This is a genomic window from Sphingomonas sp. LT1P40 (genome assembly GCF_036663835.1).
Taxonomy (GTDB): domain Bacteria; phylum Pseudomonadota; class Alphaproteobacteria; order Sphingomonadales; family Sphingomonadaceae; genus Sphingomonas.
In genome coordinates, this window is the sequence record NZ_JAXOJT010000001.1 from 1,529,666 (window position 1) to 1,585,087 (window position 55,422).

Sequence of the window (55,422 nt, forward strand, 5' to 3'; positions counted from 1 at the left end):
TCAGCGCCGATTCGGCGGCCGACTTGTCGCCCGATTCGATCGCGCTCTCGGCCTTCTTGACGAAGGTGCGGATGCGGCCGGTGCGCGCACCGTTCACTTCGGTGCGGGCGGCATTGCGACGGATGCGCTTCTTGGCTTGCGGCGTGTTCGCCATGTATCGTCGTTCCTGTTTTCGATGCGAATGGAGGCGCGGAAACAGGTTCCAAGCCTCGGGAAAGCGCGGCCCTTAGCGGGAGTGAGCGATTCGGTCAACCTAACGCTGGCATTTCGGACACCAGAAAGTCGACCTGCCGCCCTCGGCATAGCGCTCGACGGTGCCGCCACATTCGCACGGTTGCTCCTCGCGCCCATAGACTTTGAACTGTTTGGAGAAGTACCCCAGCTCGCCGTCAGGCCGCGCATAATCACGCAAGCTCGATCCCCCCGCTTCGATGGCCGCGTCCAGCACGTCGTGCACCGCCGCCACCAGCCGCTTCAAGCGCGGTTTCGTAACGCTGCCCCCCGCCCGCTTCGGCGAAATGCGCGATTCGTACAGCGCCTCGCACACATAGATATTGCCGAGGCCCGCCACCACGCGCTGATCGAGCAGCAGCAATTTGATCGAGGCGATTCGCCCCGCCAGCACGCGCTTTAGATGGTCCGCCGTGAAATCCGGCCCCAATGGCTCCGGCCCCAGCGCCCTGAACGCGGGCCAATCATCGATATCCGCCGTTGGCACCAGATCGACCGATCCGAATCGCCGCGCGTCGTTCAGCGCCAGTACCCGCCCCTCATCAGTTTCAAGAATCAGATGATCGTGCGGCAGTATCTCCGAGGGATCGACTCGCCATCGTCCCGACATGCCCAGATGAAAGATCATCGTGTCGCCGCGATCGGTGTCGATTAGCCCATATTTCGCGCGCCGTCCCAGCGCCGTCACCGTGGCACCGGTCAGGCACTGCCCCAGATCCTGTGGAAACGCGCGGCGCAGGTCGGCGCGGCGCAGCGTCACCCGCACGATCCGCCGCCCCTTCAGCACCGGGGCCAGACCGCGCACGGTCGTCTCGACTTCGGGTAGTTCAGGCATGCGGATCAGCTATGTTGCGTTTGCTCCCACCACAAGCCTTGGCTAGAGCCACGCCCATGACCTCCACCGTCTCCTTCGGCTATGAAGACATCGCCCCCGAGGACAAGACCGCCCGCGTCGGCGGCGTCTTCTCCAGCGTCGCATCCAGCTATGACGTGATGAACGACGCCATGTCGGGCGGCCTCCACCGCGTGTGGAAGGACGTGTTCGTCCGCCGCGTGAAACCGCGTGAGGGCGAGACGATCCTCGATATGGCGGGCGGCACGGGCGACATCGCATTCCGTATGGCTGATTCGGGGGCGGCCATCACGGTTGCCGACATCAATCCGGAAATGCTGGCGGTCGGCATCGAGCGCGCGGCGAAACGCGGCATCGACGGCCTCGTCTGGAGCGAAGCGAATGCGGAGGCGCTCCAGTTTCCCGACCGCTTCTTCGACGCCTACACGATCGCCTTCGGCATCCGGAATGTCACTGACATCCCAAAAGCGTTGCGCGAGGCGCATCGCGTGCTGAAGCGCGGCGGGCGCTTCTATGTGCTGGAGTTCTCGACCACATTGTGGCCCGGTTTCGCTAATGTTTATGACGCCTATTCGCACCATATCGTCCCCAAGCTCGGCAAGCTCCTGGCCAATGACGAGGACAGCTATCGCTACCTGATCGAATCGATCCGTCGCTTCCCCAACATGCCGACCTTCGAGGGGATGATCAAAGACGCGGGGTTCGCGCAGACGCGGGTCGAGCCGATGCTGGGCGGCCTGGTGGCGATTCACAGCGGCTGGAAGATTTGACCGCTTCCGTCACTCATGTCTGGCGGCTGCTCAAATGGGGCCGCACGCTGGCGCGTCACGGGGCGCTGCGCGGAATCGAGCGTGATCGCAACACGCCGCCCGCCGTGCGCCGCCTTGCGCGCATCGCGCGGTTCGGCGCGCGTGTGCCCAAAGTTCCGCGCTATGCCGATGCGTTGCAGGCGATCGGTCCGGCCGCGATCAAACTGGGCCAGACCCTCGCCACTCGCGCCGACTTGATCGGCGAGGCCGCGACGCACGACCTGATGCGGTTGCAGGACGCACTGCCACCCGTCCCCTTCCCGATCATCCGTGCCGCGATGGAGGCCAGCTTCGGTCGCCCGCTGGAGGAACTGTACTCGGAGATCGAGGAAGTGCCGATCGGCGCCGCCTCGATCGCGCAAGTCCACCGCGCCACCACACTCGACGGCAAACGCGTCGCGGTGAAGGTGCTGCGTCCGGGGATCGAGGCGGAGTTCGCCCGCGCCATCGACACCTATGAATGGGCAGCCGCCCAGCTTGAGGGACAGGGCGGCGAAGTCGCACGCCTGCGCCCCCGTCTCGTCATCGAAACCTTCAAACGCTGGACCGCGCGCGAGCTCGACCTGCGCCGCGAAGCCGCGTCCGCCTCCGAACTGGCCGAAGCGATGGAGGCCGAACCCGATTTCACCATCCCGACGATCGACTGGCAACGAACCACGGGCCGGGTGCTGACGCTGGAATGGATCGACGGCATCAAGCTGTCCGACCGCGCCGCGCTGATCGCCGCCGGTTACGATACCGAAAAGCTCGGCCACACACTGGTCCGGGCGTTTTTGCGTCAGGCGATTTCGGAGGGCTTCTTCCACGCCGACATGCATCAGGGCAATCTGTTTGCGCTGCCGGGCGACCGCATTGCCGCGATCGATTTCGGTATCATGGGCCGCATCGACCGACGCGCACGCGTGTGGCTGGCCGAGATTTTGTACGGCCTCATCACGGGCAATTACCGCCGCGTCGCCGAAATCCATTTCGAAGCGGGCTATGTCCCCGCGCATCACAATGTTGCCGAGTTCGCTACCGCGCTGCGCGCGGTCGGTGAGCCGATGCGCGGGCTGCCGGTCAAGGACATGTCGGTCGGCATGATGCTGGACAGCCTGTTCAACATCACCCGCGATTTCGACATGCAGACGCAGCCGCATCTGTTGCTGTTGCAAAAGACGATGGTGATGGTGGAGGGCGTGGCGACGCGGCTGAACCCCGACATCAATTTGTGGGAATCCGCCGCGCCGTTCGTGCGCGAATGGATTCGTACCGAATTGGGGCCGGAGGCATTCATCGCCGACCGGTTGGTCGAGGATATCCAAACGCTTGCCCGCCTGCCCAAGCTGATCCGTAACATCGAACGTCATTTCCCCGATCCCGGCGGCGCGCCCCCGGCCCCACCGTTGCGCGAGATCCAGGTCGTCCGGGTTGGCGGGGGCTGGCGCTATTTCGCAGTGGCGTTGCTGGCGGCGGGTGTGGGGGTCGCCATTACCCTGTTGCTCACCTGACAGCCATGATCCGGTGCGGTAGGAACTTGCCCCGATGACCCGGTCTCCGCTCTGGCTTGCCGCCCCCAGCCGCTTTGCCGCGTTGCCACGGGGACAGGCGCGCATCGTGCTTGGCGTTCTCGTAGCGATGTTGATGCTGTCACTTACCGTGCTTGGCGTGCCGGTACCCGCACCCGAGGACGCCGGTGCGGGTGCCAGCCGTCAAACCGATATCGCGGTCTATGAATCGATCGTCGATGCGGTCGCGCATGGCGAGGATTATTACCGCGCCGCCGCCGATGCGCTGCGCACGGGCAGCTATCCGTTGCGCCCGTTCCTGACCTTTCGCCTCCCCGGCCTCGCCGTGGTGCAGGGCGCGCTGCCCGACACGGCGACGCTCGCGCTGCTCTACGCCCTCGCCGCAGCCGTCGCCTTTTTCTGGTATCGCCGAATGCGCGAAGCGCTGGCCAGCGTCCCGGCGCGCATCCTCGCGCTGTTCCTGCTCGCGGCCGGCATGCTCGCCTTCGTCCAACCCGCGCTGATCGCGTTCCACGAAATCTGGGCGGGGCTGCTCGTCGCGCTCAGCCTCGCACTGCGTCGCCCGGGCCGCTGGGTCGAGGCGACAGCGATCGCCTGTATCGCCATGCTGATCCGCGAAACCGCCGCGCTCTATGTCGTGCTGATGGCCGCCATCGCCTTGGCCGAGGGCAATCGGCGGGAGGCGGCGGGCTGGGCAACGGCGCTCGGCGTGTTCGGCCTCGCCCTGATCGCACACGCCGTTGCCGTCCACGGCGTCACCGGCCCGCTCGACGCCGCCTCGCCCGGCTGGGCCGGAATGCACGGCTTCGGCCTGTTCGTCCGGGCGATGACGCTCGCCACCGGGCTTCAGCTGGTACCGATGATTGCCGCCGCCGTGCTAGTCGTGCTCGCGCTGTTCGGCTGGGCCAGCTGGCGCGATCCGCTGGGGCTGCGCGCCGCCGCGCTGTTCGCAAGCTATGCCGTCGTCATCAGCCTCTTCGCGCGGCTCGACACCTTTTACTGGGGGCTGCTGATCGCCCCCACCTTCCTGATCGGCCTCGCCTTCGCCCCCGACGGCCTGCGCGATCTGTGGGCCCGCGCCCTCGACAGGCGGCGCGTGCGGGTGCAGAGGATCGGGCAATGAAGCGCATCCTGCTCATCGTCGGCGGCGGCATCGCGGCCTATAAGGCGTGCGAATTGATCCGCCTCGCCCGCAAGGCCGGGATCGACGTGACCTGTGTCCTGACCGCTGGCGGCACCCATTTCGTGACGCCGATGACGCTGGCGGCGCTGTCGGAGAATCAGGTCTATACGACGCTGTGGGACCTGAAGGATGAGGCCGAGATGGGGCATATCCAGCTCAGCCGGAACGCCGATCTGATCGTCGTCGCCCCCGCCACCGCCGATCTGATGGCGAAGATGGCCGCGGGGATTGCCGACGATCTCGCCACCACGCTGTTGCTCGCCACCGACAAGCCGGTGCTGGCCGCCCCCGCGATGAACGTGCGGATGTGGCAGCACGCAGCGACGATGCGCAACGTCGCAACGTTGCGCGGCGATGGGGTCACGGTGTTGGAGCCGGACGAAGGGCCGATGGCGTGCGGCGAATATGGCTCCGGTCGATTGCCCGAACCCGCCGCGATCCTGGCGGCAATCGAATCGGCGTTGGCTCCGGCATCCGGGCCACTCGCGGGCAAGCATATTCTCATCACCGCCGGGCCGACGCATGAGCCGATCGACCCGGTCCGCTACATCGCCAATCGTTCGTCGGGCAAACAGGGTTTCGAGATTGCCGAGGCGCTGGCCGATCTTGGCGCGCGCGTCACGCTGGTCGCTGGGCCGGTCACCCTGCCCACCCCGCCGCGGGTCACGCGCATCGATGTGGAGACCGCGCGCGAAATGGCGGCCGCCGTCGATGCCGCCCTGCCCGCCGACGCCGCAATCATGGTCGCCGCCGTCGCCGACTGGCGCAGTGCCGATACCGCCGGTCAGAAGATCAAAAAGGGCGACGCCGCGCCGTCGCTGACCCTTACGGAGAACCCGGACATTCTTGCTACCCTTGCCCACAGCCCGCGACGCCCCGCGCTGGTCATCGGTTTTGCCGCCGAAACCGAACGGGTCGTCGAACACGCCACCGCGAAACGCGCGCGCAAGGGGGCAGACTGGATTGTCGCCAACGATGTTTCGGGCGATGTGATGGGCGGAGATGCGAACACCGTCCATATCGTCACCGCGACCGGCACCGAAAGCTGGGAACGCCTGCCCAAGGATCAGGTCGCGCGCCGGCTGGCGCAGCGGATTGCCGATGCGCTTTAGTCTGCTGTTGCTGCCGTTGCTGCTCGCAGGCTGCGCGATGAGCGCGGCGACACCGCCCGCGCCCGCATTGTTCACGCAGGCGTTCGGCGCAAAGCCGCGCGATGCCGCCACGCTGTTCGTCGTGGTGCATGGCGATGGCGTGCGCACCAGCATCGATACCAGCGTTTTTGCACGAGCGTTGGCAGCCGCTGAACCCGGCGGCGCGGTTGTCCGCCTGTTGCGCCCGGGATTTGCCGATGGCGCAGGCAACGCATCGCCCGGCACCCGGGGCACTGGCAGCGGCGACAATTTCACGTCTGAGCGCGTGATTGCAGTCGGAGATGCCATCGCGGCGTTGCGCGCGCGTTATCGCGGAGCGCGTGTCGTTGCGATCGGCGAGGGCGGCGGTGCGGTGATCGTGGCCAATCTGGCGGGCCTCCGGTCGGGGTTGATCGATGGCATGGTGCTTGTTTCCTGCGCCTGTGCCCTGCCCGAATGGCGGCGATATCGGGCGGCGCGCGAACCGGCCGATCCGCAGTGGCGAGGACCGATCCAGAGTCTCGACCCGTTGCAGACCGTTGGCGGCGTCGCGCCCGAGACGCGTGTTGCGTTGCTGGTCGGCGCGAATGACGTCGTCGTCCCCCCGCGCTTTTCGCGCAGCTACGCCGAAGCGCTGAGCCTGCGGGGGATCGCTACCGATTTTCGGATTCTGGCCAACCGCTCGACCCCGGTGCTCGACGATCCGCAAGTGATCGAGGCGACGAAACGTCTCGCCGCAGCCCTTCCCCGGAAGTCGAAATGACCGCCGCCATCAATATCCGGCTGACCCGCCTCCCCCATGGCGCCGGCCTCCCACTGCCCGCCTATGCCACCCCCGGTGCAGCGGGGATGGATGTCGTCGCGGCGGAGGATCATGTCTTCGCCCCCGGCGCGCGCCACGCCGTCGCCACCGGTTTCGCCATCGCCATTCCGGAGGGGTATGAGGTGCAGGTCCGACCGCGCTCCGGCCTTGCGCTGAAACACGGCATCACCTGTCTCAATACGCCCGGCACGATCGACAGCGACTATCGCGGCGAGGTTAAGGTGATCCTTGCCAACCTTGGTGACGCCCCCTTCACCATCGCGCGCGGAGAACGGATCGCACAGCTCGTTCCCGCCGCCGTCCAGCGCGCAGTGTTCGAGGAGGTCGCGGCGCTCGACGATACGGCGCGCGGTGGCGGCGGGTTCGGATCGACGGGGCGATAATGCTGGGGGCGGCCTTTCCTTTGCTGCTGGTTGCGCTCGTCCCGCAGGACTCGCCCGCGCCCGTGCCACCGGCCATAACCACGATCGACTGGGCGACGCTGCCCGACCTGCCCTACCGGCAATCGCCCCAGATGACCGCACCGATGCACAGCTGGGTGCAGGGGCAGGTGCGCGCGCGCAAATGTCGCGCTCGCCGCCTGGTCGATGGCCGTCCGGCGGTGCGCGTCGAGGTTGCGGTGCTGGTCAGCCCGGAAGACGGCGTGCGCACCTCAGTCCCGCGCGCGATCGGCTGTCCGACGGTGGAGCAATATGCGGCGGGGCTAGTCAGCAGCTTCGCGCGCAACAACCTCAACGCACGCAGCGGCGGCGCGGAGCAATGGTATCGCGCGACCGTCACCTTCGTCTGGGCGAAATGACGCGGCCTGACGTGTTTTTGGGCGACGCGGAGCTGGAACGTTACGCCCGCCATATCGTGCTCAAAGAGATTGGCGGCGCAGGGCAGTTGCGGTTGAAGGCGGCGCGGGTCGCGGTGATCGGGGCAGGCGGGATCGGCTCGCCCGCGCTGCAATATCTGGCAGCGGCGGGAGTCGGCCATCTGACGATCATCGATGACGACCATGTCGATCTGTCGAACCTGCAACGCCAGACCTTGTTCGATACCGACGATGCCCGGCAGCCCAAGGCCGCCGCCGCAGCGATCGCGCTTCACCGCCTCAATCCGCACATCGCCATCGACGTGCAAACCCTCCGGATCGACGCCTCTAATGCCGCCGGCTTGCTTGGCGGACACGACGCGGTCCTCGACGGAACCGATAATTTCCTGACCCGGCTCACTGTCGCCGACACGGCGCTCGCGCTCCACATCCCGCTGATCGCGGCTGCCGTCGGCCAGTTCGAGGGGCAGTTGGGCGTGTTTCGTGGCTGGGAGGCGGACAAGCCCTGTTACCGCTGCTTCGTCGGTGCGAATCCCGAGACGCCCGACATCAATTGCGCCGAACAGGGCGTGCTGGGCGCGCTGACCGGCGTGATCGGCAGCCTCGCCGCGCTCGAGGTGATCCGCAGCATGGTGCCGTTTGGTGAGGACAGCGCGGGCAAATTGCTGATCGCCGACACGCTGGCGCTGCGTTTCCGGACATTGACCCTGCCCAAGGACCCCGGCTGCCCGTCCTGCGGCTGACTGCGTCAGTTTTTGTCGCTGGCACCGGGACGGCGGCATGCTAGCTTCCAGCCCGATGCGCGTGCTGGCCCTTCTGCTGACCTTCGGTGTTCCGACCTTCGCGGCGGAGCGCCTGCCCGCCCCGCGCGCCGCCAGCACCGCGCAACTCAAGGCGGCGCTGACCAAATGCAAAGGCATCGCCGAACCCGCCGATCGCTGTTTCAACCTGCAACTCGCGCTGTCCGCCGCGCTGCGGGAGGATGGAGAGGGCGCGGAGGCGGAGAAGATCGCAAATGCTGCGCGTGGTGATGTGCAGGATGTGTGGGCCGCCGCCGACGACATCTATATTTCCGCCCAGTCGAAGGCGCAGCGGCCGGACGCGACGACAGCGGACAAGGCGGCCTATGCCCGCGCCACTGCGACATGGAAACGGCTGTGGATCGATCAGGCGATAGCCTCGGAGGCGCAGGGCATGGCCGATGCGTCACGCGGCTATCACCGCGCGGCCGCCGATTCCTTTGCACGCGCCACCAGCATCCGCCAAAGTTACGGCGACGGCCCCGCCAATCGCGACGCGCGCATCCGCGCCGCCGCGTCCGCCGCCGTGGGCACTGCCGGGGCCGAGGGGGTAGCAGCGGGCGAAGCGGCGATCCGCCCAGTACTGGTCGAGGCGCAGCGCGTGTATGGCGATGCACATCCGCTGACCGCCGCGATCAAGCTGGACCTTGCCGACATGCTTGCCGCGCGCACCGCTTATGCCGATGCCGAAAAGCTCTACGGCGAAGCCCGTCCGATCCTGCGCCGCGACCCGGCTGCGGAAATCGAAGCGGATTCACGCTATGCCCGCTTCCTCGTCCGCGCCGACCGCAAGCGTGAGGCCGAGCCGATTGCCCGCGATGTGCTCGCCCGCCTGCTGACAGCCAAAGCGGGCGAGGCGCGTGTGGCCACCGCCTATCTCGACATCGCGGCGATCGTGCCGCTGGAGGATGCACTGGCGCTGACCGGACAGGCGGTCGCGCTGCGCACTAGGCGCTTCGGCGACAAGCATCTGGAAACCGCGCGCGCCAATATCGCCTATGCCCGGCTGCTCGAGCGGCTGGGGCGATTGTCAGAGGCCGAGCAGGTCCGCCGTCCTGCGCTGATCGCGATTCAGGCGGCGCAATATATCCAGCATCCCGAAACCGCGACCGCCTATCTGGAGCTGGGCGAGAATGTGATGCAACAGAACCGGTTCAAGGATGCCGCGCATTACCTGCGCACCGCGATGCGCGCGTTCGACGAGACCGCCGGACCGCAAAGCGCCGGTGCCGCCCGTGCCGCGCTGATGCTCGCCGTCACCGTCTCGATGACCGGCGAGGAAGACCCGCGCCCGCTGGTCCTGCGCGCCATCCCCGCGATCCGCGCCGCGCTCGCCCCGGCACATAGCGAGCGGATCGAGGCCGAGTTCATCCTGGCGCTGATCGTCTATAATGTCGAACGCGACATTCCGGCGGCGCTGCGCCAGATCCGGCTCGTCACCGACGCCAGTCTCGAACGCGCACGCTCATTCCCGGATTTCGGGGGTGAGGCACAGCGTGAGATGAAGCGGCTGGCCCCCGCCTTTGCGGTCCATGTTCGGCTGGCGTGGGAGACGTCGCAGCTTCAACTGAAGCGCTAGCGCAAATGACTTCATCTTGAACCAACCCCGTCACCCCGGGCTTGACCCGGGGCCGGCTAATGGCGATTGCCCGAAGAAGCGGGACCCCGGGTCAAGCCCGGGGTGACGAGAAATCAGTGTGAAATCATCACGCGAAGGCCCCTACTCTGCCGGAAACCCCTGCCGCTTGCCCGCCGCCTTGTGCACCACGCCATGGCGCATCACGAAATCGACTTTTTCCATGCGGCGAACATCCTCCAGCGGGCTGCCGGACACGGCGATGATGTCGGCGTCCTTGCCCGGCTCGATCGACCCAATCGCCGCCGAGCGCCCCAGTGCCTCGGCGGCGTTCACCGTCGCTGCCTTCAGCGCCATTGCGGGGGTCATTCCGGCTTTCACCATCAGCGCGAATTCCTGCGCGTTGTCGCCATGCTTCGACACGCCAGTATCGGTGCCGAACGCGACCTTCACGCCCGCCGCATAGGCCTTTGAATGGCTGGCGAACGCCGCCGCCGCCGCTTCCTCCGCCTTCGGAATCACGGCGGGCGGCAACAGCCCGGCGCGCGCCTGTTGCAGCGCCGCAGCGGGGGCCATCATCGTCGGGACCAGCCAGGTGCCGTTGGCCTTCATCATCCGGATCGCCTCATCGTCGAGGAATGATCCGTGGTCCACGGTATCGACCCCCGCAGCCACCGCCGCCTTGGTCCCCGCCGCCGCGTGGCTGTGCGTCGCCACCTTGCGGCCAAGGCCGTGCGCGGTGTCGATGATCGCCTTCATTTCCTCGTCGGTCATCGCGCGGCCCAGCCCGCCCGACACGTTGGAGAGCACGCCGCCGGTCGACATATATTTGATGACCTGCGCGCCCAGCGCGATCTGTTGCCGCACCGCGCGGCGGCAATCGTCGGGTCCGTCGCACGTATTGATCTGGTGCTTGTGGATCGCGTCCGCGAACACCTCCGCCGCGCCATTGGTGCCATCGGCATGCCCGCCCGAGACCGAGATCGAACTGCCCGCATTGACGATGGTCGGCCCGGCGATGTCGCCGCGCTCCACGCCCTCACGCAGTGCTCGCATGCCCCTCGCGCTGCCGCCCAGATCGCGGACGGTGGTGAACCCCGCCTCCAGCGTCACGCGCGCATTGCCGACCGCGTACATCATGTCGTCGGCATCGTCGCGGTTGAGTGCGGTCAGCCGGTCACGCAGCGGATCGCCGCCGATGCCCCACAGATGGACATGCATATCGACCAGCCCCGGCAGCACGAACCGGTCCTTCAGGTCGATCAGCGTGGCCCCGCTTTCGGGCGCGACATGGCCGTCGCGGATCTCGGCGATCTTGCCGTCGCGCACGATGATCGTGCTTGCGCCACGCGGCGCTTCGCCCGGTTTCGCCAGCAACGCGCCGGCATGGATGAACTGGACCTTCGGCGCGGCGGTCTGCGCAGCGAGTGGCGTGGCGGCAAGCAACAGGGCGGTAACGGCGGCGATTCGGCGCATGGATCAGGCTCCCCTTTTGCGGGAAGCTAGGCAGGTGCGAAGTCCGCCGCCATCATTTTCTGCTCTCCGCCGCCGCGAGTGGCCGCACCTGTTCGATCAGCGCCGCGAATACCCGCCCCGGCTCCTCGATCATCGGGAGATGCGCGGAATGCTCGAACCACGTCACGCGCTTTTTCGTGGCCGACAGCCGTGCCATCCACTGGGCGGTAATCGACGACGGTGTCGTATAATCGTGGCGGCCGAGGAACATGAACACCGGCGTCGCAATCCGCCGCGTGCGGTTAAAACTCAAATCCGCCAGACGCGGCCACAATGTCTTTACCGAATACAGGCTGCCATCGCCCCACGCCTTGCGATCGGCGGCGGTATATTCGGGCGACAAGCGCGGCGCGCGGAGATAGAAATTCGCATCCTTGCGATACGCCGCCAGCGATCCATAGCCGATCGCCCATTTGCGCCACCCATCGGCCTTCTCGATCGTGAAACCGCCTGTATCGGGATAGGGCTTGAGCGCCTCCACCTCGCGCACAGCCTCTGCATTACCCTCGGCTCGCGCGCGGGCGATGGTCCACGCCATGCCGACGCGCTCATTCTCCTTCGCATCGATGATCTGGCCCATGCCGATATAGGCGTGGAGCAGATCGGGCCGCTTCGCCGCCACCGCCAGCCCGACGATCGACCCCCAGCTATGACCCAGCACGAAGACCTTCCGCTTGCCGTATTTCGCGCGCAACCGGTCGATCAGCTCGATCGCATCGTCGCGGTAGCGCTCCGGCGTCAGCGTCGGCGCGAGCGCCACCGGGTCGTTTAGCGGATAGGACCGCCCCGCCCCGCGCTGGTCCCATTGCACGACCGTGAAATAATCCTCCCACGGCCGCTGGAACGCCCAGGCGATCGGCATTTCCACCGCGCCCGGCCCGCCATGGATGAACAACAGGATCGGATTGTCGCGGTCCGCGCCGCGGACATTCACCACCTGCCGCGCGCCACCCAGCGTGACCTCGAACGTCTCCTGCACGCCGGTCGGTGTCACGATCTTGCCGATATCGGCGACGATCTCGCGCCCCGGCGTGTACGAATCGGGCGGGCTTGCAACCTGCGGAGTGGCGACCAGCGCCAGCGCGAAGAACATGGTCACCGCCCCGGCTCGCTCATCGACGGCGGGTCGCTCGCGGGAAAGCTGTCGTCCAGCGCATCGTCCAGGTCCGCCTCGCGCTTGTTGCGCGCGACGCTCGCATTCATCCGCTCGATCTGCTCGGGCGTCGCCTTGCCCTGATGCTGCGCCTTCCACGCGGCATAGGGCATGCCGTACACCGCTTCGCGCGCGTCATCCTTGCTCAGTTGGCCCCGGCTGGCTTCCTCGACCCAGTCGGACAGACAGTTGCGGCAAAACCCCGCCAGACCCATCAGCTCGATATTCTCCGCATCGGTGCGATGGCGCAAATGCCGTACCAGCCGGCGGAACGCTTCGGCGGCAATCCGGTCGTCGATTCTGTCCAGCGTTGTCACTTTCTCGCCTCCACGGTTGAATGAACTTCATTTGGCGTTAGGGAACGGGCGGCACAAGGAGAGACCGGCGATGACCAAGGCAATGCCCCCGCGTTCACGAAAGGTGCGCGTGCTGGCGACTCTAGGCCCCGCCAGCAATTCGCCCGAGATGATCGCGGCGCTGCATGCGGCGGGGGCCGACGCGTTTCGCATCAATATGAGCCATGGCGATCAGGAATCTAAAATCCCGGTGATTGCGGCGATCCGCGCGCTGGAAAAAACCACCGGTCGCCCAATGACGATTCTCGCCGACCTTCAAGGTCCCAAGCTCCGCGTCGGCAAGTTCGTCGAGGGCAAGGTGATGCTCGAAACCGGCACCACCTTCATCCTCGACCGCGACAAGACCCCCGGCGATGCGACCCGTGTCGAACTGCCCCATCGCGAGATTTTCGAGGCGGTGACCGACGGGGCGCGGCTGTTGCTCGACGATGGCAAGATGGTGCTGCGCGTGACGGGTTATGACGGCGACCGCATCGTCACCCGCGTCGAGGTCGGCGGCATGCTGTCCAATTCCAAGGGGCTGAACGTTCCCGACATGGTGCTGCCGATGGCGGCGCTGACGGAGAAGGATCGCAGCGACCTCGCCTTTGCCGTCGCACAGAAGGTCGACTGGATCGCCCTGTCCTTTGTCCAGCGGCCCGAGGATCTTGCCGAAGCACGGCGGTTGATCGGCGGCGGCGCGGCATTGCTGGCCAAGATCGAGAAGCCCAGTGCGGTCACCCGGCTGGAGGAGATTATCGAGGCGTGCGACGGCGTGATGGTCGCGCGCGGCGACCTGGGCGTCGAACTGCCGCCGCAGAATCTGCCGCCGATGCAGAAGCGTATCGTCGAGACCGCGCGGCGCATGGGCCGCCCGGTGATCGTTGCGACGCAGATGCTCGAATCGATGATTACCTCACCCTCGCCGACCCGCGCCGAAGTCTCCGACGTCGCCACCGCCGTCTATGACGGTGCCGACGCGATCATGCTGTCGGCCGAAAGTGCGGCGGGTCAATGGCCGATCGAATCGGTCACGATGATGGATGCCATCGCCGATGCGGTGGAGCGCGATCCCGCGCATGGCGACCGCGTCCATTTCACCGTGATGAAGCCCGATCCGACCACCGCCGACGCGCTGGCGGAAGCGGCCAAGTCGATCGCGGCGACGGTTTCGGCAAGCGCGATCGTGTGCTTCACCATGTCCGGCTCCACCGCCCGCCGCATCGCGCGCGAACGGCCTGCCGTGCCGATCCTGGTGCTGACGCCCAAGCACGAAACCGCCCGCCGTCTGGGCCTGTTATGGGGCACCCACGCCGTCCATACCCGCGACGTCGATTCGTTCGAGGATATGGTGGCCAAGGCCAAGCGCATGGCGCTGCGCCACGGCGTCGCAAAGGCGGGAGACCGCGTTATCGTGTGCGCCGGCGTCCCGTTCGGCACGCCCGGATCGACCAACGTGCTGCACGTCGTGACGATCGTCGGCGACGAGTTGAAGGGGCGAAATTAGTCGGCCGGTAACAGCCCTGCGTCGGCCAGTTCGGCTCGCAGGCTCTCAGCATCGATGAACAATACCGACCGAATCCCCATCGCCTCCGCACCAGCAACATTGGCGGCGTTGTCGTCGATGAAGATCGCCTCTTCCGCGCTCAGTCCGAATCGATTCAATGCGAGGGTGTAGATCGCCGCATCGGGCTTCAGCAGCTTTTCCTCGCCCGACACCACGACATCGCGGAAGCGGTCAAACAGGTCGGGCCATGCCGCGCGAAATGGCGGAAAGAATTCATGGCTGAAATTGGTGATCGCAAACAATGGAACGCCGCGCGAATCAAGTTCGGCTACGAGCTCGTGCATGCCCGTAACGGGATCGCCGACGCTCTCGTTGAAGCGCGGCCCCCAGGCGGCGATCAGGTCGGCGTGCCGTGGAAATTGCGCCGTCAGTTCCGCCGACGTGTCCGCGAAATCGCGGCCCGCGTCATGCTGGAAATGCCACTCGACCGTGACGACGTCGCGCAGAAACGCTTCGAGCGCCCGATCGTCACCGATCAGGCGCTCGTAGAGAAACCGCGGGTGCCAGTGGAACAGGACATTGCCGATATCGAAGATAGCGGCGCGAATCGATCCCACGGGGATGGCTGGCTTCAGCCCTGGCGGGCTTTGAAGCGGCCCTGCGTCTTGTTGATGACGTACACGCGACCACGACGGCGAATCACGCGGTTGTCACGGTGGCGCCCCTTGAGCGACTTCAGGCTGTTGACGATCTTCATGACCGGTCTCGATACTCTTATTAAGCTGTCGGAAAAGAGGCTGCCGCGTAGATGTCACGCCCCGCGAAGTCAAGGAAAGCTTGGCAACGGAACCGACCCGCGCGTAACGATGTTGTTAACGACAGGCCGTTCATTGCGAACGCCAGGAGGATTTATCCGATGAAGACCCGAGCCCTGCTTACCCTCGCCGCTACCGCCGCGCTCATGGCGGGCTGTGCCACCTCCGGCGGTCGTGGCGCCCCGGTCGATGTCACCCGCTATCATCTGGCCCAGCCGATTCCGGCAGGTGCCGTCAGCATTCAGCCCAAGGATAGCGTCGCCGGCCCCGAATATCAGCTTTATGCCGACGCGGTCGGGTCGCAGATGGCCGTATTGGGCTTCTCGCCCGCCGCAGCCGGGACCAGCGCCGATTATATCGCCACGGTCGATTTCAGCCGCACCGATCGCGGTCAGGTGCGCACGCGCCCACCGGTCACGATCGGGCTGGGCGGTGGCGGCTTTGGCGGCAATGTCGGCGGCGGCGTGGGTGCCAGCGTCGGCCTTGGCGGCAAGACGCGCACCGTCTACGGCTCGGAACTGGCCGTGCAGCTTCGCCGGCGCGGTGACAATACCGTGATCTGGGAAGGCAAGGCGATCACCGAATCACTGGGCGACGCACCGGGATCGCAGCCGACCGATACCGCGACCAAGCTCGCCGCCGCGTTGTTCAAGGGCTTTCCGGGGCAGTCCGGGATCACTATCACGGTGAAATGAGCATCCAGATCAATTCCGCGTTCGACAGCGGAAACATTCGCCTCCTCCAGATCGACGGTGACACCGTCGATCTGGAAATCGTCGCCGACCATCAGTCCGATTTTTTACAGTGGTTCCATTTCCGCGTCGCCGGGGCGCGTGGCAAACGGCTGACCTTTCGCATCACCAATGCGGGCGAGGCCGCCTATACCTTTGGCTGGCCGGGATATCGCGCGCGCGTCAGCACGGACCGCGAAGCGTGGCGGCTGACCGAGAGCAATTATGCCGACGGGGTGCTCAGCTTCAGCCATGAATTCGACGGCGATGTCGCGTGGTTTGCCTATTTCGCGCCGTACAGCATGGAACGGCATCAGGATCTGATCGCGCGCATGGCGGCACAGCCGGGCGTGACGCACCGCGAGCTCGGCCAGACGCTGGACGGGCGCGCGATCGACCTTCTGACGCTTGGGACGGGCAAGAAGCAGGTGTGGCTCTATGCCCGCCAGCATCCCGGCGAATCGATGGCCGAATGGTGGGCCGAGGGCGCGCTGGAGAAGCTGACCGATCCAACCGACGCCACTGCCATGGCGCTGCGCGAAAAGGCGACGATCCACATCGTACCGAATATGAACCCGGACGGGAGTTTTCGCGGGCATCTGCGCACCAATGCGGCCGGGATAAACCTCAACCGCGAATGGCATGCGCCAACGCTGGAGCAGAGCCCCGAAGTCCTGCACGTTCGCGCGGCGATGGACGAAACCGGCGTCGATTTCGCCATGGACATTCATGGTGATGAAGCGATCCCGGCAAACTTCCTCGCAGGGTTTGAGGGCATTCCCCGCTGGACCGACGCGCTGGGTGAGAAATTCTACGATTACGGCCGCCGTCTCGCCGCCGCGACGCCGCTGTTCCAGACCGAACAGGGCTATCCGAAATCCGCGCCCGGCACCGCCAATCTGTCGATGTCCACCAACCAGCTCGCCGAACGCTTCGGCGCGGTAGCAATGACGCTGGAAATGCCATTCAAGGATCACGATCCCAGCCCGGATGCTGAGTTCGGCTGGTCGCCGGAGCGGTGCAAGGCGCTCGCCGCTGCGTGTCTCGACACGCTGGCGGGCATGATCGACGAGATCTGAACGATGCGCGGGGGGATCATATCGCTGGTGCTGATCCTGCCAGTTACGGCATTGGCGCAAGCATCATCGATGCGCATGCTGGGGAAGCAATGGGTCGGCAGGGACGGCAACCAGCGCACGGCCCAGATCGGGCTGCAACTCGGACAGCCAGCCAACGCGGACCCCGATCGCATACGCCGCCTCGAAATCAACTGGCGCGACTTCCCCTATCAGCAAGGCGCATTCCCCGTTCCGGTCGGGGCGGAAGACCATAGTCAGGAAGTCGGTGTCACCCTCGCCGTCGACGACGCCGGCAGGCCCCGCACGTGCGAGGTTACGAAGCCAAGCGGCGTCGCAGCGTTCGATGCCCATGCCTGCCCGCACCTGAAACGCTATCTGCGCTTCCATCCGGCGCTGACCCGTGAGGGCACGCGAACCGGCGACACCCTGAACATCGCGGTACGCTATACCGCTGGCCGTATCCGAACCTACACCGTCGGCGGGACAGTGCCGATGCCCTGGCGACCCATGCCAAAGCCGCTCAAACCGATCGATCAGGCCGCGATCGGTTTTTCGCCACAGGACCGTCTACCCCCGGACGTCGGCGGCACCAGTGGCTGGCTCCGCGTCGAGGCTGACGGCTCGGTCAGTGCCTGCACGCTCGCAGCGCCAACCCAGCGGGACAGCTTCGACCTCGCCATCTGCGAACGGCTGCGCGCATGGCGCTTCGAACCCGCACTTGATCAGTGGGGCCAGGCGGTCGCCGCTGACTTCGGATTCGGCGTTTCGCGGCGATGATCGTCCGCGAGGGCGGTCTGGACGATCCGCAAATCATCGCCCTGCTCGAAATCCATGCGCGCGGCATGCTCGACAATTCACCGCCGGACAGTTGTCATTTTTTCGACCTGTCGGGGCTGAAGACGCCCGATATCACCTTCCTCTCGGCCTGGGAGGGCGAGACATTGCTCGGCATCGGAGCCCTCCGCGAGCTTGATGCGCACACGGGCGAAATCAAGTCGATGCGTACTGCCGGGACGGCATTGGGGCGCGGCGTCGGTACGGCGATCCTGCGCCACATCATCGCGCTGGCCCGCGACCGGGGCTATACCGCGCTGAAGCTGGAGACCGGGACCGGCCCCGCGTTCGATGCGGCGCACGCATTGTACGCGCGCTACGGCTTCGTCCCCTGCCCGTCCTTCGCCGGGTACCGCCCGACCGACTTCAACCGCTTCTTTGCACTGGCGCTATAGTCCGCACTTGCTCACGACACGGTCGCGCCGGTATTGCGCTGCACCATGAGCATTCCGAATCCTTCCGATCCGTCCGACATCCCCGTCCGGCTCAAGCCACTGCCGATGCTGATCTTCAGCTCGCGCTGGCTTCAGCTGCCGCTCTATGTCGGGCTGATCGTCGCGCAGATCGTCTATGTCTATTTGTTCCTCAAGGAGCTGTGGCATCTGATCATGCACGCCTGGGAGTTCACCGAGCAGCAAATCATGCTGGTCGTGCTCGGCCTGATCGACGTGGTGATGATCTCCAACCTGCTCGTGATGGTCATCGTCGGCGGCTATGAGACCTTCGTCTCGCGCCTGCGGCTGGAGGGGCATCCGGACAACCCGGAATGGCTCAGCCACGTCAATTCGGGCATCCTGAAGGTCAAGCTGGCGATGGCGATCATCGGCATCTCGTCGATCCACCTGTTGCGCACATTTATCGAAGCCGGGGCAATCGGCACGCCAACTGGACGCGTCACCGAAACCGGCGTGATGTGGCAGACGATCATCCACATGTCCTTCATCGCATCGGCCATCGGCATCGCCTGGGTCGACCGGATGACGCAGAACAAGCACTAACGCTAACCGCGCATTAGCCACGTCTTTTGGTCCGTGATTGACGGGTTCCGGATATTTCGTTCCCGCAATCATTTTGGGGGCGCGACATGATTCGGGAGCTGATGTTCGGCGGCGTAGCAACGGCGGCGGCGGCGGGAATTTACTTTCACGGCCCGCTGCAATCGTCCGGCGAAACCTATGATCGTCCGCTGGCAGAGACCTATCGCATCGTCGAGGCGACGCCGCTCCCCTCGCTCTTCGACAAGATGGTCACGGGCACGCGCGACGAATCGGTCACGCGCGGCGGCGAACCCCAGAAATCGATGGTATGGTACTTCCACGCCAAGGGTCAGCAGATCGGCAAATACACCGTCGAGGTCGCGCCCGCTGGCGACAAACAGACTCGCGTCAAAACCAGCTTTGAAATGGCCGACAACGCTGAAAAGGTGATGGGCAAGGGCTTTGCCATCCATGGATCGGATCAGTTTGCGGTGATCGGCCACGCGTCGATGAACGAACAGATCGACTCGCGTCTCGACGGGCGCGCCTTCGACACGGCCAAGATATCGCACGCGATGACCGCCTATATCGCCGCCAATCTCAGCGGGATTCAGGGGCAGGCGCTGGAGTCGTTCGACCAGGCGTCCGCCCAGTTCAAGGAAGCGGATGCGGAGCGCGCCTATAGCAAGGCACAGGCCGACAATGCCCGGTTCAAGCCCGGCGAGCCAATGGTCCGCTAATAACCGACCATATCAGCGGTGAGCCAGCCGTTGACATAGTTCAGGTAGAACAGCCCGAACAGCACCGCTGAAACCACCGTCGTGCGGATGACGATCTTGCCCGCCGGAAACGATACCGGCGCGCTTTCCGCCTGCCCCGGTACCAGCGCCTCCCCCGCCTCCACGCTGGTCCGCGCGGAGAAAGGAAGCACCAGGAACAGCGCCAGGAACCAGAACAGGAAATAGATCGCCAGCGCGCTCGGCCAACTCATCGCGTCAAACCTCGATCAGCATCACATCGACCACCGGCTTCTTGCCGGTCCAGCGCGTCGCAACGCGCCGCGCCGCCAGCCGCACGCTTTCTCGCAGCCGGTCGATATCGCGGCCCTTGGCGTCCGAAACAGCCTTGGAAACGGCTTCCACCGCTTCCTCGATGAAGGGTTCGCGGTCCTCCTCGACCGGCACGCCCTGAATGCGGATTTCCGGCGTTCCGGCAAGTTTGCCATTCGCCTTGATCGCCACGGCAATCGACATCTGGCCATAAAGCCCCAGCTTGCGCCGCTCGTTCATGGTGGAGCCGTCGGCGGGCAGGATCACGTCGCCGTCCAGCACCAGTCGCCCGGCAACGGCATTGCCAACCTTCTTCGGTTTTCCGGGAGCAAGCCGGATGATCTCACCGTTATTCTGCACCACCGCCTGCGGCACGCCCTGTTCCAGGCCGAAGCGCGCCTGTTCGGCGATATGGCGCATCTCGCCATGCACCGGCACCAGGATTTCGGGGCGAATCCAGCCATACATCGCCGCCAGTTCGGGTCGCCCGGGATGGCCGGAGACGTGGACGAACGCCTGCCGGTCGGTGATCATCTCGACGCCCTTGCCCGCCAGCACGTTCATGATCCGCCCGATCGCCATCTCGTTGCCGGGAATCTGCTTGGACGAAAACACGACGGTGTCGCCCGATTCCAGCTTCAACTGATGCGTTTCGTCGGCGATCCGCGCGAGCGCGGCACGCGGCTCGCCCTGCCCGCCGGTGGCGACGATCATCACCTTGTTGCGCGGCAGCTTCATCGCTGTCTCGAAATCGACGATATCGGGGAAATTGCGCAGATAGCCGGTCGCCTGTGCCACGCGCAGGATGCGGTCGAGCGAGCGGCCCGCGACGCACATCTTGCGCCCGGTGTCCTTGCAGACCTCCCCCAGCGTTTGCAGCCGCGCCGCATTCGACGCGAAGGTCGTCACCAGCACGCGATTCTTCGCCGCGCCGATCACTTCGTCCAGCCCGGTGCGAACGTCGGTCTCCGACCCCGAAGCCTCGGGATTGAATACATTGGTCGAATCGCACACCATCGCCAGCACGCCGCTGTCGCCCACCGCGGTCAGTTCCTCGGCGGTCGAGGCCGATCCCATCACCGGCGTGTCGTCGATCTTCCAGTCGCCGGTGTGGAATATCTTGCCATAGGGCGTCTCGATCACGACGGCATTGCCCTCCGGAATCGAGTGCGCCAGCGGCATATAGCTGATCTTGAACGGGCCGATCTGATAGGATTCGTCCTCGCGCACCACGTTCAGTTCGACGCGGTCGGCGATGCCTTCCTCGTCCAGCTTGCCGTGAATCAGGCCCGCGGTGAACGGCGTGGCATAAAGCGGCACTTCGAGGTCGCCGATCAGGTATGGCAGTGCGCCGATATGATCCTCATGCCCGTGCGTCAGCACGATGCCGAGCAGATCGTCGATGCGCTCCTCGATGAACTGAAGGTCAGGGAGGATCAGGTCGATGCCGGGATAATCGGGATTGCCGAAGATCACGCCGCAATCGACCATCAGCCATTTGCCGTCACAGCCATAGAGGTTGACGTTCATGCCGATCTCGCCCGAACCGCCGAGCGCGAGGAAGAGAAGTTCTTTGCCGGGAGTCACATTGTTCCAGTCATATTAAATAGTGGGTGCGGTCAGGCCGACTGGCTCCGCTCCCACAGCATCGCCAGCCCCTGAATGGTCAGGTCCGGCTCGATCGTGTCGAATATATCGGTGTTCTTTTCGAACAGCACGGCAAGACCACCGGTTGCGATCACCTTTACCGGGCGACCGATCTCCGCCTTCATGCGGGCGACCAGCCCCTCGATCATCGCGATATAGCCCCAATAGATGCCGATATGCATCTGGTCGACCGTATTACGCCCGATCACCGATTTGCTAACCGGTGCCTCGATCGCGATGCGCGGCAGTTTCGCCGCCGCCGTCACCAGCGCGTCGAGCGACAGGTTGATGCCCGGCGCGATGATCCCGCCCTTATACGCCCCGGTATAATCGGCGACGTCAAAGGTTGCGGCGGTGCCGAAATCGATGATGATGAGGTCGCCGGGATGATTGGCGTGGGCGGCCATCACGTTGAGCGCGCGGTCTGCGCCCACGGTGTCCGGCTCCTCGACGTCCAGCGCAATCGGCCAGCCGCCCTTGCCCGCGATAACGGGGTCAGTCTTGAAGTATTTCTGGCTGAGCACGGTGAGGTTGTGGAGCGCGCGCGGCACCACCGTGCCGATGATGACCCCCGTGACGCTCGACAAGGCAAACCCCTCCAGCGCCAGCAACTGGCTTAGCCACACCGCATATTCATCCGCCGTCCGCCGCGGATCGGTCGCGATCCGCCAGCGCGCGCGGATTTCGCGCCCTTCCAGCAAGGCAAAGACGACATTGGTGTTGCCGGCATCAATCGCGAGCAGCATCGCTCTCTCCAAACGAACACAAACGGGTGCGCAGCACCCCTACAATCGTATCTCACCTCAAGTCGAGCGAATGCCCTTTCTCTCCTTTTCGTGCCTTTGTGCCTTTGTGTGAGAAAATGATTCACACGAAGGCACAAAGGCACGAAGAAACTAAAGCATGAAAACATCGCCAGCGTGGATGATGCGCCGAGTTCCCGACGCGTCGCGCAGAATAAGGCCGCCTTCGGCGTCCAGGCCGTCGAACAGTCCCTCGACCTTCGACCCATCCGGCAGAGCGCTAGACAGCGCCGTCCCCACCGGATGCGCCCGTTCCAGCCAGCGCGCCCGCACGACCGATAATCCCTCGCCCCGCCACCGCGCCAGCCAGCGCGTGAACGATTCGGCCAGCACATCGGCAAAGGCTTCAACCTCCACGGCGACGCCCTGCGCCATCAGGCTGGTCGCTGGTCGATCCGGCAAGTCGGGATGGTGCGCCAGATTGACGCCGATCCCGACCACCACGGCATCCCCGGCCCGCTCCAGCAAGATGCCCGACAGCTTGGCCCCATCGATCAGCAGGTCGTTCGGCCATTTCAGCATCGCACCGCGCCGCAGAAAAACCCGCACCGAATCCTCCAGCGCGACCGCCGCGACCAGCGCAAGCGTCGCCGCCGCCGGATCGGTCGGGCGCAACCGCACCAGCGTGCTGCCATAGAAATTACCAGACGGAGATTCCCACGCTCGTCCCTGTCGCCCGCGCCCGCCGGTCTGGCGTTCGGCTCGCAGCCAGCTTCCCTCGGGTGCGCCCGCCACAGCGAGCGCCAGCATGTCGGCGTTGGTCGAACCCGTCTGCTCGACGGTGCGGATCAGAAGAGCGTCCGCGCAGCCGCCAGCGACCATGCACCCAGCACCGGGATCAGCAGATAGCCCAGCGGCGAGACGAACACCGCCGCCGCGGCGATCAGACCGCCCTCGATCGGGCTGCTGTCACGCGAAAACGCAGGTGCCGGTTCGTCGAAATACATCGTCTTAACGATCTTGAGATAATAATAGGCCCCGATCACCGACGCCGCGATGCCGATTGCGGCCAGTGGGAACAGGCCCGCGCGCACCGCCGCCTCGAACACCGCGAACTTCGCCCAGAAGCCGAACAGCGGTGGAATGCCCGCCAGGCTGAACATGAAGATCGCCAGCGCCAGCGCCAGCATCGGTCGCGTGCGCGACAGGCCGGAGAGGCTGGCAATCGTCTCGACCGGCTGACCGGCCTCGTCGCGCATCTGGAGCACGACGATGAAGCTGCCCAGCGTCATCACGACATAGATGGTCAGATAGGTAAGCACGCCCGCCACGCCCTCGACCGTGCCAGCGGCAAGCCCGATCAGCGCAAAGCCGATATTGTTGATCGACGAGTAAGCCAGCAGCCGCTTGATATTGCTCTGTCCGATCGCCGCGACGGCGCCCAGCACGATCGAGGCGAGTGCGGCGAACACCACGATCTGCCGCCAGTCGCTGGTCACCGGTCCCATCGCGTCGATTGCGACGCGCACGGAGAGCGCCACTGCCGCCACCTTGGGCGCGCTGGCGAAGAAGGTCGTCACCGGGGTCGGCGCGCCCTCGTAAACGTCGGGCGTCCACATGTGGAACGGCACGGCGGACATCTTGAAGGCGAGGCCAGCGAACACGAAGACGAGGCCGAACAGCAGACCGATCTTGGTCGAACCTTCCGCCCCGGCATAGGCAAGGGCAATGTCGCCGAAGATGGTCGTGCCGCTGAACCCATAGACCAGCGAGATTCCGTAGAGCAGGATGCCCGATGCCAGCGAGCCGAGGATGAAATACTTCAACCCCGCTTCCGCCGAGCGCACGTCACGGCGCATGAAGCTGGCCAGCACATAGGCGGCCAGGCTCTGAAGCTCCAATCCGACATAGAGCGTCAGCATGTCGTTGGCCGACACCATCATGCCCATGCCCGCTGCGGCGAACAGGATCAGGATCGGATATTCGGGCCGCAGATCCTCACCGCTCGTCTTCGCAAAGAAGCGCGGGGCGATGATGATCGAGATCGCGGCGGCAAAGAAGATCAGCACCTTGGCAAAGGCAGCGAACAGATCGGCATTATACAGCCCGTCGAACGCCACGCCGCCCGCCGAAGCCGGGCCGAATAGCGTCAGACCGGCACCCAGCAACACCGCGACCGCGACCCAGCTGACTGCGCGCGACACCGCTTGGCCGCCCCATGCGGCGACCATCAGCAGCGCGAGGCCCCCGACCGAGATCACGATCTCGGGCAGCACCATCGAAAGTTGTGCGGCGTAATCCATCAGTGCGCCGCTCCATGCTCGGCTTTTTTCTGTTCTGCGGCAGCGACAGGATTACCCGGCGTCGGCAGACTATCGCCCGCCGGACGCGCTCGCTCCAGCCGCGCGAGCAGCGTCGCCACATCGCCGCGCATCGGCGCGAGGAAGCTTTCGGGATAAACGCCCATCCACAATGTCACTGCGGCGAGCGGGGCCAGCAACGCCATCTCCCGCTTCGACAGGTCCGGCATCGCGCGGACATCGTCCTTGACCAGATCGCCGAACACGACGCGCCGGTAGAGGAAGAGCATATACGCCGCGCCCAGAATGATGCCGGTCGTCGCAATCAGCGTGACCAGCGTCGAGACCTGATACGCCCCCATCAGTGCCAGCAACTCGCCGACGAAATTGCTCGTCCCCGGCAGGCCGACCGACGCCATCGTGAACAGCATGAACAGGATCGCATATTTCGGCATGTTGATCGCAAGGCCGCCATAACGGTCGATCTCGCGCGTATGCAACCGGTCGTAGATCACGCCGACGCACAGGAACAGCGCGCCCGACACCAGACCGTGGCCCAACATGACCATCATCGCGCCCTCGATCCCCTGCCGGTTGAAGGTGAACAGGCCGATTGTCACGATCGCCATATGCGCGACCGATGAATAGGCGATCAGCTTCTTCATGTCCGACTGCACCAGCGCAATCAGCGAGGTCACGACGACCGCGACGCAGGACAGGCCGAACACCAGCCAGATCAGCTGCGCCGACGCCTCCGGGAACATCGGCAACGAAAAGCGCAGGAAACCGTAGCCGCCCAGCTTCAGCAGCACGCCCGCCAGAATCACCGACCCCGCGGTTGGCGCCTGCACATGCGCGTCGGGCAGCCAGGTATGCACCGGCCACATCGGCATCTTCACCGCGAACGACGCGAAGAACGCCAGCCACAGCCATGTCTGCACATGCGCCGGGAAGTCATACGCCATCAGCTCGGGGATGTAGGTCGTGCCCGCGGTGATGGTCATATACATCATCGCGATCAGCATCAACACCGAGCCGAGCAGCGTGTAGAGGAAGAATTTGTAGCTCGCGTAAATCCGGTTCGCGCCGCCCCAGATGCCGATGATGAGGAACATCGGGATGAGGCCAGCCTCGAAGAACACATAGAACAAATAGATGTCCTGCGCCGCGAAGGTGCCGATCATTAGCACTTCGGTTGCGAGGAACGCCGCCATATATTCCGGCACGCGCTCGGTAATCGCTTCCCAGCTGGCCCCGATACAGATCGGCATCAGGAACACGCTGAGTAAGATCAGCAGTAGCGCGAAGCCGTCGATGCCCAGCGACCATGCGAACGCCCCGAACAACGGCACATTCTCGACGAACTGCCATTGCGGCCCGCCAATCTCGAAATTCGCCCACAACACGCCGCCCAGCACCAGGTCGATCAGCGTGGCGATCAGCGCGATCCAGCGCGCGTTGTTGGCGGTCGTGAACAGGCACAGCACCGCCGCGATGGCGGGCACGGCGAGCATGACGGAAAGAAGGCCGCTCATCGCGCGATCACCCAGGTAACGGCCGCCGTCAGGCCGATCAGCATGACGAACGCATAGCTATAGACATATCCCGATTGCAGCTTGCCGGTCAGGCCGCTGCCGAATTTCACGACCGCCGCCGATCCGTTAGGCCCGAAGCGGTCGATCAGCCCTTCGTCGCCCTGCTTCCAGAACAGCCGCCCGAACCAGAAGGCGGGCTTCACGAACAGCACATGGTACAGCTCGTCGAAATACCATTTGCTGAGCAGGAATTTGTAGAGCAGCCCGAACGTGCCGGTGAACGCCGCGGGGATGCCCGGCTTCCACATATAGGCCACCCACGCGCCGAACAGGCCGAGCAGCATCACGATCGTCGCCGACAGTTTCACCCATAACGGCACCTCGTGCATCGCGTGCGCCAGATGCTCGTTGAACGCGACCGCGCCCTTCCAGAAGATTTCGCCGCTTTCGGGCTGAATGAAGAACTTGTTGAACGCGAAGCCAGCGAACACCGCACCCACGCTGAGCACCAGCAACGGGATCAGCATAGGCCACGGGCTTTCGTGCGGATGATAACCGCCGGTGCCGTCGCCGTGATCGGCATACGCGTGATGATCGTCATGACCATGTGCGTCATGCGCATGATCGTCATGCCCGTGCCCGTGCGCGTCGTGCAGCGCGTGCTGGATATGCTCTGACTGGGTCCAGCGCGGCTTGCCCCAGAAGGTCAGGAACATCAGCCGCCACGAGTAGAAGCTGGTCAGCAACGCGGCGAACACGCCGACCCAGAACGCACCCTGCCCACCGCCACCAGCGGCATAGGCAGCTTCGAGGATCGCGTCCTTCGAGTGGAAGCCGGCAAACCCGGCGTGGAGCCAGTAGATGCCGACGCCAGTGATCGCGAGCGTGCCCGCCATCATCGTCCAGAAGGTGATCGGGATGTGTTTCCTTAAGCCCCCGTAATAGCGCATGTCCTGCTCATGGTGCATCGCATGGATCACCGAGCCGGCACCCAGGAACAGCAGCGCCTTGAAGAAGGCGTGCGTGAAGAGGTGGAACATCGCCGCGCCGTACATGCCGACGCCGGCTGCGAAGAACATGTAGCCTAGCTGCGAACAGGTGGAATAAGCGATCACGCGCTTTATGTCGGTTTGCGTCGTGCCGACCGTGGCGGCGAACAGGCAGGTCGCCGCGCCGATGAAGGTCACGAAGCCCAATGCGATCGGTGCCTGCTCGAACAAGGGCGACAGGCGGCACACCATGAACACACCCGCGGTGACCATCGTCGCCGCGTGGATGAGTGCCGACACCGGCGTCGGCCCCTCCATCGCGTCGGGCAGCCAGGTGTGCAGTCCAAGCTGCGCCGACTTGCCCATCGCACCGATGAACAGCAGCAGGCACAGGATCGTCAGCGTATCGACGCGATAGCCCAGGAAACCGATTGTGGAGCCCGCCATGCCCGGTGCGGCCTCAAGGATTTCGGGGATCGAGATCGTCCCGAACACCAGAAACACGCCGAAAATGCCGAGCATGAAACCCAGATCGCCGACGCGGTTGACCACGAACGCCTTGATCGCGGCAGCATTGGCGCTGGGCTTCTTGAACCAGAAACCGATCAGCAGATAAGATGCCAGCCCGACGCCTTCCCAGCCGAAGAACATCTGAAGCAGATTGTCGGCGGTCACCAGCATCAGCATCGCAAAGGTGAACAGCGAGAGATAGGCGAAGAAGCGCGGCTGATCCGGGTCCTCGTCCATATAGCCCCAGCTATACAGGTGGACGAGGCTGGAGACGCTCGTCACCACCACGAGCATCACGGCGGTCAGGCTGTCGACGCGCAGCGCCCATGATACGTCGAGATCGCCCGAACGCATCCAGGTGAAGATTTCCGCGACATAGGGCTCGGTGCTGCCGCCCATGAAGCCGATGAAGATCACCCAGCTGAGCGCCGCGGCGATGAACAGCGCGCCGGTCGTCACGACCTTTGGAAAGACCGTCCCGAACGCACGATTGCTGAAACCCGCAACCACTGCCGCCAGCAGCGGCAGGAATACGATGAAATGGATCGCCGACATCAGCCCTTCATCCGATTGACGTCATCGACCGAAATCGTCCCGCGTCCGCGGAAATAGATGACCAAGATAGCAAGCCCGATCGCCGCCTCGCCCGCCGCGACGGTCAGCACGAACATCGCGAAAACCTGCCCGACCAGATCGCCCAGCGCGGCGCTGAACGCCACCAGATTGAGGTTCACGGCCAGCAGGATCAACTCGATCGCCATCAGGATGATGATCAAATTCTTGCGGTTCATGAAGATGCCCAGCACCCCCATGGTGAACAGGATCGCGCTGACGACCAGATAATGGGTTACCCCGATCACAGCTCCACCCCCTGCCCCACGGGCGGCTTGACGTTGCGGGTCGCGTCCTTCTGACGACGATTGATCTGGCTGGACACATTCTGCGTCCGCACCCCGCCGCGCTGGCGATGCGTCAGCACGATCGCGCCGATCATGGCGACCAGCAGCACGAACCCGGCGGCTTCAAAGATATAGAGATAACGACCGTACAGCAGTCGCCCGACTGCCTCGATATTCGGCACCGCCGGATCGATCGGCGCGATGCGGACCGCGGAATCGACACCTGACAGTGTGATCCCGCCTGCATCGAGCGCACCGAGACCGATCACGACCTCCGCCGCCAGCACGATCGCGATCGCCAGCCCGAACAGCGCATAGCGGACAAACCCGGCGCGCAATTCGGCAAAGTCGATGTCGAGCATCATGACGACGAACAGGAACAGCACCGCGACCGCGCCGACATAGACGATGACGAGCAGCATCGCGATGAACTCCGCCCCCGCCAGCACCATCAGCCCGGCGGCGTTGAAGAACGCCAGGATCAGCCACAGCACGCTATGCACCGGGTTACGGGCGGTGATCGTCATCGCGGCGGACAGGATGACCATCGTGGCGAACAGGTAAAAGGCGATTGTCTGGATCACGAAATTTGAGGCCCCATCATTGCCGCGCGCTTAACGATACGGTGCATCGGCGGCAAGGTTCGCGGCGATCGCGCGTTCCCAGCGGTCGCCATTCGCGAGCAGCTTGTCCTTGTGATAGATCAGCTCTTCGCGCGTTTCGGTCGCGAATTCGAAATTCGGCCCCTCGACGATCGCATCGACCGGGCATGCCTCGGCGCACAGGCCGCAATAGATGCACTTGGTCATGTCGATATCGTAGCGCGTCGTGCGGCGGCTGCCGTCGTCGCGCGGCTCGGCCTCGATCGTGATCGCCAGCGCGGGGCAGATCGCCTCGCACAGCTTGCACGCGATGCAGCGCTCTTCGCCGTTCGGATAACGCCGCAACGCATGCTCACCCCGGAACCGCGGCGAGAGCGGATTCTTCTCGTATGGATAGTTGATCGTCGCCTTGGGCTTGAAGAAATACTGCAAGGTCAGCGCGTGCGCCTTGATGAATTCCCAAAGGGTGAAGGATCGGACGAGTTGGGCGACGCTCATGATCCCACCTTCACACTTTTAGAACCGCAAATCACATATCGGCTGGAAACAATCTTCGGATGCGCATTTTTCGTTAGCGTGATAGCGATCACCGCCTCTCCGCTAGCGGCATCAACCGTAGCAATCTCTGGGTCCATTTTCCCCTCGGTCACTCCGACAAAACTTATGTGAAACGAAACATTCCCCTCAAACGGACCAGGCAGTTGGATCTGCGCGCGCTTCATTGAAATCGCGCCAACGTCGTCGTCTTGATACCGCGCTGCTGCTGCCGAAGCCCCGTATATCGACTTTGACTTTCGTCCGACGCTCAGCGTGAGACAATGGTCTGGCCAGCTTGTCCGATCTAGCAAGTCCACGATCTTGAGATCGACAAGCTTGGTTGGCGGCTGCACTTCACGCCCGCAGGAACCGAACGCCACGATCATTGGGCGGCCCCGCTCTCGGGTTCCATACAGAGTTACTGATTTTGCTCCGCGCTCGTCCGAGGTTTCTCTAACGTCTAATTCGAACCTCACGTCGTCCTTCGCAAAAACATAGACGAAACGATTGTGCTTCGCCTCATAAGTCTGCGCAGCTGTATTATCCAGACCTCCAATTGACACGGTGGTCACGTCGCCCGGTCGAATCGTAAGAGGAAAATCGATTCCCGATGGCGTGATCAGCGAACAGGTCGTTGTTGCCAACAGCGGATCAGACACCGGCGACGAGGCAGCCAAGCCAAAAAGCAGGGTTCCTAGAACGCTCACAGCCCCACCCGCTGAACCATCAGCCAGCCGGAAATCAGGAACACGAAGATCAGCGACAACGGCAGGAAAATCTTCCAGCCCAGCCGCATCAGCTGGTCATAGCGGTAGCGCGGGACGGTCGCCTTCACCCAGCTGAAGACGAAGAAGAAGAACAGGATCTTCGCGAACAGCCAGATGATGCCCGGCACATAATAGAGCGGCGCCCAGTCGATCGGGGGCAGATAGCCGCCCCAGAACAGGATCGCGTTGAGCGTGCACATCAGGATGACGTTGGCGTACTCGCCCAGCCAGTAGAGCGCGAACGCCATCGACGAATATTCGGTCTGATAGCCCGCAACCAGCTCCGACTCCGCCTCGGTCAGATCGAACGGCGCGCGAGCGGTCTCTGCCAGCGAGGAGATCAGGAACACCACCGCCATCGGGAACAGCAACGGGTTGAAGCCGAAGCCGTTGAGCAGGCCGAAGACATGCCCCGTCTGCGCCTCGACGATGCCCGACAGGTTGAACGTCCCCGCCCACAGCACCACCGCGATCAGCACGAAGCCGATCGAGACTTCGTAGGACACCATCTGCGCCGCCGCGCGGATCGCCGAATAAAACGGATATTTTGAGTTCGACGCCCAGCCCGCCAGGATGATGCCGTACACGCCCAGCGACGACGCCGCGAGGATGTAGAGCAGGCCGACATTGATGTTCGACAGCACCACGCCCGCTTGGAACGGTACCACCGCCCACACGATCAGCGCGACGGTGAAGGTAATGATCGGCGCGAGCAGGAACAGCCCCTTGTTCGCGCTCGACGGAATGATCGTTTCCTGAAGAAAGACCTTCAGGCCGTCCGCGAAGGATTGCAGCAGGCCGAGCGGCCCGACGACGTTCGGCCCGCGCCGCAACGCCATCGCCGCCCAGATTTTCCGGTCGGCATAAATGATCATCGCGACGGCCAGCATCAGCGGAAGCGCAATGACGAGGATGCCGACGATCGTGGCGACGAACCACGCCCAGCCATAGGGCAGGCCGACGGTGTTCTGGAAGAAGGCGGTCATAGTCCCTTCCCCGTCACCCCAGCGAAAGCTGGGGTCTCGTGAGGTTGAGCGTCTCCGGTGCGGGTGGAGACCCCAGCTTTCGCTGGGGTGACGACGGGATGATTCATTCCGCCGCCTCCGCAAAATCCTGTCCGTGGATCAGTTCGGCCGAACAACGCTGCATCGTCGGGCTGGCCCGGCAGATGGCGTTGGTCAGGTAGAAGTCCGCAATCGGATAATTCACCTCACCCGACCCCTTGGCGTCCAGCGAGGGCGGGTTCCAGTCGAAGCGCGCCAGCCCTTCCTCGGCCAGGGCCGGGGTATCCGCGAACATCGCCGCACGCAGCTGTCCGAACGTATCGAACGGTAGCGTCTTGCCCAGTTTCTCCGACAGTGCGCGCAGGATCGTCCAGTCCTCGCGCGCATCGCCCGGCGCGAACACGGCCTTGTCGCCGCGCTGCACGCGCCCTTCGAGATTCACGTAGGTCCCGGCCTTTTCGGCATAGCTGGCACCCGGCAAGATCACGTCCGCCGCATGCGCGCCCTTGTCGCCATGATGGCCGATATAGACGTTGAAGCTGCCCGCGAACTTGCTGAAATCCACCTCGTCCGCGCCCAGGAAAAACGTCAGCTTCGGCCCCGCCGCTACGATGTCGGCGATGCCGCCCGGCTTGTGGAAACCCAGCATCAGTCCACCCATTCGCGCCGCCGAAAAATGCAGCACGTTAAAACCGTTCCACGCCTGGCTCGACACAGTCGAATCATTGTCGCGCACCAGATTGAGCTTCTTCGCCAGCGCCAGCGCTGCGCCATGCCCGTTCTTCAGCGCCGCGCCGCCGACGATCAGCATCGGGCGCTTGGCATCGGCAAACGCATCCGCCGCCGCCTTGGGCAGCTTGCCCAGCAGGCCCAGATCATTGCCCAGCCACGTCGCCTTGTACGTCAGGTCCGTCTCCGGCCCGATCGCAAAGACCTTCGCGCCCTTCTTGATCGCTTTCCGCACGCGGGTGTTCACCAGCGGTGCTTCCCAGCGCAAATTGGTACCGACCAGCAACACGACATCGGCATCCTCGACGCCCGCGATGGTGGTGTTGAAATTGACCGCGCTCAGCGACGACGTGTCGTAATCCATGCCGGTCTGGCGACCCTCCAGCAGGTCCGATCCGAACGACTTGACCAGCGCCTTGGCGGCGAAGATCGTCTCGCAATCGAGCAGGTCGCCATGGATCGCCGCGACTTTGTCACCCGCGCCCTTGGCCGCAACCGCAATGGCGTCGAACGCCTCGTCCCAAGTCGCCTCGACCAGCTTCCCGTCGCGACGGACATAGGGTTTGTCGAGGCGACGGAAGCTGAGGCCGTCAACCGCATGGCGCGTCTTGTCGTGCGCCCATTCCTCGTTCACGTCCTCGTTGATCCGTGGCAGCGCGCGCAGCACGCCACGACCGCGACTGTCGAGCCGGATGTTGGTGCCGACCGCATCCATCACGTCGATCGCCAGCGTCTTCTTCAATTCCCACGGCCGCGCTTCGAACGCATAGGGCTTCGACGTCAGCGCACCGACCGGACACAGATCGACGACATTGCCCGACAATTCGGACGTGACCGCCTTTTCCAGATAGGAGGTGATCTGCATGTCCTCGCCGCGATACAGCGCGCCGATTTCCTCCACGCCCGCAATCTCTTCGGCAAAGCGGACACAGCGCGTGCATTGAATGCAGCGGGTCATCACCGTCTTGACGATGGGGCCCATATATTTCTCGGTCACCGCGCGCTTGTGCTCGGTATAGCGCGAATGGCCGCGGCCATAGGCGATCGACTGGTCCTGCAAATCGCATTCGCCGCCCTGATCGCAGATCGGGCAATCCAGCGGGTGGTTGATCAGCAGGAATTCCATCACGCCTTCGCGCGCGGCCTTCACCATCGCGCTGTCGGTGCGGATTTCCTGATTGTCGGCGGCGGGCAGCGCGCACGATGCCTGTGGCTTGGGCGGCCCCGGCTTCACTTCGACCAGGCACATGCGGCAATTGCCGGCGATGCTCAGCCGTTCGTGGTAACAGAAACGCGGAATCTCTTTCCCCGCAGCCTCACAGGCTTGCAGGATGGTCGCCCCGGCGGGGACTTCGACCTCAATTCCGTCAACGGTCAGTTTTGGCATGTCAGCCCTTTGGTGCCGCACTGGCGGCGTGGATGCTGCGGAACGCGGCGGTGGCCAGCATTGCGCGCAGACCGTCGGTGGTCACTTCAACCCGGCGGCTGTTCATGCACATGGCCATCGCCGGTTGCAGACCCGCCGCAGCGGACTGTTCGGCGGGGGTCGCTATTTCGGTAGCGAACAGTTTTGCGACATCGTCGGGCACCGATCGCACCACGCACATGGCGGCCGTGTCGGTGGGCGAATAGCTCGATGCGGCGGGCTTCGTCGCCGCCTTTGCCAGTTCGCGATTGACCGGCACGCCGTCGCGCTCGATCAGCCGCTCGGCAACCGCCCCGGCGAACAGCAAGCGGCTGGCACGCAGGCGGTTATAGCCGCGAAAGCTGGGGCACATGCGATTGGCTTCGACCATCTGATCCATCGCGCGGCGATAAGCGGGCGTGCGGAAATCGCCGGACAGCGTGGTGCGCGCCTTGGCCGTGCTGGCGTCGGCGACACAGGCACCGAATTGCTGGATCGCCCGCAGACCGGCGGGCGTCGAGGCCGGCAATGGCTGGCGGCGCTGTTCGAGATCCTCCAGCCGGTCCGAACGCGGACCCGGATTGGGATCGCCAGCCGGAAGTGGTGGCTGGGGCGTCTCCTGAACGCCAAGCATCAGGATTAGTGCCGCAACAATCATTTCGCCGCCTCCTTTAACTGTTTCGCCATTCGGTAATAAGCAGTGGCGACACCACCGCGGATCACGGTCGCAGACACGGTTGCGCTGTCGCCATCGGGCAAACACCCCTCGATCAACGGCTTTACCTGCGCATTGACCACAGGCTGATCGGTCATCGCCTCGGCATGCACGAAGGCCTTCGCCCGCGCCGGATTGGCGCGTGCAATGCACTCCCCAATTCGTGAAGCGAATGCATCGCGAAACTGATCCTCGAACGTCGTTCCATCCGCCACTGGCGTCGATCGCGCGGGATAAGCCGGATGTCGCAACGGCGGCAGGCCATTGAAGCTGGCAGGTCCGCCCGCAACATATTCCCTACGCACCAAACTAACCGCCAAAGCGCCACGATATAGATCTGTTGGGATATATAGAAACCGCTCCATCATGAGGAAAGAATCGATGTCACGAAAACTGATCATTCCTCCGCCTGGCAATCTGTTCGGCGAAAGACCCCTGCGAAGGCCCGCCTTGATGATCCGGGGCCGTCTAACAATGCTACCACCATTTAATTTGTAGGCTTCCAGAAGAAACATATATTCAAAATAGCATTTGCCGTCGACTGGCCAGCTATTTGGTTTGAAGGCTTCATCCAGCACCGTGCGCGCACTAGCGCTTCCGAACTTTCGAGTGATACAATCGGCGTATCGATAATCGATATTGGCGACGCGTACCGTCATTCGACTTTGCGCGGCCACGGGCGCAGCATAGGCGACAACGGTTGCGATCAGGATGATCCGCAGTGCGAGCATCATTCCGCCGCCTCCTGCATCGGGCTCAACCCACCGCCCTGCTTCTCGACGATCCGCCGCTCCATCTCTGGCCTGAAATGCTTGATCAGGCCCTGGATCGGCCATGCCGCCGCGTCGCCCAGCGCGCAGATGGTGTGACCCTCGACCTGTTTGGTGACGTTGTAGAGCGTGTCGATCTCGCTGATGTCGGCGTCGCCGGTGCGCATCCGCTCCATCACGCGCCACATCCAGCCGGTGCCTTCGCGGCACGGGGTGCATTGGCCGCAGCTTTCATGCTTGTAGAAATAGCTGATCCGGCTGATCGCGGCGACGATGTCGGTGGACTTGTCCATGACGATGATGGCGGCAGTGCCGAGGCCGGAGCCGACCGCTTTCAAGCCGTCGAAATCCATCGCAACGTCCATGATCTCCGCCGCCGGGACCAGCGGCACCGACGAACCGCCGGGGATCACCGCGAGGAGATTGTCCCAGCCACCGCGAATGCCGCCGCAATGCTTTTCGATCAGCTCGCGGAACGGGATGCTCATCGCTTCCTCGACCACGCACGGCTTTTCGACATGACCGCTGATCTGGAACAGCTTGGTCCCGCGATTGCCCTCCGCACCGAAACTGGCGAACCATTCCGGCCCGCGCCGCAGGATCGTGGGGACGACCGCGATCGACTCGACGTTATTCACCGTGGTCGGGCAGCCATAGAGGCCCGCACCCGCCGGGAAGGGCGGCTTCAGCCGTGGCTGGCCCTTCTTGCCCTCCAGGCTTTCAAGCATCGCGGTTTCTTCGCCGCATATATAAGCGCCCGCGCCGCGATGGCAGAACACGTCGAAATCATAGCCGGAGCCGCAAGCATTCTTGCCGATAAGACCCTTGGCATAGGCTTCCTCGATCGCCGCGAACAGCGTCTCGGCCTCACGGATATACTCTCCGCGAATGTAGATATAGGCCGCCCGCGCACGCATCGCGAACCCGGCGACCAGCGCGCCTTCGATCAGCTTGTGCGGATCGTGGCGGATGATCTCGCGGTCCTTGCACGAACCCGGCTCGGATTCATCGGCGTTGATGACCAGAAAGCTGGGCCGTTCGGGCGTCGGATTCTTGGGCATGAACGACCATTTCATGCCCGTCGGGAACCCCGCCCCGCCGCGCCCGCGCAATCCCGACGCCTTGATACGATCGATGATCGTATCCTGGCCCAACGCCAGCAACGCCTTCGTATCGTCCCAGTCGCCACGCTTCTGCGCAGCCGACAGGTTCCACGGCTGGAAACCGTAGAGGTTGGTGAAGATACGATCCTTGTCAGCGAGCATCGCCGCCGTCCTTCCGCTTCGCCCGCGCGGTCCACACGCCCGCGAAGATCACGAACAGCGAGCTGAACAGCGCCGCGCCGATTGCAACCCAGACTGCCACGTTGTTCATTTCGGCCCGCCGATCCGCTTATTGTCCTTCACCGCGAGGTAAATCGCGACGCCGACGCCGACCAGCAGCAGCGGGATGAACAGCTTGAATGCCAGTTTCAGCACCCAGCCCAAAACGACAATGCCGCCGATGATGGCAAGGATCGTGACGATCGTGTTCTTGTTCATGCCACGTCCCTTTTCGATGCGAAGATGCGCAGACCGCCAAAGATGATTCCCAGGATCAGCCAGACGACCCAGGACTCGCCCTGAACAAATTTGAAGATCGCCAGCGCCAGGAAGACGATGCCGAGCAGCGGCAGACCGGCCTTGACGGGTTCGGTCATGCCCATTCCCCGCGATAATCGTGGTTGGCGTCGACCATTTCCTTGAGGCTCGTAGGTCCGCCGCTTGGCTCCACCGTATGCCGACCCGGCTCCTGCGTCCCGGCCTTGGGCGTCTCGCCCTTGGCCAGCGCGTCAAGGATCGCGGAGGTTCGGTCGTAGTCGAGGTCTTCGTAATTATCATCGTTGATCTGGACCATCGGCGCGGACGCGCAATTGCCCATGCATTCGACCTCGGTCAGCGTGAACAAGCCGTCCGGCGTGGTCTTGCCCTTGGCGAGGCCACGGTTCTTGCACGCCGCGAACACATCGTCCGATCCGCGCAGCCAGCACGGCGTCGTGCCGCACACCTGCACATGATATTTGCCGACCGGATGCAGGTTGAACATCGTGTAGAAGCTCGCGACCTCCAGCACGCGGATCACCGGCAGGTCCAGTTCGCGCGCGACGAATTCGATCACCGGGATCGGCAGCCAGCCCTGCGTATTCGTCTCCGCCCCCACCTGACGCTGCGCCAGATCGAGATAGGGGATGGTGCAGCTCTGCTGCCGCCCCGCGGGATAGCGCGCGCGGATCGTCTTCGCCTTGGCGGCCCGCTCCGCATCCCACGCAAACGCGCCCCAGCGCGCGCGAAGTTCGGGGGTGTCTTCGATGGGTTTGTGGTCAGCCATGCGCGTTTTCCAGAGGCCAAGTTGGCGAGCGGAGTTTCAAAGTCAGGATTACGGCCGTCCAGAACGTAATAATAAGCGCCAAGGAGCCAGTGATTACCAGCCACGAGGCCGCTTTCACTTCAAGGAGTTCTATCGACCAAGCGCCCGCTCCGATCAGCGCGGTCAACGCCATTGCCCATCGACGGATCGAGAGGGCGGCTTCACGAGTCAACGGTCACACTCCCCGAACACAATATCCATCGCGCCAAGGATCGCCGTCGTGTCCGCCAGCATATGCCCGCGCGACATGAAGTCCATCGCCTGCAAATGGCTGAACGCGGTCGGGCGGATCTTGCAGCGATAGGGTTTGTTCGACCCGTCGCTGACCATGTAGATGCCGAACTCGCCCTTGGGGCTTTCGGTCGCGACATAGACTTCGCCCGCCGGGACGTGAAAACCCTCGGTATAGAGTTTGAAGTGGTGGATCAGCGCTTCCATCGAGCTTTTCATCTCGGCGCGCTTCGGCGGGACCACCTTGCGGTCGAGCGACGCGATTGGCCCGCTCGGCATCTCGTTCAGGCACTGTTTCATGATGCGCGCGGACTGATAGACTTCCTCGACGCGGACCATGAAGCGATCGTAGCAATCGCCCCGCGTCCCCACCGGAATCTCGAAATCCATGCGGTCATAGACGTCGTATGGCTGCGACTTGCGCAGATCCCACGGCACGCCCGCGCCCCGGATCATCGGGCCGGAAAAGCCCCATTTGATCGCGTCGTCGCGGCTGACGATCGCGATATCGACGTTGCGCTGCTTGAAGATTCGGTTCTCCGCCACCAGCGAAATCGCGTCGCCGAACAAGCGCGGCAACCGCGTGTCGAGCCAGTCGGCAATATCGGTCAGCAGCTTCAGCGGCACGTCCTGATGCACCCCGCCGGGCCGCAGGTAATTGTGATGCATGCGCGCGCCGGACATGCGCTCGAAGAAGTTCAGGCAATCCTCGCGGATTTCGAACATCCACAAATTCGGGGTCATCGCGCCCACGTCCATGACGTGCGAACCGAGGTTCAGCATGTGATTGCAGATGCGCGTCAGCTCGGCAAAGAACACGCGCAGATATTGCGCGCGCACCGGCACTTCGATGTCCAGCAGCTTCTCGACCGCCAGCACGAAGCTGTGCTCCATCGCCAGCGGCGAGCAATAATCCAGGCGATCCATGTACGGCAGCGCCTGGGTATAGGTCTTGTACTCGATCAGCTTCTCGGTGCCGCGATGGAGCAGCCCGACATGCGGGTCGATCCGCTCGATGATCTCGCCATCCAGCTCCATGACCAGCCGCAACACGCCATGCGCCGCCGGATGCTGCGGGCCGAAATTGATCGTGTAATTGGCGATTTCGGTGTCGCCAACGGACGGGTCGCTCGCATCGGTGCGGCGTTCGATTTCGTCGAGATACTCGGCCATTACTGGTTCTGCCCCTTGCCCTTTGTCGGGACGACGTCCGGATCCTTGGGCTTGGATTTACGCTTGTTGCCCGGATGCGGCTCACCGGCGCCGGTCTGCGCGGCGGTCTCGGTGGTCTTGGGCGTTTTGGTGCGCGACTTCACCGGCTTGTCGGAGTTGTCAGCCTCCTTCACCTGCTCGGCACTCGCGGGCGTCGGCGCGCCCTTGGCGGTGGGCGCAGCGGGAGCGGGCGCGGCGGCGGGGGCCGCTGGCGCCTTTTCGTCGCCTGGCAGCACGTACTGCGCGCCTTCCCACGGGCTCATGAAATCGAAATTACGGAAATCCTGCGCCAGCTGCACCGGCTCATACACCACGCGCTTGTCGGCCTCCGAGTAACGCAACTCGACAAAGCCGCTGAGCGGGAAATCCTTGCGCTGCGGATGCCCGCGAAAGCCGTAATCGGTCAGGATACGGCGCAGGTCGCTGTTGCCGTCGAACAGCACGCCGTACATGTCGTACACTTCGCGCTCCAGCCACCCGGCGACCGGCCAGATGCCCGTCACCGAGGGCACCGCCTGCACCTCATCCGTCGTCACGCGCACGCGGATGCGGTGATTGCGGGTATAGCTCAGCAGCATATAGACCACGTCGAACCGCTCGGCCCGCGCCGGGTAATCGACCCCGGCCATCTCCATCAGCGCCTGATATTGCAGCAACGGATTGTCGCGCAGCGCGATCATCGCCGGGACAAGCGTATCGCGGCGCACGGTCAGGTTGATCTCGCCGACCAGATCGGTCGCCTCGATCAGCATATCGCCCAGCGCAGCCGTCGCCGCCGCGATCACGCCGTCGTTTGCGGCATATTTCGGAGCGGGCGCCTTCACCGCGTCACCGTACCCACGCGGCGGATCTTCCGCTGCAGCTGCATGATGCCGTACAGCAACGCCTCGGCGGTCGGCGGGCAACCCGGGACATAGATGTCCACCGGCACGATCCGGTCGCATCCGCGAACCACGCTGTAGCTATAATGGTAATAGCCGCCGCCATTGGCACAGCTGCCCATCGAGACGACGTATTTCGGCTCCGACATCTGGTCGTAAACACGGCGCAGCGCCGGGGCCATCTTGTTGCAGAGCGTACCCGCCACGATCATCACGTCCGACTGGCGCGGCGATGCGCGCGGCGCGGCACCAAAGCGCTCCATGTCGTAACGCGGCATATTCACATGGATCATCTCGACCGCGCAGCATGCTAGCCCGAACGTCATCCACCACAAAGAACCCGTGCGCGCCCAGGTAAACAGATCCTCGGTCGAGGTGACGAGGAAACCCTTGTCGTTCAGTTCGCCGTTCAAGTCGTTGAAGAAGGTCTGATCCGGCGGGACGATCGCGCCACCGGGGGCGACCATCGGCTGGCCTTGGGCATTCAGGATCGGAGAAGTCTGGCTCATTGTCATTCCCAATCCAGCGCGCCGACTTTCCAGGCATAGGCCAGGCCAAGTGCAAGCTCACCGATAAAGATCATCATCGAAATCCACGCTGCCCAGCCCAGATCGAACACCGTCACCGCCCATGGAAACAGGAACGCCGCTTCCAGATCGAAGATGATGAACAGGATCGCGATCAGGTAGAATCGCACGTCGAACTGGCTGCGCGAATCCTCGAACGCGGGAAAGCCGCACTCATATTCGGTCAGCTTTTCCGGAGTCGGCTGATGCGCACCGGTAAAGCGCGCCGCGACCATCGGCAGGAACACGAACGCGCTCGACAGCACGATCGCCACGCCCAGGAACAGCAGGATCGGCAAATATTCTAACAGGTCGACCAAGACGCTTCTCGCGGTTGCGGAATCTAGGGGTCGCTTTAGGCCCGTGGCTGCACGCGGACAAGGGCGGAAACCCGTGAGAATCACTCGCAATTAGAACGCTGGCTCGATGGTCGTTGCCACGACTATGCTGATGAACGGACGATTCTCGATGAGGGCGGATTGATGAAATTGCAGGCGTCTTTGACAACTTTGGCAGTCATGACCTGCATGGCTGTTGCAGCACCGGCGGACGCGCAGACGTTGATGGTCCGCGACCCGCAACTAATCGCCGAACTTCTCCGCGCTGAAGGATATCAGGCAAATGTCGAACCCGTGAAAGCGGAGGAAAGCCCCTTTATCCGCAGCGGCGCAGGCGGGGCAAAATTTGACCTGCTATTCAACGATTGCACCAAGGGAAAAGACTGTCAGTCCGTGCAATTCTATGCTGGCTTCACCGGCACCAAAATGACCGCCGAAAAAATCAACGCATGGAACAGCAAAAAGCGGTTCGTGCGCGCCTATCTCGACAAAGAAGGCGATCCCATACTTGAAATGGACGTGAACATCGAACCCGAAGGCATTCCTCGCCCGCTCTTTGTCGATTACCTCGATATTTGGTCAAGACTGCTGGGGCAGTTCCGAACGGAAGTTTACGCCGACTAAGCCGGTTACGCGTTGCGCAGCGCCCCGCCGACCAGCTTGTGCAGCTTAGACTGCAGCGCGTCGTTCGCGGCCAGCACTTGCCCCTTCGCCAGCGAAACCTCCTGCCCGCGAAAATCGGTGACGAAGCCGCCGGCTTCCTTCACGATCAGCAGGCCCGCGGCGATGTCCCATGGCTGGAGATCGCTCTCCCAAAACCCGTCGAAGCGCCCCGCCGCGACCCATGCCATGTCCAGCGATGCGGCGCCGTTGCGACGGATACCCGCGACTTCGGGCGCGACCGCGCCGAAGATGCGGCTCCACTCGGCGAAATTGCCATGGCCGAGAAACGGGATGCCGGTTGCGATCAGTGCATCGGCCAGGTCCTTGCGCGCCGACACCCGCAGCCGCTGATCCTGCAACCACGCGCCCCGGCCCTTTTCGGCCCAAAAACTCTCGTCAGTGATCGGGTGATAGATGTAACCGTGCGTGATCTCGGGCTTGCCCTGCGACCCGAACGGATCCTCGACCGCGATCGATATAGCGAAATGGGGAATGCCGTGAAGGAAGTTGGTGGTGCCGTCGAGCGGATCGATGATCCAGCGCGGCTTGTTCGGGTCGCCCGGAATCTCGCCGCGCTCCTCGACCAGGAAACCCCAGTCGGGCCGCGCCTTTTGCAGCTCCTCGATCAGCGTGTCTTCCGCGCGCTTGTCGGCGATCGACACGAAGTCGGCCGGTCCTTTGCGCGACACCTGAAGGTTCTGAACCTCGTTGAAGTCACGGCGCAACCGTGGCCCCGCCTTGCGACAGGCGCGCTCCATGACAGTGACGAGGCCAGAATGGGAAACCAAGGCAATTGCTCCATAATTCCCTCTCCCGCTTTCGCGGGAGAGGCAGCGAGACTTGGTTCGCGTTCTTCACGCGGACCCAGTCGCGGCGGTGAGGGCCTTCTTTCTGCGTCATCGGCAGACACAAGAAGAAGACCCTCACCCAACCCTCTCCCGCGAGGGCGGGAGAGGGCTAAGAAAGTCAGTCAGCCCGCTTGACGTAGGTCTGCTCGTACACATCGACCACGATCCGCGTGCCCGCGCCGATATGCGGCGGCACCATTACGCGTACGCCATTTTCCAGGATCGCGGGCTTGTAGCTCGACGATGCCGTCTGGCCTTTCACCACCGCGTCGGCCTCGACGATCATCGCTTCGATCGTGTCGGGCAGCTGCACGCTGATGGGATCGTCGTCATACAATTCCATGACCACGTCCATCCCGTCCTGCAGGAACGCCGCGGCGTCGCCCAGCAGGTCGCGAGGCAATGTGGTCTGGTCGTAAGTGATCTTGTCCATGAAGACGAGGCTCTCGCCGTCCGCGAACAGGAACTGGAAATCCTTGGTGTCGAGCCGCACGCGCTCGACCGATTCCGCCGAGCGGAAGCGGACGTTGTTCTTGCGACCGTCGCGCAGGTTCTTCATCTCGACCTGCATATAGGCGCCACCCTTGCCGGGCTGGGTGTGCTGGATCTTGACCGCGCGCCAGATGCCGTTTTCATATTCGATGATGTTGCCGGGACGGATGTCCACGCCGCTGATCTTCATGGGATCTTGCCTAGTGCTGAGAAAGAACAGGGGCGGCCCTTAGCTGCCCGACCGCTTTCCCGCAAGCAGCGGATAAGGATCGACCGGCGTGCCCTGATGCCAGCGCTCACCCGGTGCCATCATCGCCATTCCGAAATGGAGGTGATAATTGCCCGCCCCGGCATTGCCAGTATCGCCGACATAGCCGAGCAAGTCGCCCGCCCGAACGCGCTGTCCCTCGCGCACATCGGCATAGCTAGCGAGGTGCGCGTAATAGAGCATCCAGCGCCCGTCGACTGACCGCTCGTAGAGCGAAATACCGCCCCCACCTTCGGAGAAATACAGCTTCTCCACGGTGCCGTCGGCAGCCGCCACGACCGGCGTCCCACCGGGTGCCATGATATCCAGCCCCTGATGCGCCCGCGTGCCGCCGCCCCGCGCGTCGCCCCAGTTGCTGCGCAGGCTGCGCACATCGATACCGGTAACCGGCACGATCAGCGCCGGGACCGGGCCGCTAACGGTTGGAGACGTCACGGCGGGCGCCATTTTCACCGTCGGCTCAGCGACCAGCGGCGCAGTCACCTCAGCCGCTCCTCGCTGCGGATCGACCACGCGGATCGTCGCGGCGAGGAACACCAGCGCCGCGACCATCACGCCCGCCAGCGTCCACAACGTGACGCGCACGGGGTTCATTCCTGAAACACCGCCGCCGTCCCCGGCTCAACCATCAGAGCAAGCCGCGCGGCATCCCAATTGGTCAGGCGGATGCAGCCATGGCTTTGCGTGCGCCCGATATTCTGCGGTTCAGGGGTGCCGTGAATGCCGTAATGCTCCTTCGACAGGTCGATCCATACCACGCCGACCGGGTTGTTCGGCCCGGGCGGGAGCAGCGCATCGGGTTTCTTGTCGCTGACATCCCAGAACAGCTTTGGATTATAGTGGAAATCGGGATTGGGCGCGACGCCGTTGATCTTCCAGCTGCCGATCGGCAACGGATCGTTGGTGCTGCCCATGCTCGCGCTGAACTGCGCGACCAGCTTGCCGTCCTTGCCGAACACGCGCAGCACCTTGTCCGACTTGTCGACCACAATCCGCCCCGCCTTGGGCTGAACCGCGCTGACGTTCAGATCGGTCAGCGTCTTGCGCCATTCGGGTTTCATGCTGGCGGGATAGTCGCGTGACGCCGGGGCGACACCGGGAAACTGAACCGGCACGCCGGGAGTCAGGCGCGTGTCGGGCGTGTTCAACTCGATCAGCACCTCCGGCGTGGTGTGATACATCTCCGCCAGCTTCTCGATCGACGAGCGATAGCCCAGCGCCTTCAGCTTCGCCTGTGCAGCGGGTTCTTTCGGAAACGGGCGTACATAGGGGCCGGACAGCATCTCCGGTGTCAGCCGCAGGATGCGGGTCGGGCGGATCGCGCGATGCTGATGCAGCGCGCTCAGCGTCCGCGCATCGATCTTGCCCGTTACCGGCAATTGCCGCGCGATCTGAAACCCCTTCAGCGCAGCCGTCAGCGACTGCCCCTCGCGGCCGTCCAGAATGCCCGGCGAAAACCCCAGATGGTCGAGGATCACTTGAACATGCAGGATATCGCGGCTAAGTGCCGATCCCTTAGCCGAGGTCTTTGGCGCACCCGATTGCGCCTGCCCGACCGCAGCGCTTCCCGCCGCAATCGCCACTACCCCAATCAATCCCGCCAGCACCTTACGCACACATACTCTCCGTCTTGTTACGGTGGGATAACGTGTCAGTGCGCGAGCGGTTTCCGTGTCAGTACCGATCGCGCAGCCGCGCGACGGTTTCCGCCGGGTGTTCGACGTCCACCGGAATACCCTCGACGCGACATTCCTCCTCGATTGCGTGGCGAATTTTCTCTATCTCGACATCGCTCTTGTGCTCGATGCCGATAAACTCATTGCGTGCTTCGGCCAATGCCCGGATCAGTTCGTCCAGCTTAGCCTGCATCGCTGCCGCATCGCGGTTCTGCGAATTCTGGATCAGGAAAACCATCAGGAAGGTGACGATGGTAGTCGATGTGTTCACCACCAGCTGCCACGTGTCCGAATAGCCGAAGAACGGCCCGGTCACGCCCCAGATCAGGATTGCGACAAACGCCAGCACGAACGCCACCGGCTGGCCCGCAAAAGCGGAGATGCGGCCTGCGACTACCGTGAACACCCGATCGAGCATGCCCCGTCTCCCTATCTGCTTCCGGCCAGCACCGCCTGAAACCGCAGCACCGCCTCGGCCTCGTCGCCGTTCCACACCGCGCTCGACACCGCCAGGAAATCCGCGCCCGCGCTCACCAGTGGCGCGGCATTGTCCGGCGTGATGCCACCGATCGCGACGCTGGGAATCTCGAACACCGTGCTCCACCATGACAGGATCGCGGGGTCGGGACGGTGATGGGTGTCTTTGGTCGTCGTCGGGAAGAATGCGCCGAACGCGACATAGTCCCCCCCCGCCTCTCCGGCCTCCATCGCCAGATGGCGACTGTCGTGGCACGTCACGCCGATCTGTGCCGCCGGACCCAGCACACTGCGCGCCTCACGCGGATCGCCGTCGCCCTGCCCCAGATGCACGCCGTCTGCGCCTAGTCGCTTCGCCAGCGCGATGCTGTCGTTGATGATGAAAGCGACGTCGCGGTCGGCACACAGAAGCTGCAAGGGTTCGGCCAGCTTTGCCGCCTCGTGTTGATCGACACCCTTCACGCGGAACTGGAACGCCGCGACCGGCCCCGCATCCAGCGCCCGCGCCAGCCGATCGACGAACCCGCCCGACACGTCGAGCGGCGAGATCAGATAGAGCTGGCAGGCTGGCTTGCGGTCGTCGCGCACAAATTGTGCGGCAAATTCGGGGCCGAGCGGCGGGAGTGCGTCTTCATCCATGCCCGGCTGATAGGCTGGAGAGCGCGCAACCGGAAGCGGTTCATTGCATGCTCATGCGAACCGGCGCATCTGTCATGAATGATTTGTGCGCTCCTACTCCCGATCGCCCTTGCAGCCGTCTGCGACGACAAGGCGCCCCCCCGCCCAGAGCGTGCGCTCGCCTCGACACCGGCCCGGATTGGCAAGTGGAGCCGCATTGGTATGGTCCGTGTTCGTCCAGAACGTGTCGTCGAAGACAGCCGCTGCCCGATGAACGCGCGCTGTGTCTGGGCAGGCCGGGTCGTTGTCCGGTTCACGCTACGCGACGGTAAAAGAACCCGCGTGACCGATTTGATGCTTGGCGATTCGACGCCTGTTGCAGGGGGCAATCTCCATTTGTCATCGGTGACACCCGAGAAGATGGCAGGCACCCAGCCAAAGCGGCCGGCCCCCTATCGCTTTACGTTCGAGCTTCGGCGCTAGGATCGAGATCGCGCAGGTCGCGCCCGCGCGTTTCCTTGCCGTAACGCCATAGCAACAGCAGCGAGAGGCTCGTCGGCAGCGCGATCAGCCACGCCGAGGTGCCCAGCGTCGGCACGATCGCCATGATGCTCAAGATTTGCGCCATCACCCCGCCCAGCTTGCTGCATGCCGCGATCCAACCGGTCGTACGCCCGCGAATGCGCAGCGGAAAGCTCTCGGCGGCATAGGGCAGCAGCATCGCGATAATCGCATTGCTCCCGACGATCAGCAGCGCGACCGGCAGCACCGGACTGCCACCGCCCGACTGGTCAAGCCACAACACCCCGCCCAGCCCCGCCAGCGTCACCAGAATCGCCACGATCAGCGAATTCTTCGTGCTCCACGCATGATAGATCCATGCGACCAGAAACACCGTCGGCAGCGCGATCAGCGCCGATGACGCGAGTAGCCCGCTCGAGACCTTCATGCTGTATCCACGCGCCACCAGTTCGGCGGGCAGCCACAACAGCAACCCGAAATTGACCAGTCCCCAACAGATTGCGATCAGGCTCAGCGCCGCCAGCTTCCCCGCAAAGGCGCGACCCGACAATGCGGTTGCTGCGCGGCGTGTCACTTCCGCCGCCGCGACCTTGCGCACCGCCGATCCGAACGCCGCCATCACCTTCTGCGCCTCGGCGACCCGTCCGCGCGCCATCAGAAACTTTGCCGATTCGGGGATCAGCCCACCCAGCAACACCAGCATCAGCCCGCTCGGCAAATTGGCAAGCCACAAGATGCGCCAGCTGAAGATCGGCTCCAGCCATGTCGCGATCAAACTCGCCGCGGCATAGCCCCCAACTGCGCCCAGCCCGCCGACCAGCACCAGGCTCCACCCGCGATGTCGGCTCGGCATCATCTCCGCCAGCAGCGCATAAGTGACCGGCAGCATGCCGCCCGCCGCCGCGCCCATCATGAAACACATGCCGATATTCCACGCGAGCGACGGCATCGCCCCACAGATCGAGGTGCCGACGAACATCACCGCCGACAACAGGATCGACGCCTTGCGCCCATAGATATCGGCGACCCAGCCCCACACGAACGACCCCACGACCGTTCCGCACAGCGCGAAGAACGGCACCAGCGACACGGTCGCGCGGGGAATGCCATATTCACGGATCATGCCCGGAATCGTGAAGCCCAGGCTGGCGGGCTTCATGATGTCGATGATGAGTGCGACGACCAGCACGGCCATCAGCCGCCAGTGCGCCCATGACAACGGCGCATCCTCGGGCGCCGCCACCTCGATCTCGCTCGACGCCGCCATCTGCTGCGACAAACCGCGCGGCAGCAGGCCATAGGCCGCCACCCCGACGCCCGCGATAATCAGCCCCATGCCCCAGATCATGCCGCTGTCCATCGGCATGCCCGCCATACGGAAGCCCATCGACTTCCCCATCCAGAACATCGGCAGATGCAGGACGACACCCACCGTCACCGCGATCACGCCGATCGCAAATGCCCAGAATCGCCGGTCCGAAAATGCGATGCCCGCCATACCGCTCCCCTTGTCCGCCGCCCTAACCCAGAGCCGAGACCGGGGGAAGCGTGGTTAGACGGTGACCGTCTTGCGCGTCGATGCGCCGTGAATGTCGTCGATCGCGCCGCCAAGCGATGCGTCGAATTCATCCGCGCTCATGCCGTGGCGCAGGTCCTCGAGCAGCGCACGGCTGAAGCTGGCGATCATTCCGCGATTCTTGGCCAGTTCAGCGCACGCCTCGGGCCGCGCGAACCCGCCCGAGAGCGCAACGACACGAAGCACGCGCGGATGATCGACCAGCGGATCGAACAGGCCCGACGCCGCGGGAATCGACAGCTTCAGCATCACCTTGTCCTCGCCCGACATCGCGTCGAGCGCCTTGAGCAACTCGTCTAGCAGGATCACTTCCGCCTCGGCGCGTTCAGGCGATTTGATGTTCAGTTCCGGCTCAAGCATCGGCATCATGCCGTGGCTCAGCACCTGCTGACCGATCTCGAACTGCTGCCTGACGATCGCGGCAATGCCATCGCGGTTGGCGAGGTTGATGACCGATCGCTCCTTGGTGCCGAACACGCCCAGCGCCTTCGCCTTGACCAGCAGCGCGTCCAGCTCCGGCATCGGCTTCATCAGTTGAACGCCGTTCGCCTCAGCCTCCAGCCCCTTGTCGATCTTGATGAACGGCACCACGCCGCGCTCGATCAGCGCCGCCGGGGTCGGTTTCCCATCGACCTGTCCATCCATCGTCCGCTCGAACAGGATCGCGCCGATGACCTTGTCGCCGGTGAAGCAGGGTGAGGTGATGATGCGGCTGCGCATGTCGTGGATCAGCCCGAACATCGCCTCGTCGCCGTCATAGGCGCTCTCGTCGATGCCATAGCCCGTCAGCGCCTTTGGCGTCGAGCCGCCGCTCTGGTCCAGCGCTGCGATGAAGCCGTTACCTTCGGCGATCTTGGCGGTCATCTCGGCAGTATTCATTGTGGCTCCGGTCCCCTGATTTCGGCTTTTCTCGGTTGCGGCTTCGTGAGTCGCGTGGTGGCTGCGTGGCGCTATTGCAGCGACTTGCGCGGCTGAAAACCCTGACAACGCTGCCAGATGAAAGCTGTCAGACCGGCTTTGCGCGCAGGCCAACGAACACCCAGCGTTGCGGGGTCGCGCCGTCGTTGCACAGACCGTGACGCAGGAACGCCTGAAACATCGTCAGACCGCCCGCGACCGGTGCAATCGTTTCGACCGGCGGGTCCGCCGACACGTCCAGCCCCGGCACCCCCGCCGCCGCCGTCGCCGCGCGCGGATCCTCGATCATCAGGCCACCCCCGCCGCCACCCGCATCGATGCAGCATGCCGCGACCCAGAAATCGCCGGGCGAGGTCGCCAGCGGCTGGACCATACCCGGCTCGACTACCACCGTCTGCGCAGCCGCCACCCACGCAAAGCGCGGCGCGGCGGGCTGGCTGACATCCAGCGTATAACGTTCGGCCAGACGCAGTGCCGCAGCCACTACCGCCGCCTCATCCGGCGCGGCGATCGATACCTCGATCAGCGGCGTCTCGAAGAATTGCTGGACGGCGGGCGCGGTCATGCTTCGCGCGCCAGAACGTTGATCGCGATCGAGATGCGCGTGCCCGCCCCTGCATAGGGCCGCACCGAATGCATGAGCCATGACGGAAACATCACCACCAATCCGGCGCGCGGACGCATCCACACTTCCTGATTGTCCACGCTGCCGTCGTCGCGGCGAAAACGCAGATCGGGTGCCGCCATCCTAACCATCGGAAAGCGCGGGTCGAGGAACGAGAGCTCGCCGCCCAGCGCCTTATCCGGCGATCCGGCATAGCCGTCATCGACATAATAGACCGTCGACCAGAAACTGCCGGGGTGCGCATGTGTCTGGTTCGCCGCCCCCCGTTTGGAGACATTGGCCCACATTTCCGCGACCCATTCGATTCCGCGGCTGTCAGCTCGCATATCGACTGCAAATTCCTTTGCCCGCGCGATGGCATGGTCGCGCAGCGCCTGCGCCGCTTCTCCGCCCCAGCGATCGAGATCGGTGCCGGACTGCCAGCCGTGCAGATTGGACTTGGCGACCCCGCGATCCTGCGTGCTGCGCGTCAGAATCGCCTGTTTCAGCGCCGCATTCCACTTCGGCGCATCAGGCCAGATTTCGGCGATCACCGGCGTGGCGAACAGCGCGCGGACGCGCGGCTCGCCGATGCCGGGTGCGGGCTCAGTCATGCAACGCCGCGACGCCGGGCAATTCCTTGCCCTCCATCCATTCAAGGAACGCGCCGCCAGCGGTCGATACGAACGTGATGTCGTCGGCGACGCCCGCCTGATTGAGCGCCGCGACGGTGTCGCCACCGCCCGCGACCGAGACCAGCGACCCCTCCTTGGTCAGCGCGGCGACGGTGCGGGCCAGCGCCATCGTTGCGGTGTCGAACGGCGGCGTCTCGAACGCACCGAGCGGGCCGTTCCAGACCAGAGTCCGGCAATTTTTGAGCACATCGCCCAGCGCCTCTGTCGCGGCGGGGCCGACATCGAGGATCATCTCGTCACTCGCCACCTCATGGACGTTGCAGGTGCGCAGGCTCGCCGGGTTCGCCGCGAACTCCTTCGACACCACCACGTCATAGGGCAGATGGATCGTGCAATTGGCCTTCTCCGCCGTGTCGAAGATCGCGTTGGCGGTATCGACCAGATCATGCTCGCACAGCGACTTGCCGACATCCACGCCGCGCGCGGCGAGGAACGTGTTGGCCATGCCGCCGCCGATCACCAGATGATCGACCTTGCCGACCATTTGCCGCAGCACGTCGAGCTTGGTTGAGACCTTCGCGCCACCGACCACGGCGACCACCGGATGCTCGGGATTGCCGAGCGCCTTGTCGAGCGCATCGAGCTCCTTCTCCATCGCGCGCCCCGCAAAGGCGGGCAGCTTGTGCGCCAGACCTTCGGTCGATGCATGCGCGCGGTGCGCGGCGGAGAAGGCGTCGTTGACGTAAAAATCGCCCAGCGCGGCGAACCGATCGACCGTCGCCGGATCGTTCTTTTCCTCACCGCCAAAGAAGCGCGTATTCTCCAGCACCGCGATATCGCCGGGCTGCAACGTCGCCACCGCCTCGGCATCGCCCTCCCAGTCAATATAGCGTACCGGGCGACCCAGCACCTGGCTGTACGGGCGAACCAGCAGCGCCAGCGAGTTCTCCGGGCTTGGCACCTTGGGTCGCCCGAAATGCGCGAGCACCAGCACGATCGCGCCGCGATCCGCCAGTTCGGTCACGGTCGGCACGGTCGCGCGAAAGCGCGTGTCGTCGGTCACCGCGCCATCGGCCATCGGCACGTTCAGATCCTCGCGGACAAGCACGCGCTTGCCGGTCACATCGCCCATATCGTCCAGCGTCTTGAAAGCTCGGCTCATATTTCGATCCTGATCTCGTCGCCCACCGCGATTTCGCCCGGGGCGATCACCATCGTACACGCACCACCGCGCCAGTCGGGCGTCAGCGCCGCGCGCAATCCTTCCGCGAGTGCTTCCATCCGGTCGCAAGGATCGGTCTCACGACACACTTCCAGTACGACGTCGGCCCCGATCCGCAGCCGCACGCCCGAAGTCTGCGGCAAATCCAACCCCTCGACCAACAGATTCGCGCGACGCTGTTCCCACGGGATGTTATGCCCGACCTCGGCCATTGCCGCGGCCCAGTCGCCCGCTTCGATCAGCGACACCTGTCGCCGATGCGGCTTGCCCTTCATGCCGCCGCGAAAATCGCCGGATATGCCCCCCTCCAGCGTCACCCGCGCGCGATCGATGGTCTCCATCGGCGCGCGGGAAAACGGGTGGCGGGCGATTCCGGCGATCCGACCCATTCAGCCCAACTTCGCCATCACGCCGGCGGTGTCGACCATGCGGTTGGAGAAGCCCCATTCATTGTCGTACCAGCTGACCACGCGGACCAGCTTGCCGTCCATCACCGTCGTCTCCAGGCTGTCGATCGTCGAAGACGCGGGCGTATGGACGATATCGATCGATACCAGCGGTTCGTCCGAATAGACCAGCACGCCCTTCAGCGGCCCGCTTTCCGACGCCGCCTTCAGGATCGCGTTGACCTCTTCCCGGCTCGTGTCGCGCTTTGGCGTGAAGGTCAGGTCGACCAGGCTGCCATCGGGAACCGGCACGCGGATCGCCGAACCGTCCAGCCGACCCTTCAGCTCAGGCAACACTTCCCCGACGGCGCGCGCGGCCCCGGTGGTGGTCGGAATGATGTTCATCGCGGCGGCACGCGCGCGACGCGGATCCTCATGGATCTGATCCAGAATCTTCTGGTCGTTGGTATAGGCATGGACCGTGGTCATCAGCCCGCGCTCGATCCCGATGCTGTCGTTCAGCACCTTGGCAACCGGGGCCAGGCAGTTGGTCGTGCACGATGCGTTGGAGACGATCGTGTGACCAGCCTCGATCTTGTCGTGATTAACGCCATAGACGACGGTCAAATCGACGCCCTTGCCGGGTGCGGAGATCAGCACCTTCTTCGCGCCCGCCGCGATGTGCTTCTCGCAGCTCGCGCGGTCGGTGAAGAAGCCGGTGCATTCCAGCACCAGATCGACGCCGTTGGCGGCATGCGGCAGGTTGGCGGGATCGCGCTCCTTGGTCACCTTGATGCGCTTGCCGTCGATGACAATGTCGTCGCCGTCAGCCTCGACCGTGCCGGGATATTTGCCGTGGACGCTGTCACGGCTGAACAGCCAAGCGTTCGACTTGGCATCGGCCAGGTCGTTGATCGTCACCAGCTCCAGCCCGCTGTCGGGCCGCTCCAGGATGGCACGCGCCACCAGCCGACCGATACGTCCGAAACCGTTGATCGCAACCTTCGTCATTCGCCGTCTCCCAGGACTTTCAGTTTCTCAAGAATTTTTGCGCTGATCGCGTCGGGGGTCAGCCCGAAATACTCGTACAGATCCTTGATCGGGGCCGACGCGCCATAGCGGTCGATGCCGAAGCGCAGCCCGTCGACCATCGTATAGCGTTCCCAGCCGAAGGTCGTGCCCGCCTCGATCGAGACGCGCAAAACGTCGCGTGGCAGCACGTCATTACGATAGTCCGCATCCTGCGCATCGAAGCGCGACGTGCATGGCATCGACACGACATCCGCACCGATCCCCTGCGCCTCCAGCGCCTCCCGCACGCCGACCGCGACTTGCACTTCGGAGCCGGTAGCGATCAGCACGACCTTGCGCGCCGCGTCCGCCGCACGAATGCGATAGCCGCCCTTCTCTGTCAGCATCGTGCCACCAGTACGCACCTGATCGAGATTCTGGCGGCTCAGCGCCAGCAGCGACGGCCCGTCCTTCTTCGCAATCGCCAGCGCCCACGCCTCCGCCACCTCGACCGCGTCGCACGGGCGATAGACGTCGAGGTTGGGAACCATGCGCAGGCTCTGGACATGCTCGATCGGCTGGTGCGTCGGCCCGTCCTCGCCCAATCCGATCGAATCATGCGTCATCACATAGATGACCCGCGCATTCTGCAGCGCCGACAACCGGATCGCCGGGCGGCAATAGTCGCTGAACACCAGGAAGGTGCCGCCGAACGGCACCACGCCGCCATGCAGCGCCATCCCGTTCATCGCCGCCGCCATGCCGAATTCGCGGATCCCGTAATAAAGGTAGCGACCGGCATAGTCCGACGCGGTCAGCGGCCCGGTCGCCTTGGTCTTGGTGTTGTTCGATCCGGTCAGATCGGCCGACCCGCCGATCATCTCGGGGAACGCTTTGGTCAGCTGCTCCAGCACCAGCTCGGACGATTTCCGGCTGGCGACCGATGCGGGCATCTTGTCCCACTCGCCGAATGCCGCTTCCGCAGCCTTGGCCAGGTCGATGTCGCCCGCCATGCGCCGTTCGAATTCGACACGACCCGAATGGCTTGCCAGCCGCTCCTGCCACACCGCATGCGGTTCCGCGCCACGTTTGCCAGCCTCAAGCCATGCCGCGCGAATATCATCCGGCACCTCGAACGGCGCGTGGCTCCAGCCCAAAGTCTCGCGCGCCGCCGCAACTTCGGCCCCACCCAGCGCCGCGCCATGCGTCGCCGACGTGCCCTGCTTGTTTGGCGCACCCTTGCCGATGATCGTCGTGCAGCGGACCAGCGAAGGTCGCTCGTCCGCAATCGCCGCGTCGAATGCCGCCGCGATGCTTGCCGGATCATGCCCGTCACACTCGACGACATGCCAGCCCGTCGCCTCATAGCGCGCCGGAATATCCTCGCTCGACGACAGCGATACCTTGCCGTCGATGGTGATGTTGTTGTCGTCCCACAACACGATCAGCCGCCCGAGCTTCAGATGCCCGGCGATCCCGATCGCCTCGTGGTTGATCCCTTCCATCAGGCACCCGTCGCCCGCGATGACCCAGGTGCGGTGATCGACCAGCGATTCATCGAACACGGCGTTCAGATGGCGCTCGGCAATCGCCATGCCCACCGCCATCGCCAGCCCCTGACCCAGCGGCCCGGTGGTGCATTCGATGCCGGGAAGCTCGAAATTCTCGGGATGGCCGGCGCATGGCGAGTGCAGCTTACGGAAATTGGCGATGTCCTGAATCGTCGGGCGCGCATAGCCGGTCAGGTGCAACAATGCGTAGATCAGCATCGAACCATGCCCGGCCGACAGCACGAACCGGTCGCGGTCCGGCCATTTGGGATCGGCGGGGTCGTATTTCAGATAATCGCTGAACAGGACGGTCGCGACGTCGGCCATGCCCATCGGCATCCCCGGATGGCCGGAATTGGCGGCTTCCACCGCATCCATCGCAAGCGCGCGAATGGCGTTGGCGCGATTACTGAATGAAACGGTCACGGCAAGTCCCCTGATGCCGGGTCCGCATCCCGCCAAGACCCGGCGAATCGAATGTGGCGTGCCAATGGGGCGGGCGGGCGCGCGCGTCAACTGCCGGGGGTTGCGACCCCGCTAAAGGCCACCTATTCCCAAAGTTATGGCGGAGGCGGCACCCCCCGCGCTCGGACGTATCGAGCGCGCCCTTGCCCGGATCGAGGCTGCGGCGGCGAAGCGCGCGTTCGATGCGGACGCGTTGCAGCGCCGCCACGTCGCGCTGCGCGAAAAGGTCGAGGACGCGATCGAAGCGCTCGATGCACTCATCGAAAAACAGGCGGCGGAATAGTGGGTCAGGTCGCGCTCACCATCGCCGGTCGCACACACAATATCGCCTGCCGCGACGGCGAGGAACTTCACCTCGAACGCCTCGGCCAGTTGCTCGACAAGCATGCCGACACCGCCCAGCGCGCGTCCGGCGGCGTATCGGGCGAACGGACCCTGTTGTTTCTCACCCTGATTCTCGCGGATCTGCTGGACGAGGCCGAGCGCAATCCGCCGGCCGGCGTCTCGCCGGTGCTGCTAGACAATCTCGCGGATCGGCTGGAAGCGGTAGCGACGGCCCTTGAGGATCGCCCCGCGGACGCCTAGATAGGGGTTGGCGGTTCTGCCCGGTACGAGCTTTAGCGATTATCCCTGAGGCGATTCATCATCCATGGGGGCGGTCCCTGTGCAGATCCTGGTCTGCTGCATATTGCCCCCACCTGACGTACTTGGCGTCAGAGGATATTCTAGCACCGGCCCATGGTGGTTCCGCCACATGTTTTTTGTCAGCGTTACTGAGAGCCGCACCAGCCCGCTCCCCTACCCGGCCACCCAACGACAGTACCATATGGGTGGCCGGGTGGGGGAGCGGGCTGGTGCGGCAGCCGCTTCGCGTCTAGCGAAGCCAACAGATGACCGATGACAAACGCACCCTTCGCGCCCGGATGCGCTCGTTGCGCGACGAGTTCGCCATGACGATCGGCGGCGTGATCCAGCCGCCC

Annotated in this window: 65 protein-coding genes (2 of these 65 only partly in view); 20 read left to right on the forward strand and 45 right to left on the reverse strand. The window is 64.1% G+C overall.

What is annotated here, in order from left to right; genetic code table 11:
• Both rpsT and mutM read right to left on the reverse strand, forming a co-directional pair.
• Nucleotides 1–154 carry the 5' portion of a 30S ribosomal protein S20 gene (gene rpsT / locus U1702_RS07570; RefSeq protein ID WP_332723411.1) on the reverse strand. The gene continues 110 nt to the left of window position 1, outside the view, so the window shows 154 of its 264 coding nt (coding positions 1–154); the start codon lies at nt 152–154; its stop codon lies off the left edge, out of view.
• Nucleotides 155–253: 99 nt separating this feature from the next.
• On the reverse strand, nt 254–1,066 hold the full coding sequence (gene mutM, locus U1702_RS07575; RefSeq protein ID WP_332723412.1) for a bifunctional DNA-formamidopyrimidine glycosylase/DNA-(apurinic or apyrimidinic site) lyase: 813 nt from the start codon (nt 1,064–1,066) through the stop codon (nt 254–256).
• Between the two features lie 56 nt (nt 1,067–1,122).
• Here mutM and U1702_RS07580 point away from each other — a divergent pair, with 56 nt between their 5' ends.
• The 9 genes from U1702_RS07580 to U1702_RS07620 are packed head-to-tail and all read left to right on the forward strand — an operon-like array spanning nt 1,123 to nt 9,733.
• Nucleotides 1,123–1,854, forward strand: a complete 732-nt coding sequence (locus U1702_RS07580) for a class I SAM-dependent methyltransferase (protein ID WP_332723413.1) — start codon at nt 1,123–1,125, stop codon at nt 1,852–1,854.
• Nucleotides 1,851–3,383, forward strand: coding sequence for a 2-polyprenylphenol 6-hydroxylase (gene ubiB, locus U1702_RS07585; RefSeq protein WP_332723414.1), 1,533 nt, complete (start codon nt 1,851–1,853; stop codon nt 3,381–3,383). The genes U1702_RS07580 and ubiB overlap by 4 nt, the downstream gene beginning before the upstream one ends.
• A gap of 34 nt (nt 3,384–3,417) precedes the next feature.
• Nucleotides 3,418–4,524, forward strand: coding sequence for a hypothetical protein (locus U1702_RS07590; RefSeq protein WP_332723415.1), 1,107 nt, complete (start codon nt 3,418–3,420; stop codon nt 4,522–4,524).
• Entirely contained in the window at nt 4,521–5,696 is a 1,176-nt protein-coding gene (coaBC, locus tag U1702_RS07595; protein ID WP_332723416.1) for a bifunctional phosphopantothenoylcysteine decarboxylase/phosphopantothenate--cysteine ligase CoaBC, read from the forward strand. Before U1702_RS07590 ends, coaBC begins: the two co-directional genes overlap by 4 nt.
• The gene (locus tag U1702_RS07600; RefSeq protein WP_332723417.1) at nt 5,686–6,477 is read left to right on the forward strand and encodes an alpha/beta hydrolase family protein; all 792 of its coding nucleotides are present in this window, start codon (nt 5,686–5,688) and stop codon (nt 6,475–6,477) included. The genes coaBC and U1702_RS07600 overlap by 11 nt, the downstream gene beginning before the upstream one ends.
• On the forward strand, nt 6,474–6,920 hold the full coding sequence (gene dut, locus U1702_RS07605) for a dUTP diphosphatase (protein WP_332723418.1): 447 nt from the start codon (nt 6,474–6,476) through the stop codon (nt 6,918–6,920). Before U1702_RS07600 ends, dut begins: the two co-directional genes overlap by 4 nt.
• A complete protein-coding gene (locus U1702_RS07610) occupies nt 6,920–7,336 on the forward strand; it encodes a hypothetical protein (RefSeq protein WP_332723419.1) in 417 nt (138 codons plus the stop codon). Before dut ends, U1702_RS07610 begins: the two co-directional genes overlap by 1 nt.
• An 11-nt stretch (nt 7,337–7,347) precedes the next feature.
• Complete coding sequence (locus tag U1702_RS07615) at nt 7,348–8,097, forward strand: HesA/MoeB/ThiF family protein (RefSeq protein ID WP_332724635.1); 750 nt, start codon at nt 7,348–7,350, stop codon at nt 8,095–8,097.
• Nucleotides 8,098–8,152: 55 nt separating this feature from the next.
• Nucleotides 8,153–9,733, forward strand: coding sequence for a tetratricopeptide repeat-containing protein (locus U1702_RS07620; RefSeq protein ID WP_332723420.1), 1,581 nt, complete (start codon nt 8,153–8,155; stop codon nt 9,731–9,733).
• Between the two features lie 141 nt (nt 9,734–9,874).
• On the opposite strand, the gene U1702_RS07625 is transcribed toward U1702_RS07620, so the two are convergent.
• From U1702_RS07625 to U1702_RS07635, 3 genes are read right to left on the reverse strand one after another with little or no spacing between them, the layout of a single operon-like run.
• Nucleotides 9,875–11,206: a metal-dependent hydrolase family protein gene (locus tag U1702_RS07625; RefSeq protein ID WP_332723421.1), complete on the reverse strand. Its 1,332-nt coding sequence runs from the start codon at nt 11,204–11,206 to the stop codon at nt 9,875–9,877.
• Between the two features lie 52 nt (nt 11,207–11,258).
• Complete coding sequence (locus tag U1702_RS07630) at nt 11,259–12,338, reverse strand: alpha/beta fold hydrolase (protein WP_332724637.1); 1,080 nt, start codon at nt 12,336–12,338, stop codon at nt 11,259–11,261.
• 2 nt (nt 12,339–12,340) lie between these two features.
• A complete protein-coding gene (locus U1702_RS07635) occupies nt 12,341–12,715 on the reverse strand; it encodes a DUF1244 domain-containing protein (protein ID WP_332723422.1) in 375 nt (124 codons plus the stop codon).
• Nucleotides 12,716–12,785: 70 nt separating this feature from the next.
• On the opposite strand from U1702_RS07635, the gene pyk reads away from it, so the two are divergent.
• Complete coding sequence (pyk, locus tag U1702_RS07640) at nt 12,786–14,240, forward strand: pyruvate kinase (protein ID WP_332723423.1); 1,455 nt, start codon at nt 12,786–12,788, stop codon at nt 14,238–14,240.
• On the opposite strand, the gene U1702_RS07645 is transcribed toward pyk, so the two are convergent.
• Both U1702_RS07645 and ykgO read right to left on the reverse strand, forming a co-directional pair.
• A complete protein-coding gene (locus U1702_RS07645; protein ID WP_443026832.1) occupies nt 14,237–14,863 on the reverse strand; it encodes an HAD family hydrolase in 627 nt (208 codons plus the stop codon). The genes pyk and U1702_RS07645 overlap by 4 nt on opposite strands.
• A gap of 8 nt (nt 14,864–14,871) precedes the next feature.
• Nucleotides 14,872–14,997: a type B 50S ribosomal protein L36 gene (gene ykgO / locus U1702_RS07650; protein WP_254294489.1), complete on the reverse strand. Its 126-nt coding sequence runs from the start codon at nt 14,995–14,997 to the stop codon at nt 14,872–14,874.
• Nucleotides 14,998–15,156: 159 nt separating this feature from the next.
• Here ykgO and U1702_RS07655 point away from each other — a divergent pair, with 159 nt between their 5' ends.
• The 6 genes from U1702_RS07655 to U1702_RS07680 all read left to right on the forward strand — a co-directional run bounded on the left by U1702_RS07655 (nt 15,157) and on the right by U1702_RS07680 (nt 19,416).
• Nucleotides 15,157–15,750 (forward strand): DUF4136 domain-containing protein, encoded by a 594-nt coding sequence (locus U1702_RS07655; RefSeq protein ID WP_332723425.1) that lies wholly within the window; start codon nt 15,157–15,159, stop codon nt 15,748–15,750.
• On the forward strand, nt 15,747–16,865 hold the full coding sequence (locus tag U1702_RS07660) for a M14 family metallopeptidase (protein ID WP_332723426.1): 1,119 nt from the start codon (nt 15,747–15,749) through the stop codon (nt 16,863–16,865). Before U1702_RS07655 ends, U1702_RS07660 begins: the two co-directional genes overlap by 4 nt.
• Before the next feature lie 3 nt (nt 16,866–16,868).
• The gene (locus tag U1702_RS07665; protein ID WP_332723427.1) at nt 16,869–17,642 is read left to right on the forward strand and encodes an energy transducer TonB; all 774 of its coding nucleotides are present in this window, start codon (nt 16,869–16,871) and stop codon (nt 17,640–17,642) included.
• A complete protein-coding gene (locus tag U1702_RS07670; RefSeq protein WP_332723428.1) occupies nt 17,639–18,094 on the forward strand; it encodes a GNAT family N-acetyltransferase in 456 nt (151 codons plus the stop codon). Before U1702_RS07665 ends, U1702_RS07670 begins: the two co-directional genes overlap by 4 nt.
• Before the next feature lie 45 nt (nt 18,095–18,139).
• Nucleotides 18,140–18,697, forward strand: coding sequence for a TIGR00645 family protein (locus U1702_RS07675; protein ID WP_332723429.1), 558 nt, complete (start codon nt 18,140–18,142; stop codon nt 18,695–18,697).
• An 86-nt stretch (nt 18,698–18,783) separates the two neighbouring features.
• The gene (locus U1702_RS07680) at nt 18,784–19,416 is read left to right on the forward strand and encodes a hypothetical protein (RefSeq protein WP_332723430.1); all 633 of its coding nucleotides are present in this window, start codon (nt 18,784–18,786) and stop codon (nt 19,414–19,416) included.
• On the opposite strand, the gene U1702_RS07685 is transcribed toward U1702_RS07680, so the two are convergent.
• From U1702_RS07685 to ndhC, 24 genes are all read right to left on the reverse strand, one after another.
• A complete protein-coding gene (locus U1702_RS07685) occupies nt 19,413–19,667 on the reverse strand; it encodes a DUF1467 family protein (RefSeq protein ID WP_332723431.1) in 255 nt (84 codons plus the stop codon). The genes U1702_RS07680 and U1702_RS07685 overlap by 4 nt on opposite strands.
• A 4-nt stretch (nt 19,668–19,671) precedes the next feature.
• The gene (locus U1702_RS07690; protein WP_332723432.1) at nt 19,672–21,312 is read right to left on the reverse strand and encodes a ribonuclease J; all 1,641 of its coding nucleotides are present in this window, start codon (nt 21,310–21,312) and stop codon (nt 19,672–19,674) included.
• A 32-nt stretch (nt 21,313–21,344) separates the two neighbouring features.
• Entirely contained in the window at nt 21,345–22,118 is a 774-nt protein-coding gene (locus U1702_RS07695) for a type III pantothenate kinase (protein ID WP_332723433.1), read from the reverse strand.
• A gap of 150 nt (nt 22,119–22,268) precedes the next feature.
• Complete coding sequence (locus tag U1702_RS07700) at nt 22,269–22,997, reverse strand: biotin--[acetyl-CoA-carboxylase] ligase (protein WP_332723434.1); 729 nt, start codon at nt 22,995–22,997, stop codon at nt 22,269–22,271.
• Nucleotides 22,964–24,418, reverse strand: a complete 1,455-nt coding sequence (gene nuoN, locus U1702_RS07705; protein WP_332723435.1) for an NADH-quinone oxidoreductase subunit NuoN — start codon at nt 24,416–24,418, stop codon at nt 22,964–22,966. Before nuoN ends, U1702_RS07700 begins: the two co-directional genes overlap by 34 nt.
• Complete coding sequence (locus U1702_RS07710; RefSeq protein ID WP_332723436.1) at nt 24,418–25,950, reverse strand: NADH-quinone oxidoreductase subunit M; 1,533 nt, start codon at nt 25,948–25,950, stop codon at nt 24,418–24,420. Before U1702_RS07710 ends, nuoN begins: the two co-directional genes overlap by 1 nt.
• Nucleotides 25,947–28,004, reverse strand: a complete 2,058-nt coding sequence (gene nuoL / locus U1702_RS07715) for an NADH-quinone oxidoreductase subunit L (RefSeq protein WP_332723437.1) — start codon at nt 28,002–28,004, stop codon at nt 25,947–25,949. Before nuoL ends, U1702_RS07710 begins: the two co-directional genes overlap by 4 nt.
• A complete protein-coding gene (gene nuoK, locus U1702_RS07720; RefSeq protein WP_332723438.1) occupies nt 28,004–28,309 on the reverse strand; it encodes an NADH-quinone oxidoreductase subunit NuoK in 306 nt (101 codons plus the stop codon). The genes nuoL and nuoK overlap by 1 nt, the downstream gene beginning before the upstream one ends.
• Nucleotides 28,306–28,932 carry an NADH-quinone oxidoreductase subunit J gene (locus tag U1702_RS07725; RefSeq protein WP_332723439.1) on the reverse strand — a complete coding sequence of 209 codons (627 nt, stop codon included), beginning with the start codon at nt 28,930–28,932 and terminating at the stop codon, nt 28,306–28,308. Before U1702_RS07725 ends, nuoK begins: the two co-directional genes overlap by 4 nt.
• A 30-nt stretch (nt 28,933–28,962) precedes the next feature.
• Nucleotides 28,963–29,448: an NADH-quinone oxidoreductase subunit NuoI gene (gene nuoI / locus U1702_RS07730; protein WP_332723440.1), complete on the reverse strand. Its 486-nt coding sequence runs from the start codon at nt 29,446–29,448 to the stop codon at nt 28,963–28,965.
• A complete protein-coding gene (locus U1702_RS07735) occupies nt 29,445–30,146 on the reverse strand; it encodes a hypothetical protein (RefSeq protein WP_332723441.1) in 702 nt (233 codons plus the stop codon). The genes nuoI and U1702_RS07735 overlap by 4 nt, the downstream gene beginning before the upstream one ends.
• Nucleotides 30,147–30,190: 44 nt before the next feature.
• Nucleotides 30,191–31,240 carry an NADH-quinone oxidoreductase subunit NuoH gene (gene nuoH / locus U1702_RS07740; protein WP_332723442.1) on the reverse strand — a complete coding sequence of 350 codons (1,050 nt, stop codon included), beginning with the start codon at nt 31,238–31,240 and terminating at the stop codon, nt 30,191–30,193.
• 103 nt (nt 31,241–31,343) lie between these two features.
• Nucleotides 31,344–33,374, reverse strand: a complete 2,031-nt coding sequence (gene nuoG, locus U1702_RS07745) for an NADH-quinone oxidoreductase subunit NuoG (protein ID WP_332723443.1) — start codon at nt 33,372–33,374, stop codon at nt 31,344–31,346.
• A 1-nt stretch (nt 33,375) separates the two neighbouring features.
• Nucleotides 33,376–34,050 (reverse strand): hypothetical protein, encoded by a 675-nt coding sequence (locus U1702_RS07750; protein WP_332723444.1) that lies wholly within the window; start codon nt 34,048–34,050, stop codon nt 33,376–33,378.
• On the reverse strand, nt 34,047–34,841 hold the full coding sequence (locus tag U1702_RS07755; RefSeq protein WP_332723445.1) for a hypothetical protein: 795 nt from the start codon (nt 34,839–34,841) through the stop codon (nt 34,047–34,049). The genes U1702_RS07750 and U1702_RS07755 overlap by 4 nt, the downstream gene beginning before the upstream one ends.
• Entirely contained in the window at nt 34,838–36,142 is a 1,305-nt protein-coding gene (gene nuoF, locus U1702_RS07760) for an NADH-quinone oxidoreductase subunit NuoF (RefSeq protein ID WP_332723446.1), read from the reverse strand. The genes U1702_RS07755 and nuoF overlap by 4 nt, the downstream gene beginning before the upstream one ends.
• Before the next feature lie 105 nt (nt 36,143–36,247).
• Nucleotides 36,248–36,418 (reverse strand): hypothetical protein, encoded by a 171-nt coding sequence (locus tag U1702_RS07765; RefSeq protein WP_332723447.1) that lies wholly within the window; start codon nt 36,416–36,418, stop codon nt 36,248–36,250.
• Nucleotides 36,415–36,576 (reverse strand): hypothetical protein, encoded by a 162-nt coding sequence (locus U1702_RS07770; RefSeq protein ID WP_332723448.1) that lies wholly within the window; start codon nt 36,574–36,576, stop codon nt 36,415–36,417. The genes U1702_RS07765 and U1702_RS07770 overlap by 4 nt, the downstream gene beginning before the upstream one ends.
• Complete coding sequence (locus U1702_RS07775) at nt 36,573–37,244, reverse strand: complex I 24 kDa subunit family protein (protein ID WP_332723449.1); 672 nt, start codon at nt 37,242–37,244, stop codon at nt 36,573–36,575. The genes U1702_RS07770 and U1702_RS07775 overlap by 4 nt, the downstream gene beginning before the upstream one ends.
• Nucleotides 37,237–37,455, reverse strand: a complete 219-nt coding sequence (locus U1702_RS07780; RefSeq protein ID WP_332723450.1) for a hypothetical protein — start codon at nt 37,453–37,455, stop codon at nt 37,237–37,239. Before U1702_RS07780 ends, U1702_RS07775 begins: the two co-directional genes overlap by 8 nt.
• On the reverse strand, nt 37,452–38,687 hold the full coding sequence (locus tag U1702_RS07785; RefSeq protein WP_332723451.1) for an NADH-quinone oxidoreductase subunit D: 1,236 nt from the start codon (nt 38,685–38,687) through the stop codon (nt 37,452–37,454). Before U1702_RS07785 ends, U1702_RS07780 begins: the two co-directional genes overlap by 4 nt.
• Nucleotides 38,687–39,550: an NADH-quinone oxidoreductase subunit C gene (locus U1702_RS07790; protein ID WP_332723452.1), complete on the reverse strand. Its 864-nt coding sequence runs from the start codon at nt 39,548–39,550 to the stop codon at nt 38,687–38,689. The genes U1702_RS07785 and U1702_RS07790 overlap by 1 nt, the downstream gene beginning before the upstream one ends.
• On the reverse strand, nt 39,547–40,074 hold the full coding sequence (locus U1702_RS07795) for a NuoB/complex I 20 kDa subunit family protein (protein ID WP_332724639.1): 528 nt from the start codon (nt 40,072–40,074) through the stop codon (nt 39,547–39,549). The genes U1702_RS07790 and U1702_RS07795 overlap by 4 nt, the downstream gene beginning before the upstream one ends.
• 44 nt (nt 40,075–40,118) lie before the next feature.
• Nucleotides 40,119–40,493, reverse strand: coding sequence for an NADH-quinone oxidoreductase subunit A (gene ndhC / locus U1702_RS07800; protein ID WP_332723453.1), 375 nt, complete (start codon nt 40,491–40,493; stop codon nt 40,119–40,121).
• Nucleotides 40,494–40,655: 162 nt separating this feature from the next.
• Between ndhC and U1702_RS07805 the strand changes: the two genes are divergently transcribed.
• Nucleotides 40,656–41,135: a YbjN domain-containing protein gene (locus U1702_RS07805; RefSeq protein ID WP_332723454.1), complete on the forward strand. Its 480-nt coding sequence runs from the start codon at nt 40,656–40,658 to the stop codon at nt 41,133–41,135.
• 5 nt (nt 41,136–41,140) lie between these two features.
• Here U1702_RS07805 and U1702_RS07810 read toward each other — a convergent pair whose 3' ends face one another.
• The 14 genes from U1702_RS07810 to tkt form a co-directional block, all read right to left on the reverse strand.
• Nucleotides 41,141–41,962, reverse strand: coding sequence for an inositol monophosphatase family protein (locus U1702_RS07810; RefSeq protein ID WP_332723455.1), 822 nt, complete (start codon nt 41,960–41,962; stop codon nt 41,141–41,143).
• 178 nt (nt 41,963–42,140) lie between these two features.
• Complete coding sequence (efp, locus tag U1702_RS07815) at nt 42,141–42,704, reverse strand: elongation factor P (protein ID WP_332723456.1); 564 nt, start codon at nt 42,702–42,704, stop codon at nt 42,141–42,143.
• 39 nt (nt 42,705–42,743) lie between these two features.
• Nucleotides 42,744–43,376: a M23 family metallopeptidase gene (locus U1702_RS07820; RefSeq protein WP_443026809.1), complete on the reverse strand. Its 633-nt coding sequence runs from the start codon at nt 43,374–43,376 to the stop codon at nt 42,744–42,746.
• Nucleotides 43,373–44,398, reverse strand: a complete 1,026-nt coding sequence (locus U1702_RS07825; protein ID WP_443026810.1) for a L,D-transpeptidase family protein — start codon at nt 44,396–44,398, stop codon at nt 43,373–43,375. The genes U1702_RS07820 and U1702_RS07825 overlap by 4 nt, the downstream gene beginning before the upstream one ends.
• A gap of 58 nt (nt 44,399–44,456) precedes the next feature.
• Nucleotides 44,457–44,876, reverse strand: coding sequence for a low affinity iron permease family protein (locus tag U1702_RS07830; RefSeq protein WP_332723458.1), 420 nt, complete (start codon nt 44,874–44,876; stop codon nt 44,457–44,459).
• Between the two features lie 11 nt (nt 44,877–44,887).
• Nucleotides 44,888–45,574, reverse strand: a complete 687-nt coding sequence (thiE, locus tag U1702_RS07835; RefSeq protein WP_332723459.1) for a thiamine phosphate synthase — start codon at nt 45,572–45,574, stop codon at nt 44,888–44,890.
• A 439-nt stretch (nt 45,575–46,013) separates the two neighbouring features.
• The gene (locus U1702_RS07840; protein WP_332723460.1) at nt 46,014–47,573 is read right to left on the reverse strand and encodes an MFS transporter; all 1,560 of its coding nucleotides are present in this window, start codon (nt 47,571–47,573) and stop codon (nt 46,014–46,016) included.
• A gap of 54 nt (nt 47,574–47,627) precedes the next feature.
• Nucleotides 47,628–48,530: a fructose bisphosphate aldolase gene (locus tag U1702_RS07845; RefSeq protein WP_332723461.1), complete on the reverse strand. Its 903-nt coding sequence runs from the start codon at nt 48,528–48,530 to the stop codon at nt 47,628–47,630.
• 127 nt (nt 48,531–48,657) lie between these two features.
• The gene (locus U1702_RS07850) at nt 48,658–49,134 is read right to left on the reverse strand and encodes a hypothetical protein (RefSeq protein ID WP_332723462.1); all 477 of its coding nucleotides are present in this window, start codon (nt 49,132–49,134) and stop codon (nt 48,658–48,660) included.
• Entirely contained in the window at nt 49,131–49,787 is a 657-nt protein-coding gene (locus tag U1702_RS07855) for a 2OG-Fe(II) oxygenase family protein (protein WP_332723463.1), read from the reverse strand. The genes U1702_RS07850 and U1702_RS07855 overlap by 4 nt, the downstream gene beginning before the upstream one ends.
• Nucleotides 49,780–50,970 (reverse strand): phosphoglycerate kinase, encoded by a 1,191-nt coding sequence (locus U1702_RS07860; RefSeq protein WP_332723464.1) that lies wholly within the window; start codon nt 50,968–50,970, stop codon nt 49,780–49,782. The genes U1702_RS07855 and U1702_RS07860 overlap by 8 nt, the downstream gene beginning before the upstream one ends.
• On the reverse strand, nt 50,967–51,419 hold the full coding sequence (locus U1702_RS07865) for an MOSC domain-containing protein (RefSeq protein ID WP_332723465.1): 453 nt from the start codon (nt 51,417–51,419) through the stop codon (nt 50,967–50,969). Before U1702_RS07865 ends, U1702_RS07860 begins: the two co-directional genes overlap by 4 nt.
• Nucleotides 51,420–52,427: a type I glyceraldehyde-3-phosphate dehydrogenase gene (gene gap / locus U1702_RS07870; RefSeq protein WP_332723466.1), complete on the reverse strand. Its 1,008-nt coding sequence runs from the start codon at nt 52,425–52,427 to the stop codon at nt 51,420–51,422.
• Complete coding sequence (gene tkt, locus U1702_RS07875) at nt 52,424–54,403, reverse strand: transketolase (RefSeq protein ID WP_332723467.1); 1,980 nt, start codon at nt 54,401–54,403, stop codon at nt 52,424–52,426. The genes gap and tkt overlap by 4 nt, the downstream gene beginning before the upstream one ends.
• Before the next feature lie 136 nt (nt 54,404–54,539).
• On the opposite strand from tkt, the gene U1702_RS07880 reads away from it, so the two are divergent.
• The 3 genes from U1702_RS07880 to U1702_RS07890 form a co-directional block, all read left to right on the forward strand.
• Nucleotides 54,540–54,725: a hypothetical protein gene (locus U1702_RS07880; protein WP_332723468.1), complete on the forward strand. Its 186-nt coding sequence runs from the start codon at nt 54,540–54,542 to the stop codon at nt 54,723–54,725.
• A complete protein-coding gene (locus tag U1702_RS07885) occupies nt 54,725–55,027 on the forward strand; it encodes a cell division protein ZapA (protein WP_332723469.1) in 303 nt (100 codons plus the stop codon). Before U1702_RS07880 ends, U1702_RS07885 begins: the two co-directional genes overlap by 1 nt.
• Before the next feature lie 305 nt (nt 55,028–55,332).
• Nucleotides 55,333–55,422, forward strand: the 5' end (the start) of a protein-coding gene (locus U1702_RS07890; protein WP_332723470.1) for a 5-formyltetrahydrofolate cyclo-ligase. Its footprint extends 465 nt past the window's final position; the window shows 90 of its 555 coding nt (coding positions 1–90); the start codon lies at nt 55,333–55,335; the stop codon falls past the right edge of the window.

Excerpts from the sequence above, each read along its gene's own strand:
- mutM (WP_332723412.1), bottom strand. The coding sequence starts at position 1,066 with ATGCCTGAACTACCCGAAGTCGAGACGACCGTGCGCGGTCTGGCCCCG.
- U1702_RS07580 (WP_332723413.1), top strand. The coding sequence starts at position 1,123 with ATGACCTCCACCGTCTCCTTCGGCTATGAAGACATCGCCCCCGAGGAC.
- U1702_RS07590 (WP_332723415.1), top strand. The coding sequence starts at position 3,418 with ATGACCCGGTCTCCGCTCTGGCTTGCCGCCCCCAGCCGCTTTGCCGCG.
- coaBC (WP_332723416.1), top strand. The coding sequence starts at position 4,521 with ATGAAGCGCATCCTGCTCATCGTCGGCGGCGGCATCGCGGCCTATAAG.
- U1702_RS07600 (WP_332723417.1), top strand. The coding sequence starts at position 5,686 with ATGCGCTTTAGTCTGCTGTTGCTGCCGTTGCTGCTCGCAGGCTGCGCG.
- dut (WP_332723418.1), top strand. The coding sequence starts at position 6,474 with ATGACCGCCGCCATCAATATCCGGCTGACCCGCCTCCCCCATGGCGCC.
- U1702_RS07610 (WP_332723419.1), top strand. The coding sequence starts at position 6,920 with ATGCTGGGGGCGGCCTTTCCTTTGCTGCTGGTTGCGCTCGTCCCGCAG.
- U1702_RS07620 (WP_332723420.1), top strand. The coding sequence starts at position 8,153 with ATGCGCGTGCTGGCCCTTCTGCTGACCTTCGGTGTTCCGACCTTCGCG.
- U1702_RS07625 (WP_332723421.1), bottom strand. The coding sequence starts at position 11,206 with ATGCGCCGAATCGCCGCCGTTACCGCCCTGTTGCTTGCCGCCACGCCA.
- U1702_RS07630 (WP_332724637.1), bottom strand. The coding sequence starts at position 12,338 with ATGTTCTTCGCGCTGGCGCTGGTCGCCACTCCGCAGGTTGCAAGCCCG.
- pyk (WP_332723423.1), top strand. The coding sequence starts at position 12,786 with ATGACCAAGGCAATGCCCCCGCGTTCACGAAAGGTGCGCGTGCTGGCG.
- ykgO (WP_254294489.1), bottom strand. The coding sequence starts at position 14,997 with ATGAAGATCGTCAACAGCCTGAAGTCGCTCAAGGGGCGCCACCGTGAC.
- U1702_RS07655 (WP_332723425.1), top strand. The coding sequence starts at position 15,157 with ATGAAGACCCGAGCCCTGCTTACCCTCGCCGCTACCGCCGCGCTCATG.
- U1702_RS07660 (WP_332723426.1), top strand. The coding sequence starts at position 15,747 with ATGAGCATCCAGATCAATTCCGCGTTCGACAGCGGAAACATTCGCCTC.
- U1702_RS07665 (WP_332723427.1), top strand. The coding sequence starts at position 16,869 with ATGCGCGGGGGGATCATATCGCTGGTGCTGATCCTGCCAGTTACGGCA.
- U1702_RS07670 (WP_332723428.1), top strand. The coding sequence starts at position 17,639 with ATGATCGTCCGCGAGGGCGGTCTGGACGATCCGCAAATCATCGCCCTG.
- U1702_RS07675 (WP_332723429.1), top strand. The coding sequence starts at position 18,140 with ATGAGCATTCCGAATCCTTCCGATCCGTCCGACATCCCCGTCCGGCTC.
- U1702_RS07680 (WP_332723430.1), top strand. The coding sequence starts at position 18,784 with ATGATTCGGGAGCTGATGTTCGGCGGCGTAGCAACGGCGGCGGCGGCG.
- U1702_RS07685 (WP_332723431.1), bottom strand. The coding sequence starts at position 19,667 with ATGAGTTGGCCGAGCGCGCTGGCGATCTATTTCCTGTTCTGGTTCCTG.
- U1702_RS07695 (WP_332723433.1), bottom strand. The coding sequence starts at position 22,118 with ATGCTGCTCGCGATTGATGCCGGCAACACCAATGTCGTCTTTGCCTTG.
- U1702_RS07700 (WP_332723434.1), bottom strand. The coding sequence starts at position 22,997 with ATGGTCGCTGGCGGCTGCGCGGACGCTCTTCTGATCCGCACCGTCGAG.
- nuoN (WP_332723435.1), bottom strand. The coding sequence starts at position 24,418 with ATGGATTACGCCGCACAACTTTCGATGGTGCTGCCCGAGATCGTGATC.
- U1702_RS07710 (WP_332723436.1), bottom strand. The coding sequence starts at position 25,950 with ATGAGCGGCCTTCTTTCCGTCATGCTCGCCGTGCCCGCCATCGCGGCG.
- nuoL (WP_332723437.1), bottom strand. The coding sequence starts at position 28,004 with ATGTCGGCGATCCATTTCATCGTATTCCTGCCGCTGCTGGCGGCAGTG.
- nuoI (WP_332723440.1), bottom strand. The coding sequence starts at position 29,448 with ATGAGCGTCGCCCAACTCGTCCGATCCTTCACCCTTTGGGAATTCATC.
- nuoH (WP_332723442.1), bottom strand. The coding sequence starts at position 31,240 with ATGACCGCCTTCTTCCAGAACACCGTCGGCCTGCCCTATGGCTGGGCG.
- nuoG (WP_332723443.1), bottom strand. The coding sequence starts at position 33,374 with ATGCCAAAACTGACCGTTGACGGAATTGAGGTCGAAGTCCCCGCCGGG.
- U1702_RS07750 (WP_332723444.1), bottom strand. The coding sequence starts at position 34,050 with ATGATTGTTGCGGCACTAATCCTGATGCTTGGCGTTCAGGAGACGCCC.
- U1702_RS07755 (WP_332723445.1), bottom strand. The coding sequence starts at position 34,841 with ATGATGCTCGCACTGCGGATCATCCTGATCGCAACCGTTGTCGCCTAT.
- nuoF (WP_332723446.1), bottom strand. The coding sequence starts at position 36,142 with ATGCTCGCTGACAAGGATCGTATCTTCACCAACCTCTACGGTTTCCAG.
- U1702_RS07765 (WP_332723447.1), bottom strand. The coding sequence starts at position 36,418 with ATGAACAAGAACACGATCGTCACGATCCTTGCCATCATCGGCGGCATT.
- U1702_RS07770 (WP_332723448.1), bottom strand. The coding sequence starts at position 36,576 with ATGACCGAACCCGTCAAGGCCGGTCTGCCGCTGCTCGGCATCGTCTTC.
- U1702_RS07775 (WP_332723449.1), bottom strand. The coding sequence starts at position 37,244 with ATGGCTGACCACAAACCCATCGAAGACACCCCCGAACTTCGCGCGCGC.
- U1702_RS07785 (WP_332723451.1), bottom strand. The coding sequence starts at position 38,687 with ATGGCCGAGTATCTCGACGAAATCGAACGCCGCACCGATGCGAGCGAC.
- U1702_RS07795 (WP_332724639.1), bottom strand. The coding sequence starts at position 40,074 with ATGGTCGCCCCCGGTGGCGCGATCGTCCCGCCGGATCAGACCTTCTTC.
- U1702_RS07805 (WP_332723454.1), top strand. The coding sequence starts at position 40,656 with ATGAAATTGCAGGCGTCTTTGACAACTTTGGCAGTCATGACCTGCATG.
- efp (WP_332723456.1), bottom strand. The coding sequence starts at position 42,704 with ATGAAGATCAGCGGCGTGGACATCCGTCCCGGCAACATCATCGAATAT.
- U1702_RS07820 (WP_443026809.1), bottom strand. The coding sequence starts at position 43,376 with ATGAACCCCGTGCGCGTCACGTTGTGGACGCTGGCGGGCGTGATGGTC.
- U1702_RS07830 (WP_332723458.1), bottom strand. The coding sequence starts at position 44,876 with ATGCTCGATCGGGTGTTCACGGTAGTCGCAGGCCGCATCTCCGCTTTT.
- thiE (WP_332723459.1), bottom strand. The coding sequence starts at position 45,574 with ATGGATGAAGACGCACTCCCGCCGCTCGGCCCCGAATTTGCCGCACAA.
- U1702_RS07840 (WP_332723460.1), bottom strand. The coding sequence starts at position 47,573 with ATGGCGGGCATCGCATTTTCGGACCGGCGATTCTGGGCATTTGCGATC.
- U1702_RS07845 (WP_332723461.1), bottom strand. The coding sequence starts at position 48,530 with ATGAATACTGCCGAGATGACCGCCAAGATCGCCGAAGGTAACGGCTTC.
- U1702_RS07850 (WP_332723462.1), bottom strand. The coding sequence starts at position 49,134 with ATGACCGCGCCCGCCGTCCAGCAATTCTTCGAGACGCCGCTGATCGAG.
- U1702_RS07855 (WP_332723463.1), bottom strand. The coding sequence starts at position 49,787 with ATGACTGAGCCCGCACCCGGCATCGGCGAGCCGCGCGTCCGCGCGCTG.
- U1702_RS07860 (WP_332723464.1), bottom strand. The coding sequence starts at position 50,970 with ATGAGCCGAGCTTTCAAGACGCTGGACGATATGGGCGATGTGACCGGC.
- U1702_RS07865 (WP_332723465.1), bottom strand. The coding sequence starts at position 51,419 with ATGGGTCGGATCGCCGGAATCGCCCGCCACCCGTTTTCCCGCGCGCCG.
- gap (WP_332723466.1), bottom strand. The coding sequence starts at position 52,427 with ATGACGAAGGTTGCGATCAACGGTTTCGGACGTATCGGTCGGCTGGTG.
- U1702_RS07880 (WP_332723468.1), top strand. The coding sequence starts at position 54,540 with ATGGCGGAGGCGGCACCCCCCGCGCTCGGACGTATCGAGCGCGCCCTT.